55 protein-coding genes (2 of these 55 cut by a window edge) are annotated in these 57,671 nt (G+C 59.5%); 35 read left to right on the top strand and 20 right to left on the bottom strand.

Annotated elements, in window-relative coordinates:
- From ftsW to lpxC, 9 genes are all read left to right on the top strand, one after another.
- Window positions 1-471 carry the end of a putative lipid II flippase FtsW gene (gene ftsW / locus IEV40_RS04380; protein ID WP_188419713.1) on the top strand. The gene continues 738 nt to the left of window position 1, outside the view, so only the last 471 of its 1,209 coding nucleotides appear in the window; its start codon lies off the left edge, out of view; the stop codon is at window positions 469-471.
- Window positions 468-1,544, top strand: a complete 1,077-nt coding sequence (murG, locus tag IEV40_RS04375) for an undecaprenyldiphospho-muramoylpentapeptide beta-N-acetylglucosaminyltransferase (protein ID WP_188419712.1) — start codon at window positions 468-470, stop codon at window positions 1,542-1,544. Before ftsW ends, murG begins: the two co-directional genes overlap by 4 nt.
- Complete coding sequence (gene murC, locus IEV40_RS04370) at window positions 1,541-2,941, top strand: UDP-N-acetylmuramate--L-alanine ligase (RefSeq protein ID WP_188419711.1); 1,401 nt, start codon at window positions 1,541-1,543, stop codon at window positions 2,939-2,941. The genes murG and murC overlap by 4 nt, the downstream gene beginning before the upstream one ends.
- A 1-nt stretch (window position 2,942) precedes the next feature.
- Window positions 2,943-3,917, top strand: coding sequence for a D-alanine--D-alanine ligase (locus IEV40_RS04365; RefSeq protein ID WP_188419710.1), 975 nt, complete (start codon window positions 2,943-2,945; stop codon window positions 3,915-3,917).
- A gap of 28 nt (window positions 3,918-3,945) precedes the next feature.
- A complete protein-coding gene (locus tag IEV40_RS04360; RefSeq protein WP_188419709.1) occupies window positions 3,946-4,713 on the top strand; it encodes a cell division protein FtsQ/DivIB in 768 nt (255 codons plus the stop codon).
- A gap of 20 nt (window positions 4,714-4,733) precedes the next feature.
- On the top strand, window positions 4,734-5,966 hold the full coding sequence (gene ftsA / locus IEV40_RS04355) for a cell division protein FtsA (protein ID WP_188419708.1): 1,233 nt from the start codon (window positions 4,734-4,736) through the stop codon (window positions 5,964-5,966).
- A gap of 119 nt (window positions 5,967-6,085) precedes the next feature.
- Window positions 6,086-7,270, top strand: a complete 1,185-nt coding sequence (gene ftsZ / locus IEV40_RS04350) for a cell division protein FtsZ (RefSeq protein ID WP_188419707.1) — start codon at window positions 6,086-6,088, stop codon at window positions 7,268-7,270.
- Between the two features lie 190 nt (window positions 7,271-7,460).
- The gene (locus IEV40_RS04345) at window positions 7,461-7,964 is read left to right on the top strand and encodes a peroxiredoxin (RefSeq protein ID WP_188419706.1); all 504 of its coding nucleotides are present in this window, start codon (window positions 7,461-7,463) and stop codon (window positions 7,962-7,964) included.
- 145 nt (window positions 7,965-8,109) lie between these two features.
- Entirely contained in the window at window positions 8,110-9,045 is a 936-nt protein-coding gene (lpxC, locus tag IEV40_RS04340; RefSeq protein WP_188419705.1) for a UDP-3-O-acyl-N-acetylglucosamine deacetylase, read from the top strand.
- A gap of 73 nt (window positions 9,046-9,118) precedes the next feature.
- Here lpxC and IEV40_RS04335 read toward each other — a convergent pair whose 3' ends face one another.
- Complete coding sequence (locus IEV40_RS04335) at window positions 9,119-9,616, bottom strand: DciA family protein (RefSeq protein ID WP_188419704.1); 498 nt, start codon at window positions 9,614-9,616, stop codon at window positions 9,119-9,121.
- Window positions 9,617-9,671: 55 nt separating this feature from the next.
- On the opposite strand from IEV40_RS04335, the gene IEV40_RS04330 reads away from it, so the two are divergent.
- From IEV40_RS04330 to IEV40_RS04310, 5 genes are all read left to right on the top strand, one after another.
- The gene (locus IEV40_RS04330; RefSeq protein ID WP_188419703.1) at window positions 9,672-10,637 is read left to right on the top strand and encodes a M23 family metallopeptidase; all 966 of its coding nucleotides are present in this window, start codon (window positions 9,672-9,674) and stop codon (window positions 10,635-10,637) included.
- A gap of 218 nt (window positions 10,638-10,855) precedes the next feature.
- Window positions 10,856-13,627: a preprotein translocase subunit SecA gene (secA, locus tag IEV40_RS04325; protein ID WP_188419702.1), complete on the top strand. Its 2,772-nt coding sequence runs from the start codon at window positions 10,856-10,858 to the stop codon at window positions 13,625-13,627.
- 146 nt (window positions 13,628-13,773) lie between these two features.
- A complete protein-coding gene (argJ, locus tag IEV40_RS04320) occupies window positions 13,774-15,009 on the top strand; it encodes a bifunctional glutamate N-acetyltransferase/amino-acid acetyltransferase ArgJ (protein WP_188419701.1) in 1,236 nt (411 codons plus the stop codon).
- Between the two features lie 54 nt (window positions 15,010-15,063).
- On the top strand, window positions 15,064-15,930 hold the full coding sequence (locus IEV40_RS04315; RefSeq protein WP_188419700.1) for an ATP-binding protein: 867 nt from the start codon (window positions 15,064-15,066) through the stop codon (window positions 15,928-15,930).
- Between the two features lie 75 nt (window positions 15,931-16,005).
- Window positions 16,006-16,422: an NUDIX domain-containing protein gene (locus tag IEV40_RS04310; protein ID WP_188419699.1), complete on the top strand. Its 417-nt coding sequence runs from the start codon at window positions 16,006-16,008 to the stop codon at window positions 16,420-16,422.
- Between the two features lie 73 nt (window positions 16,423-16,495).
- On the opposite strand, the gene yacG is transcribed toward IEV40_RS04310, so the two are convergent.
- The 7 genes from yacG to ispB all read right to left on the bottom strand — a co-directional run bounded on the left by yacG (window position 16,496) and on the right by ispB (window position 23,337).
- Window positions 16,496-16,696 (bottom strand): DNA gyrase inhibitor YacG, encoded by a 201-nt coding sequence (gene yacG, locus IEV40_RS04305; protein WP_188419698.1) that lies wholly within the window; start codon window positions 16,694-16,696, stop codon window positions 16,496-16,498.
- Window positions 16,697-16,702: 6 nt separating this feature from the next.
- The gene (gene zapD, locus IEV40_RS04300) at window positions 16,703-17,458 is read right to left on the bottom strand and encodes a cell division protein ZapD (RefSeq protein WP_188419697.1); all 756 of its coding nucleotides are present in this window, start codon (window positions 17,456-17,458) and stop codon (window positions 16,703-16,705) included.
- 136 nt (window positions 17,459-17,594) lie between these two features.
- Window positions 17,595-18,218, bottom strand: a complete 624-nt coding sequence (coaE, locus tag IEV40_RS04295; protein WP_188419696.1) for a dephospho-CoA kinase — start codon at window positions 18,216-18,218, stop codon at window positions 17,595-17,597.
- Window positions 18,219-18,232: 14 nt separating this feature from the next.
- Entirely contained in the window at window positions 18,233-19,096 is an 864-nt protein-coding gene (locus IEV40_RS04290) for a prepilin peptidase (protein WP_188419695.1), read from the bottom strand.
- A gap of 106 nt (window positions 19,097-19,202) precedes the next feature.
- On the bottom strand, window positions 19,203-20,435 hold the full coding sequence (locus tag IEV40_RS04285; RefSeq protein WP_188419694.1) for a type II secretion system F family protein: 1,233 nt from the start codon (window positions 20,433-20,435) through the stop codon (window positions 19,203-19,205).
- Between the two features lie 15 nt (window positions 20,436-20,450).
- The gene (pilB, locus tag IEV40_RS04280; protein ID WP_308632362.1) at window positions 20,451-22,139 is read right to left on the bottom strand and encodes a type IV-A pilus assembly ATPase PilB; all 1,689 of its coding nucleotides are present in this window, start codon (window positions 22,137-22,139) and stop codon (window positions 20,451-20,453) included.
- Between the two features lie 247 nt (window positions 22,140-22,386).
- Window positions 22,387-23,337 carry an octaprenyl diphosphate synthase gene (gene ispB / locus IEV40_RS04275; RefSeq protein ID WP_371870033.1) on the bottom strand — a complete coding sequence of 317 codons (951 nt, stop codon included), beginning with the start codon at window positions 23,335-23,337 and terminating at the stop codon, window positions 22,387-22,389.
- Window positions 23,338-23,627: 290 nt separating this feature from the next.
- On the opposite strand from ispB, the gene rplU reads away from it, so the two are divergent.
- From rplU to proB, 4 genes are all read left to right on the top strand, one after another.
- Window positions 23,628-23,939 carry a 50S ribosomal protein L21 gene (gene rplU / locus IEV40_RS04270; RefSeq protein ID WP_188419691.1) on the top strand — a complete coding sequence of 104 codons (312 nt, stop codon included), beginning with the start codon at window positions 23,628-23,630 and terminating at the stop codon, window positions 23,937-23,939.
- 38 nt (window positions 23,940-23,977) lie between these two features.
- Window positions 23,978-24,235, top strand: coding sequence for a 50S ribosomal protein L27 (gene rpmA / locus IEV40_RS04265; RefSeq protein WP_188419690.1), 258 nt, complete (start codon window positions 23,978-23,980; stop codon window positions 24,233-24,235).
- Between the two features lie 98 nt (window positions 24,236-24,333).
- Entirely contained in the window at window positions 24,334-25,443 is a 1,110-nt protein-coding gene (gene cgtA / locus IEV40_RS04260; RefSeq protein WP_188419689.1) for an Obg family GTPase CgtA, read from the top strand.
- Between the two features lie 93 nt (window positions 25,444-25,536).
- Entirely contained in the window at window positions 25,537-26,655 is a 1,119-nt protein-coding gene (gene proB / locus IEV40_RS04255) for a glutamate 5-kinase (protein ID WP_188419688.1), read from the top strand.
- Between the two features lie 48 nt (window positions 26,656-26,703).
- Here the strand turns inward: proB and IEV40_RS04250 are convergent, their stop codons facing one another.
- Together IEV40_RS04250 and IEV40_RS04245 are read right to left on the bottom strand one after the other, a co-directional pair.
- Window positions 26,704-27,243: a CNP1-like family protein gene (locus tag IEV40_RS04250; RefSeq protein WP_188419687.1), complete on the bottom strand. Its 540-nt coding sequence runs from the start codon at window positions 27,241-27,243 to the stop codon at window positions 26,704-26,706.
- Window positions 27,240-27,803 carry an RNA pyrophosphohydrolase gene (locus IEV40_RS04245; protein WP_188419686.1) on the bottom strand — a complete coding sequence of 188 codons (564 nt, stop codon included), beginning with the start codon at window positions 27,801-27,803 and terminating at the stop codon, window positions 27,240-27,242. Before IEV40_RS04245 ends, IEV40_RS04250 begins: the two co-directional genes overlap by 4 nt.
- Before the next feature lie 197 nt (window positions 27,804-28,000).
- On the opposite strand from IEV40_RS04245, the gene IEV40_RS04240 reads away from it, so the two are divergent.
- Both IEV40_RS04240 and IEV40_RS04235 read left to right on the top strand, forming a co-directional pair.
- Window positions 28,001-29,734, top strand: a complete 1,734-nt coding sequence (locus IEV40_RS04240; protein WP_188419685.1) for a proline--tRNA ligase — start codon at window positions 28,001-28,003, stop codon at window positions 29,732-29,734.
- A 28-nt stretch (window positions 29,735-29,762) separates the two neighbouring features.
- A complete protein-coding gene (locus IEV40_RS04235; protein WP_188419684.1) occupies window positions 29,763-30,479 on the top strand; it encodes a lytic transglycosylase domain-containing protein in 717 nt (238 codons plus the stop codon).
- A gap of 123 nt (window positions 30,480-30,602) precedes the next feature.
- Here the strand turns inward: IEV40_RS04235 and IEV40_RS04230 are convergent, their stop codons facing one another.
- Window positions 30,603-31,067, bottom strand: coding sequence for an SWIB/MDM2 domain-containing protein (locus IEV40_RS04230; RefSeq protein ID WP_188420005.1), 465 nt, complete (start codon window positions 31,065-31,067; stop codon window positions 30,603-30,605).
- Window positions 31,068-31,416: 349 nt separating this feature from the next.
- The gene (ffh, locus tag IEV40_RS04225; protein ID WP_188419683.1) at window positions 31,417-32,784 is read right to left on the bottom strand and encodes a signal recognition particle protein; all 1,368 of its coding nucleotides are present in this window, start codon (window positions 32,782-32,784) and stop codon (window positions 31,417-31,419) included.
- 271 nt (window positions 32,785-33,055) lie between these two features.
- Here ffh and IEV40_RS04220 point away from each other — a divergent pair, with 271 nt between their 5' ends.
- The 9 genes from IEV40_RS04220 to IEV40_RS04180 all read left to right on the top strand — a co-directional run bounded on the left by IEV40_RS04220 (window position 33,056) and on the right by IEV40_RS04180 (window position 44,199).
- Entirely contained in the window at window positions 33,056-33,868 is an 813-nt protein-coding gene (locus IEV40_RS04220) for a cytochrome C assembly family protein (protein ID WP_188419682.1), read from the top strand.
- Complete coding sequence (locus IEV40_RS04215; RefSeq protein ID WP_188419681.1) at window positions 33,865-34,128, top strand: PP0621 family protein; 264 nt, start codon at window positions 33,865-33,867, stop codon at window positions 34,126-34,128. Before IEV40_RS04220 ends, IEV40_RS04215 begins: the two co-directional genes overlap by 4 nt.
- Window positions 34,129-34,146: 18 nt before the next feature.
- Window positions 34,147-35,844, top strand: a complete 1,698-nt coding sequence (locus IEV40_RS04210; protein WP_188419680.1) for a sensor histidine kinase — start codon at window positions 34,147-34,149, stop codon at window positions 35,842-35,844.
- Between the two features lie 48 nt (window positions 35,845-35,892).
- Window positions 35,893-37,359, top strand: a complete 1,467-nt coding sequence (locus tag IEV40_RS04205) for a sigma-54-dependent transcriptional regulator (protein WP_188419679.1) — start codon at window positions 35,893-35,895, stop codon at window positions 37,357-37,359.
- The gene (ampD, locus tag IEV40_RS04200; RefSeq protein ID WP_229723942.1) at window positions 37,346-37,981 is read left to right on the top strand and encodes a 1,6-anhydro-N-acetylmuramyl-L-alanine amidase AmpD; all 636 of its coding nucleotides are present in this window, start codon (window positions 37,346-37,348) and stop codon (window positions 37,979-37,981) included. Before IEV40_RS04205 ends, ampD begins: the two co-directional genes overlap by 14 nt.
- Window positions 37,982-38,341: 360 nt before the next feature.
- Window positions 38,342-41,233, top strand: a complete 2,892-nt coding sequence (locus IEV40_RS04195; protein WP_188419678.1) for a ribonucleoside-diphosphate reductase subunit alpha — start codon at window positions 38,342-38,344, stop codon at window positions 41,231-41,233.
- Window positions 41,234-41,356: 123 nt separating this feature from the next.
- Window positions 41,357-42,508 (top strand): ribonucleotide-diphosphate reductase subunit beta, encoded by a 1,152-nt coding sequence (locus tag IEV40_RS04190; RefSeq protein ID WP_188419677.1) that lies wholly within the window; start codon window positions 41,357-41,359, stop codon window positions 42,506-42,508.
- 471 nt (window positions 42,509-42,979) lie between these two features.
- A complete protein-coding gene (locus IEV40_RS04185) occupies window positions 42,980-43,567 on the top strand; it encodes a histone H1-like repetitive region-containing protein (RefSeq protein ID WP_188419676.1) in 588 nt (195 codons plus the stop codon).
- A gap of 92 nt (window positions 43,568-43,659) precedes the next feature.
- A complete protein-coding gene (locus tag IEV40_RS04180; protein ID WP_229723941.1) occupies window positions 43,660-44,199 on the top strand; it encodes a YggT family protein in 540 nt (179 codons plus the stop codon).
- 45 nt (window positions 44,200-44,244) lie between these two features.
- Here IEV40_RS04180 and IEV40_RS04175 read toward each other — a convergent pair whose 3' ends face one another.
- From IEV40_RS04175 to IEV40_RS04140, 8 genes are all read right to left on the bottom strand, one after another.
- Window positions 44,245-45,177, bottom strand: coding sequence for a carbohydrate kinase family protein (locus IEV40_RS04175; protein WP_188419675.1), 933 nt, complete (start codon window positions 45,175-45,177; stop codon window positions 44,245-44,247).
- A 103-nt stretch (window positions 45,178-45,280) separates the two neighbouring features.
- A complete protein-coding gene (locus tag IEV40_RS04170; protein ID WP_188419674.1) occupies window positions 45,281-46,534 on the bottom strand; it encodes a DUF3426 domain-containing protein in 1,254 nt (417 codons plus the stop codon).
- An 8-nt stretch (window positions 46,535-46,542) separates the two neighbouring features.
- Complete coding sequence (gene prmA / locus IEV40_RS04165) at window positions 46,543-47,463, bottom strand: 50S ribosomal protein L11 methyltransferase (RefSeq protein WP_188419673.1); 921 nt, start codon at window positions 47,461-47,463, stop codon at window positions 46,543-46,545.
- 132 nt (window positions 47,464-47,595) lie between these two features.
- A complete protein-coding gene (gene accC, locus IEV40_RS04160; protein WP_188419672.1) occupies window positions 47,596-48,948 on the bottom strand; it encodes an acetyl-CoA carboxylase biotin carboxylase subunit in 1,353 nt (450 codons plus the stop codon).
- A gap of 220 nt (window positions 48,949-49,168) precedes the next feature.
- The gene (accB, locus tag IEV40_RS04155; protein ID WP_188419671.1) at window positions 49,169-49,630 is read right to left on the bottom strand and encodes an acetyl-CoA carboxylase biotin carboxyl carrier protein; all 462 of its coding nucleotides are present in this window, start codon (window positions 49,628-49,630) and stop codon (window positions 49,169-49,171) included.
- Between the two features lie 79 nt (window positions 49,631-49,709).
- Window positions 49,710-50,147, bottom strand: coding sequence for a type II 3-dehydroquinate dehydratase (gene aroQ, locus IEV40_RS04150; protein ID WP_188420002.1), 438 nt, complete (start codon window positions 50,145-50,147; stop codon window positions 49,710-49,712).
- A 95-nt stretch (window positions 50,148-50,242) separates the two neighbouring features.
- Window positions 50,243-50,785, bottom strand: coding sequence for a TlpA family protein disulfide reductase (locus IEV40_RS04145; protein ID WP_188419670.1), 543 nt, complete (start codon window positions 50,783-50,785; stop codon window positions 50,243-50,245).
- Window positions 50,786-50,797: 12 nt separating this feature from the next.
- A complete protein-coding gene (locus IEV40_RS04140; RefSeq protein ID WP_188419669.1) occupies window positions 50,798-51,406 on the bottom strand; it encodes a hypothetical protein in 609 nt (202 codons plus the stop codon).
- Between the two features lie 73 nt (window positions 51,407-51,479).
- Between IEV40_RS04140 and mpl the strand changes: the two genes are divergently transcribed.
- The 6 genes from mpl to aroE all read left to right on the top strand — a co-directional run.
- A complete protein-coding gene (mpl, locus tag IEV40_RS04135) occupies window positions 51,480-52,856 on the top strand; it encodes a UDP-N-acetylmuramate:L-alanyl-gamma-D-glutamyl-meso-diaminopimelate ligase (protein WP_188419668.1) in 1,377 nt (458 codons plus the stop codon).
- Complete coding sequence (locus tag IEV40_RS04130; RefSeq protein WP_188419667.1) at window positions 52,853-53,443, top strand: YqiA/YcfP family alpha/beta fold hydrolase; 591 nt, start codon at window positions 52,853-52,855, stop codon at window positions 53,441-53,443. Before mpl ends, IEV40_RS04130 begins: the two co-directional genes overlap by 4 nt.
- Before the next feature lie 11 nt (window positions 53,444-53,454).
- Window positions 53,455-54,042: a chorismate--pyruvate lyase family protein gene (locus IEV40_RS04125; RefSeq protein ID WP_229723940.1), complete on the top strand. Its 588-nt coding sequence runs from the start codon at window positions 53,455-53,457 to the stop codon at window positions 54,040-54,042.
- Window positions 54,043-54,150: 108 nt separating this feature from the next.
- Window positions 54,151-56,187 carry a ribonuclease catalytic domain-containing protein gene (locus tag IEV40_RS04120; RefSeq protein WP_188419666.1) on the top strand — a complete coding sequence of 679 codons (2,037 nt, stop codon included), beginning with the start codon at window positions 54,151-54,153 and terminating at the stop codon, window positions 56,185-56,187.
- Between the two features lie 75 nt (window positions 56,188-56,262).
- On the top strand, window positions 56,263-57,147 hold the full coding sequence (locus IEV40_RS04115) for a TonB C-terminal domain-containing protein (RefSeq protein ID WP_188420000.1): 885 nt from the start codon (window positions 56,263-56,265) through the stop codon (window positions 57,145-57,147).
- Window positions 57,148-57,671, top strand: the 5' portion of a protein-coding gene (aroE, locus tag IEV40_RS04110; RefSeq protein WP_188419665.1) for a shikimate dehydrogenase. Its footprint extends 304 nt past the window's final position; the window shows 524 of its 828 coding nt (coding positions 1-524); the start codon lies at window positions 57,148-57,150; the stop codon falls past the right edge of the window.

Raw genomic sequence — 57,671 nt, 5'->3', positions numbered from 1 at the left:
GGCAACGCACTGGGCAAGGCTTATCAGCTATCGCATTCTCTGATTGCGTTCGGTCGCGGCGAACTGTTCGGTGTCGGACTCGGCGGCAGCGTGGAAAAGCTGCATTACCTGCCGGAAGCGCATACCGATTTCCTGTTGGCGGTGATCGGCGAAGAGCTGGGTTTCGTCGGCGTGCTGGTCGTCATCATCGCGTTTTACTGGATCATCAAGCGCGCGTTTGAAATCGGCCGCCAGTCAATTGCGATGGATATGACGTTTGCCGGCCTGACGGCCAAGGGCATCGGCATCTGGCTGGGCGTGCAGGCATTCATCAACATGGGCGTGAATCTCGGCCTGCTGCCGACCAAGGGCCTGACGTTGCCGCTGATGAGCTATGGCGGTTCAGGCGTGCTGATCAACTGCATCGGGCTGGCGATCTTGTTGCGCATCGACTACGAGAACAGGGTTCTTATGCGCGGAGGCCGTATATGAAGAAGCTGCTGATCATGGCAGCCGGCACCGGCGGTCACATCTTCCCGGGCCTCGCGATCGCGGACACGATGCGCGCGCGCGGCTGGCAGGTGTCCTGGCTGGGCACGTCGCACGGCATGGAAGGCGATCTGGTGCCGAAGCATGGCATCGACATGGACACGATCGCCTTCAGCGGCCTGCGCGGCAAGGGCGCGATGCATACGATCAAGGGTGTGTTCCGCATGGCGGCCAGCTTCCTCGCCTGCCGTTCGATCCTGGCGCGCCGCAATCCGGACGTGGTGCTCGGCATGGGCGGTTACGTGACGGTGCCGGGCGGTTTCATGGCGAAGCTGCGCGGTATTCCGCTGGTGCTGATCAACGCCGATGCGGCGTTGATGCTGTCGAACAAGACGCTGGCGTCGTCGGCGCAGCGCGTGCTGTTTGGCTTTCCGGCCGATTTCGGTACGGCGACCGACAAGGCGATCGTGACCGGCAATCCGGTACGCGCAGAAATCGCCACGTTGCCAGCTCCGGCGCAGCGCTACGCCGGCCGCAGCGGTCCGCTGAAGGTGCTGGTCGTCGGCGGCAGCCTCGGCGCGAAGGCGTTGAACGATACGTTGCCGGCAGCGCTGGCGCTGATTCCGCAAGCACAGCGTCCGATCGTCACGCACCAGTCGGGCAAGAAGAATATAGATGCCTTGCGTGCCAATTACGCACAGGCTGACGTGCAGGCCGAAGTCGTCGATTTCATCGACGACATGCCGCGCCGCTATGCGGAAGCAGATCTGGTGATCTGCCGCGCCGGTGCGATCACGGTATCGGAACTGACGGCGGCCGGCGTCGCCAGCGTGCTGGTGCCGCTGCTGGTTTCGACGACGACGCATCAGCGCGACAACGCGCAATGGATGGAAAAACAGGGCGCGGCGATTCACTTGCCGCAGGCCGAGATGCAGCCGCAGAAGCTGGCGGATCTGCTGCAGAACATGACACGCGAACGCTGCCTGCAAATGGCGGAAGCGGCGTACGCAAACGGACGGCGCGATGCCAACGCGACGATCGCTGACGTGCTGGAACAACTGGTGAAAACCGCATGAAACACAAAGTCAAACATATTCATTTTGTCGGAATAGGCGGCAGCGGCATGAGCGGCATCGCCGAAGTGCTGCTGAACCTCGGCTACACGATTTCCGGCTCTGATCTCGGCAGCAATGCCGCCACGCGCCGGCTGGCCGAACTCGGCGCGAAGGTGATGCAGGGCCACGCGGCCGACAACATCGCCGGCGCCGATGCAATCGTGACCTCCACTGCGGTACAGGCGGACAACCCGGAAGTCGTCGCCGGTCGCGAGAAACATATTCCGATCGTGCCGCGCGCGACCATGCTGGGCGAGCTGATGCGGCTGAAGCGCGGCATCGCGATCGCGGGTACGCACGGCAAGACGACCACCACCAGTCTGGTTGCCAGCATTCTGGCCGAAGGCGGACTCGATCCGACCTTCGTCATCGGCGGCCTGCTGAACAAGGCGGGCGCCAATGCGCGTCTCGGCACCGGCGAATTCATCGTGGTCGAGGCGGACGAATCGGATGCGTCCTTCCTGAACCTGTCGCCGGTGATCGAAGTCATCACGAACATCGATGCCGACCACATGGAAACCTACGACCACGACATCGAAAAGCTGAAACAGGCGTTCGTCGATTTCACGCAGCGCCTGCCGTTCTACGGCGTGGCTATGCTGTGCATCGACGATCCGACCGTGCGCGAAATCATGCCGCGCGTGGCCAAGCTGGTGACGACCTACGGTTTCCACGAGGAAGCAGAAGTCCGTGCGGTTGATGCGCGCGCGGTCGATGGGCACATGCAGTTCACGGTGATGCAGGATGGCTACGCGCCGATGCGGGTCAGTCTGAACCAGCCGGGCATGCACAACGTGCAGAACGCCTGCGCCGCGATCGCGATCGCGCGCGAACTTGGCGTCGACGATTGCGCGACGCAGAAGGCGCTGACCGAATTCAACGGCGTCGGCCGCCGCTTCACGCGCTATGGAGAAATTTCCATTCGCGATGTCAACGGCAAGGCTGCAGGCACGTTTGCACTGGTCGACGACTACGGTCATCACCCGGTGGAAACGGCGGCGACGATCGCAGCGGCACGCGGGGCCTATCCGGGCCGCCGGCTGGTGCTGGCGTTCCAGCCGCATCGCTATACGCGCACGCGTGACCTGTTCGAGGATTTCGTCAAGGTGTTGTCGACCACCGACATGCTGATGCTGGCCGAAGTGTATGCGGCCGGCGAACAGCCGATCGTCGCCGCCGACGGCCGTACGCTGGCGCATGCGCTGCGGGTGGCAGGCAAGGTCGATCCGGTTTTCGTCGAGAACATCGCCGACATGCCGTCGACGATCATGCATGTCATTCGGGACGGCGACGTCCTGATCACGATGGGCGCCGGCTCGATCAGCGGCGTTCCGGCCAAGTTGATGCAGGTGCAATGAGATGGGTACAGAGTTGAAAAACGAATTCGGCAAGGTTGGCGTGCTGTTTGGCGGACGTTCCGCCGAGCGCGAGGTATCGCTGATGTCGGGCAAGGGCGTGCTGGAAGCGCTGCGCAGCAAGGGAATCGATGCGCATCCTTTCGATCCGGCCGAGCGCAGCCTGGCCGAACTGGCAACGGAGAAATTCGATCGTGTCTTCATCGCGCTGCACGGCAGCTACGGCGAAGACGGCACGCTGCAAGGTGCGCTGGAGCAACTCGGCATTCCGTATACCGGTCCGGGCGTGATGGCTTCGGCGATCGCGATGGACAAGGTCATGACCAAGCGTGTCTGCCTGAGCCAGGGCGTGCCGACGCCGAAGTTCGTCGCACTGGATGCGAAGGCGACCTCGTCGCAACGATTGAAGGAAGTTGCTGCCGAACTCGGCTTGCCGTTGATGCTGAAGGCGCCGCACGAAGGTTCGACGATTGGCATCGCACGCGTCGAAAGCGAAGCGGACCTGCAAGCCGGTTTCGACCTGTGCGCAAAGTACGACGACGTGGTGCTGGCCGAGCAGTTCGTCAAGGGGCGCGAACTGACGGTGCCGGTGCTGGGCAGCGGCCGTGATGCGCGCGCATTGCCTGTCGTCGAGATTCGCGCGCCGCAGGGCAACTACGACTACGAACACAAGTATTTCAGCGACGACACGCAGTACCTGTGCCCGGCACCGCTGGAAGAAGCGTTGGCGAAGCGCGTGCAGGCACTGGCGGTCGAGGCATTCAAGGCCATCGGTTGCACCGGTTGGTCGCGCGTGGATTTCATGGTGCGTGAATCGGACAACGAACCGTTCATGCTGGAAATCAACACGTCGCCCGGCATGACCGGCCACTCGCTGGTGCCGATGTCGGCCAAGGCGACCGGTACGGCTTACGAAGATCTGTGTGTGGAAATTTTGCGTGCGGCCAAGCTCGAACTGAAGCCGGCAGCAGTGAAGTAACCGGAAAAGGAAGCAACGGGAAACCATCATGTGGCAAGACATCAAGATGCTGAATGCAACCGCCAATGCCCTGTTCGGGCTGGTTGCGCTCGCGCTGGTTGCCGCTTTCCTGTGGTGGGTGGCGCAGCTGCCGTATTTCACGTTGAAGGTGATTCGCATCGAAGGCACGCAGCAGCAGCCGTTGCGGCACATCAATCCGTTGACGGTACGCAGCGCGGCACTGACGCATATCCGCGGCAACTTCTTTACCGCGAATCTGGATACGGTGCGGCAGGCATTCGAATCGGTGCCGTGGGTACGCAAGGCGACGGTGCGCCGCGAATGGCCGAATCAGTTGACGGTGACGCTGGAAGAGCACCTGCCGCTGGGCACCTGGGGCGATGACGGCAAGCTGCTGTCGACCAAGGGTGACGTGTTCGTCGTCAATCTGGCGGAAGCGGAAGAGGATGCACGCCTGCTGGAATTCAGCGGGCCGGTCGGCAGCGAAAAGGAAGTGGTGGCGCGGCTGGCCGATCTGAACGACTGGTTTGCACCGTTGGGATTGTCGGTGGAGTCGCTGGATCTGTCGGACCGTTATGCGTGGTCGATGAAGTTGAACAACGGCATTACCGTAGAGCTGGGCAGGGAGAAGAGCAGTACGACGTTGAAGGAACGCGTCGATCGGCTGGTAGGAATCTATCCGCAGCTGGTCGAGCGTTTGCAGAACCGGATCGAGAACATCGACATGCGTTATCCGAACGGGCTGGCACTGAAAGCACAAGGGCTGACCGCAGGATTGGACAGTAGGAAGAAGTAAGCGAAAACAAGCGGGACAACATGACTAAAGACGCAAAAAACCTGATCGTCGGCCTCGACATCGGCACCTCGAAAGTGGTGGCTGTGGTGGCGGAAGTTTTGCCGAACGGCCGCCACGAAGTGATCGGCCTGGGCCAGCACGAATCCAAGGGATTGAAAAAGGGAGTCGTGGTCAACATCGAGGCCACCGTGGAATCGATCCAGCGTGCGCTGGAAGAAGCCGAGCTGATGGCCGACTGCAAGATCCGCAACGTCTATACGGGGATCGCCGGCAGCCACATTCGCAGCTTCAATTCGAGCGGCATGGTGGCGATCAAGGAGAAGGAAGTCACGGCGACCGACGTGGCGCGCGTGATCGAGACGGCGAAGGCGGTCAACATTCCGACCGATCAGCAATTGCTGCATACGGTGCCGCAGGAATTCATCGTCGACAACCAGGAAGATGTGCGTGAACCAATCGGCATGAGCGGTATCCGACTCGAGGTCAAGGTGCACATCGTCACCGGTGCGGTTTCCGCTGTGCAGAACATCGTCAAGTGCATTCGTCGTTGCGGACTTGAAGTGTCGGATCTGATTCTGCAACCGATGGCTTCGGCCGATGCGGTGCTGACGCCGGACGAGAAGGAACTTGGCGTCGTGCTGATCGACATCGGCGGCGGCACGACCGACGTCGCGATCTTCACCGAAGGCGCGATCCGGCATACGGCGGTGATTCCGATCGCCGGCGACCAGATCACGAACGACATCGCGATGGCGGTGCGTACGCCGACAGCGGAAGCGGAAGAAATCAAGCTGCGTTACGGCATGGCCAAGCAGGTGCTGGCCGATCCGGGCGAGACGCTGGAAGTGCCGGGACTCGGCGACCGCGGATCGCGCGCGCTGTCGCGCCAGGCGCTGGCGGCGGTGATCGAGCCGCGCATCGAAGAACTGTTCTCGCTGGTGCATCAGGTGGTGCGTGAATCGGGCTACGAGGAAGTGCTGTCGTCCGGCATCGTGCTGACCGGCGGCACCGCGCTGATGCCGGGCATGGTGGAACTGGCGGAAGACATTTTCCTGAAGCCGGCCCGCCTGGGAACACCGGAATACACCGGGCAGCTGGCCGACGTGGTGCGCAGCCCGCGTTATGCAACGGTACTGGGTTTGTTGTTGGAAGCGAAGAAGCAGTATCTGCGTGGACATATCGTCACGCGTCAGGATGGATCGGCGACGGCGCTTCTGCGTCGCATGAAGGAATGGTTTCTCGGTAATTTTTAAGTTTGGCGTTTGGTTTTTACGTTTAATAAATTTTTGTCTTAACCCGCAGTTGGCAGTTGCTAGACGTGACACCGCGTGATGTCTAGCAACTGGGAACTGCTCTTTATGAAGGAACTATCATGGAAATCGATATGCTCGAAAATGCCTCTCAAGGTACGGTGATCAAGGTGGTTGGCGTCGGCGGTGCCGGCGGCAATGCCGTGCAGCACATGATCAACAAGGGCGTGTCCGGCGTTGAATTCATCGCCGCCAACACCGATGCGCAGGCGCTGGAGCAATCCAAGGCGCACAACGTCATCCAGATCGGCGACACTGGCCTCGGCGCTGGCATGAAGCCTGACGTCGGCCGCCAGCTGGCGCAGGAATCGCGCACCCGCATCGAGGATGCGCTGCGCGGCGCGCACATGGTCTTCATCGCGGCCGGCATGGGCGGCGGCACCGGTACCGGCGCTGCGCCTATCGTCGCGCAAGTGGCGAAAGAGCAGGGCGCGCTGACAGTGGCGGTCGTCTCCAAACCGTTCTCGTACGAAGGCAAGAAGTGCATGGATATCGCCGAAGAAGGCCTGGAAGCGCTGGGCGAGCACGTCGATTCGCTGATCGTCATCCTGAATGAAAAACTGGAAGAGATCTACGAAGACGACAGCATGATCGAATGGCTGCAGCATGCCGACGACGTGCTGAACAACGCCGTCGCCGGTATCGCCGAGATCATCAATGTGCCGGGCCACATCAATGTCGACTTCAATGACGTCAAGACCATCATGGGCGAGCAGGGCAAGGCGATGATGGGTACGGCAACCGCCAGCGGCATCGACCGTGCGCGCATCGCGGCCGAGCAGGCCGTCGCGTCGCCGCTGCTGGACGGCATCGACCTGTCCGGCGCGCGCGGCGTGCTGGTCAACGTCACGGCCAGCCGCAGCCTGAAGGGCAAGGAAATCAAGGAAGTCATGGCGACCGTGCGCGCTTTCGCAGCACCGGATGCATCGATCGCACAGGGTATCGCCTACGACGATACGATGGGCGACGAGATCCGTGTGACCGTGGTCGCGACCGGCCTGGGCCGTGCGCGCAAGGGTGTGCAACTGGTGCAGACGCCGATGCTGCGTACCGGTACGCACAATGAACCGATGATGGCCAACACCGGCATGATGCAGGGCGCCGCACAGCCGGCAGCCGCCTTCGAAGGTTTGAAAGCGCCGGCTGTCTGGCGTCGTGAATCGGCGTCTGACACCGTGCGTGCACTGGAAAAGAACGGTATGGAAACCTACGACATTCCGGCCTTCCTGCGCAAGCAAGCCGACTGATTCCTGCCGGCAAATTTCGTCCGTAGCGGACAGTTTGATTACAATGGTCGAACTGTCCGTATAAAAGCGGGTGGAACGAGGCATGCTTCGGTCTTCGCGCCGCGCCTTTACTTCATCGTAAGTGCGCGGCGTTTTGCATGGACTGTCGTTTAGCTGTGTTTAATTATTTCAATAGATAGAGGAATTCAAGATGACGATCAAAGTTGGCGATCAGCTGCCGGACGCACGGCTCGCGGAATACATCGACGTGGCAAGCGAAGGCTGCTCCGTCGGCCCGAACAAGGTCATGGTGGCCGATGCGACCAAGGGCAAGAAGATCGCAATCTTCGCAGTACCGGGCGCATTCACGCCGACCTGCTCCGAACAGCACGCGCCGGGCTACATTCAGGCTGCCGACCAGTTCAAGGCCAAGGGCGTCGATGAAATCTGGTGCATCTCGGTCAACGATCCGTTCGTGATGGGTGCATGGGCGCGCGACCAGAAAGCCGACGGCAAGGTCCGTTTCATCGCCGATGGCAGCGGTCTGTTTACCAAGGCACTGGGCCTGGAATTCGATCTGACCAAGGGCGGTCTGGGCGTGCGTTCGCAACGCTACTCGATGCTGGTCGACAACGGTGTCGTCAAGGCACTGAACGTGGAAGACAGCGGCCACCTGGAAAGCTCGACCGCGGAAAAACTGCTGGCGCAGATCTGATTTCGCCTGCATTCGCGAAAACGGCGCTTCGGCGCCGTTTTTCATTGGCTGGCACCGGCAATACGTGGTTTCCCCTGTGTTGTATCTGTTACATGCTTTTACATGGCATTCACGCAAGGTGCACAGCCGATTGCTATAATCGATCATGCTCAAACAACGCACCATCAAACAAAGCGTCAAGTCCGTTGGCGTCGGTCTGCATTCCGGCACCAAGGTCGAACTGACGCTGCGCCCGGCCCCGGTCGATACCGGTATCGTATTCCGGCGCATCGATCTCGATCCTCCCGTCGTCTTGCCCGCGCGCGCCACCGATGTTGGCGATACGCGCATGGCGTCCACGCTGCAGCAGGGCGAGGCCAAAGTCTCGACCGTCGAGCACCTGATGTCGGCTTGCGCCGGATTGGGCATCGACAATCTTTATGTCGACCTGACGGCCGAGGAAGTGCCGATCATGGACGGTTCCGCTTCTTCCTTTGTCTTCCTGTTGCAGCAGGCAGGTTTGCAGGAACAGGAAGCAGCCAAGAAATTCATCCGCGTCAAGAAGCCGGTCGAAGTGCGCCACGGCAGCGGCGACCGCGAAATCTGGGCGCGACTGGAGCCGTACGAAGGCTTCAAGCTCAAGTTCTTCATCGAATTCAACCATCCCGCCGTCGACGGCACCGGCCAGACGGCCGAGATCGATTTCAGTCTCGAGTCCTATGTGAAGGACGTGGCGCGCGCGCGCACCTTCGGCTTCATGCAGGATATGGAAACATTGCGCGGCCTTGGCCTGATTCGTGGCGGTTCGCTGGAAAACGCGATCGTGATGGACGAATACCGCATCCTCAATACCGACGGTCTGCGCTACGAGAACGAATTCGTGCGCCACAAGATTCTCGATGCGATCGGCGATCTGTATCTGGTCGGTCATCCGCTGATCGCCAGCTACAACGCGCACAAGTCGGGGCACATGCTGAACAACCTGCTGGTGCGTGCGCTGCTCGAACAGCCGGATGCCTACGAGATCGTACAGTTCGAAAAAGTGGAGACGGCACCCAAGGATTATGTGCGTCAGGCCGGCCTGGAATGGGCCCTGAGCTGAGACCGCCGAGGTATAGCTGATACAAAAAGATACGGGGCCGATGGCCCCGTTTTCTTTTTCTGCATTTCTCTGTTTACTTATTATTAGTGCGGTGATGCCGGACCATTGCTGCTAGTGCCGCTTTCAGTTCGCGGTTGCGTGACGAATCTTCCAGTGCGACATTGAGTTCGGCAAAGGCGGATACGGCTCGCGTCGATAATGCGGGTTTGCTGGAAGTCGTTGATTTTGCTACTGTTTTGCCAACTTGCACTTTGAGACGTATTGCGCTAACCTGCCAGCCCCGCTGCAGCAGTTCGTCTTGTAATTTCGGCAATTGCTGCTTCAGTCTCGCTGCCAGTGCGGCGTTCGGTACGGACAGGATCAGTTGGTCCGCTTCATACTGCAGCACCGCACATTGCGCGAATGTCGCAGGCAGTGCCGCGGCGCAATCCCTCTGCAGGGAAGCCATGCGCGTGACGGCGGGCAACAGCATGGCAAGCTTGTCGTGCGAACGCAAGAATTCCGCGGCGCCCTTGGCCGGTTTCGGCGAAGAAGCGCTTGGTTTGAATGGGGTGAAAGAGGATGGGCGCATCGTCTGAAACCTTATCACACCTCGCCACCCATGAGCGAGGGATCAGGGAGTTGCGATGCAGATCATCCTGTTGCACCCGCGTTTTACGCACGCGAAATCCGTCACGCTGACGCGCCGGCATCTATTGTTGTGCCTGATCGGTTTCGTGCTGGCGGTGATCGTCGGCGCTTCTCTGCTTTCCTATCTTGCCTTGCGCAATGCCAATTCCATGCCGACGCCAGTGCGCGACATGATGGCTTCCGTTTCTTCCGGCGAAGAAGCCGGCAAGGACAAATTCCTGAAAGAGAATCTTGCACTGATGGCGCGCAAGCTGGGTGAAATGCAGGCGCAGATGATGCGGCTGGATGCCCTGGGCGAGCGCGTGCAGGGACTGGCTGGCGTCAAGCCGACCGAATTCAATTTCGGTGAACTGCCGGGACGGGGCGGCATCGAGCCCAGCATGGACGGCACCAGCAGCCACGATCTGACGATGTCCGAATTCCAATCCTTGCTCGATTCAATGAGCCATGACATGGAGCGGCGCACCGATTACATGAACGTCGTCGAATCGACGCTGATGAGCGACAAGATCAAGTCCAGGCTGCTGCCTACCAGTCAGCCGGTCAATGTCGCGTATAACGCGTCGAGCTTCGGTGTGCGCATCGATCCATTCACCGGCCGTGCCGCGATGCACGAGGGTATCGACTTTGCCGCGCCGATCGGCACACCCATCGTGGCTGCTGCCGGCGGTGTCGTCACCGTTGCCGAATTCCACCCGCAATACGGCAACATGCTGGAAATCGATCACGGCAACGACATGATCACGCGTTATGCGCATACGTCGCGCATTCTGGTGCATGTCGGCGATATCGTACGGCGCGGCCAGCATGTTGCGGATATCGGGACGACGGGACGCTCGACCGGCCCGCACCTGCATTTCGAAGTCAGGGTCAAGGGCGTGGCCCAAGACCCGCGCAAATTCCTTGCCGCCGGCGCCGATCAGGCCAAGGCAGACAAACTGGCGGCAGCAAGCCGCCGCTGACCGGATGATCGAAGCGGCGCATGTCCTCCTTCGCACGCGCCATGCTCCATCCTTGGGCCTCCTCTCTATTTCCTATTCCTTTCTCCCTCTTGTTTCCGTCGTTGTCACCCCGATATGCCGGAAAGTCACATGATAGAATCCGCAATTTGACCCTTCGCCGCTTCGAGACAGTCCCTATCGTCCGATATATTTTCAGGCGTCATTTTTAGAATCCAAGCATGTCATTACTGACCCAGATTTTCGGCAGCCGCAATCAGCGTCTCATCAAGCAATATCAGAAGACCGTTCGCGAAATCAACGCGCTCGAACCCATGCTGGAAAAGCTGTCGGACGACGAACTGAAGGCCAAGACGCCCGAGTTCAAGGAGCGTTGCGAGAAGGGCGAAAGTCTGGACGCATTGCTGCCGGAAGCTTTTGCCGTCTGCCGCGAGGCCAGCAAACGTGTGCTGAAGATGCGTCACTTCGACGTGCAGCTGATCGGCGGCATGACACTGCATTACGGCAAGATTGCCGAGATGGGCACCGGCGAAGGCAAGACGCTGATGGCGACGCTGCCGGCTTATCTGAATGCACTGTCGGGCAAGGGCGTGCATGTGGTGACGGTCAACGATTATCTGGCGCAGCGCGATGCCGAATCGATGGGCGTGCTGTACGGCTGGCTGGGGCTGACGACCGGCGTCAACCTGTCGCAGATGGCGCACGAAGACAAGCAGAGCGCCTATGGCTCCGATATCACCTACGGTACCAACAACGAATTCGGTTTCGACTACCTGCGTGACAATATGGTCTACGACGCTGCGGACCGTGTGCAGCGCAGCCTGAATTTCGCGATTGTCGATGAAGTCGATTCGATCCTGATCGACGAAGCGCGTACGCCGCTGATCATTTCCGGCCAGGCGGAAAACCATACCGATCTCTATCACAAGATCAACGAAGTGCCGCCGCTGCTGACGCTGCAGATCGGCGAGGAAACGCCGGACGGCAAGGGCAAGGTCGAAGTGCCGGGTGATTACACCAAGGACGAGAAGTCGCATCAGGTGCTGCTGACGGAAGCCGGCCATGAGAAGGCCGAAGAAATCCTGACGCGCATGGGCCTGCTGGCTGAGGGTGCATCGCTGTACGACGCTGGCAACATCTCGTTGATTCATCATCTGTATGCTGCGCTGCGCGCGCATACGCTGTATCACAAGGACCAGCATTACGTCGTGCAGAACGACGAAGTCGTCATCGTCGACGAATTCACCGGCCGTCTGATGAGTGGTCGCCGCTGGTCCGACGGTCTGCATCAGGCGGTCGAGGCCAAGGAACGCGTGAAGATCCAGAACGAGAACCAGACGCTGGCGTCGATCACGTTCCAGAACTACTTCCGCATGTACGGCAAGCTGGCCGGCATGACCGGTACCGCCGATACCGAAGCCTACGAATTCCAGGAAATCTACAAGCTGGAAACCGTTGTCATTCCACCGAATCGTCCGAGCCAGCGCAAGGATCGCCAGGATCAGGTGTACAAGAGCGCGGATGAAAAATACCAGGCGATGCTGAAGGATATTCAGGATTGCTACGAGCGCGGCCAACCGGTGCTGGTCGGCACGACGTCGATCGAGAATTCCGAACTGCTGTCCGGCATCCTGAACAAGGCAAAACTGCCGCATAACGTGCTGAACGCCAAACAGCATGCGCGCGAAGCGGAAATCATCGCGCAGGCAGGCCGTCCTAAGGCGATCACGATTGCCACCAACATGGCCGGCCGCGGTACCGACATCGTCCTCGGCGGCAATGTCGACAAGCAGATCCAGTTGCTGGAATCGAATCCCGATCCGAGCGAAGCCGACAAGGCCGCACAGGCGCAGAAACTGCGTGCCGAATGGCAATCGCTGCACGATCAGGTCGTCGCTGCAGGCGGCTTGCACATCATCGGCACCGAGCGTCACGAATCCCGCCGCGTCGACAACCAGTTGCGCGGTCGTTCCGGCCGTCAGGGCGATCCGGGTTCTTCGCGCTTTTATCTGTCGCTGGACGATCCATTGCTGCGCATCTTCGCCGGCGATCGCGTGCGCGCGATCATGGATCGCCTGAAAATGCCGGAAGGCGAGCCGATCGAGGCCGGTATCGTGTCGCGTTCGATCGAATCGGCACAGCGCAAGGTCGAGGCGCGCAACTTCGACATCCGCAAGCAATTGCTGGAATACGACGATGTCGCCAACGACCAGCGCAAGGTGATCTACCAGCAGCGTAACGAGCTGCTGGAAACGGAAGATGTCGCCAGCCTGATCGCGGCGCTGCGCCAGGGCGTATTTACCGAACAGTTCCGCCTGTATGTGCCGGAGCAGTCGCTGGAAGAGCAGTGGGAACTGGCAGCGCTCGACGACGTGCTGCGCAACGAATGGCAGCTCGATCTGTCGATGCAGGCCCTGCTGGAAAAAGAGCCGGAGATTACCGACGACGAAATGCTCGAACGCCTGCTGCAGGCGGCCGATGCCGCATACGATGCGAAGGTCGCCGTCGTCGGTCGCGAGCCGTTCGCCGGCTTCGAGCGCAGCGTAATGCTGCAGGCCGTCGATTCGCATTGGCGCGAACATCTGGCGGCGCTCGATCATCTGCGTCAGGGTATCCATCTGCGTGGTTATGCGCAGAAAAACCCGAAGCAGGAATACAAGCGCGAAGCATTCGAACTGTTCGGCCAGATGCTGAATCTGATCAAGGACGAAGTCGTGAAGACCGTGATGACGGTGCGCATCCAGTCGCGCGCCGAGATCGATGCAGCGGAAGCGCAACTGGCGCAATCGCATGTGGAAAATGTGCATTACCAGCATGCCGATTTCGATGCCAATGCAGCACCGGAAGAATTGCTGGCGCCGACTGCAGTGGGCGATGATACGGATCAACCTGGACGGCCGCATGTGAATGCGGTGCCGAAAGTCGGCCGTAACGATCCGTGCCCGTGCGGCAGCGGCAAGAAGTACAAGCAGTGCCACGGCAAGCTGGCCTGATCGCGGATCGCGGTAATTGGCAAGACAATCGAAGGGCGGGTCATCCCGCCCTTTTGTTTTTGTCGGATCGGACGGGCTGCGGTCGAGTCGAGCCGAAGCGTTTAAAATAATGATCCTTTACAACCCTCCTTTTTCAGAAACGCGCCATGGCCGTCAATCTTCCTCTTCCGATTCCTGAAAAACTGACGGCGGTGGCCGGCATCGAACTGGGGCATGCCGAAGCCGGCATCCGCAAGGCCGACCGCAAGGACTTGCTGGTGATGAAGCTGGCGCCGACGGCGACGGTGACTGGCGTATTTACGAAGAACCGCTTTTGCGCAGCGCCCGTGCAATTGTGCAAGGAGCATCTGACCAAGCGTAGCGATAAAGCGCCGATCCGTGCGCTGGTTGTCAATACCGGCAATGCCAATGCCGGCACCGGCGAAAGCGGCCTGGCGAATGCGCAGCAGACCTGCGAAGCGCTGGCCAGGTTGCTCGACTGTGCGCCGGAACAGATCCTGCCGTTCTCGACCGGTGTCATTCTGGAACCGTTGCCGATCGATCGTCTGGTCGCCGGCCTGCCGCAAGCCATCGGCAATCTGAAGAGCGACAACTGGCACAATGCCGCGCTGTCGATCATGACGACGGATACGCAGCCGAAGGCCGCATCACGCCAGGTCACGATCAATGGCAAGACCGTTACCTTGACTGGCATCAGCAAGGGCGCCGGCATGATCAAGCCGAACATGGCGACGATGCTGGGCTTCCTGGCAATGGATGCCAAGGTTGCACAGCCGGTGCTGGACAAGCTGGTACGCGACGTCGCCGACCGTTCGTTCAACTGCATCACCATCGACGGCGACACCTCGACCAACGATTCCTTCATCGTGATGGCGACCGGCACTGCCGGTGTCGACGTCACGGCGGACAACACACCCGAATATGCGGCGTTGTACGACGCCGTGCTCGGCCTGTCGCAGGAACTGGCGCAGATGATCGTGCGCGACGGCGAGGGCGCGACCAAATTCATGACCGTTACCGTGGAAGAAGGCCGCGACGCGGAAGAGTGCCGCAAGATCGCCTATTCGATCGCGCATTCGCCGCTCGTGAAGACGGCTTTCTACGCATCCGATCCCAACCTCGGCCGCATTCTGGCCGCCATCGGCTATGCCGGCGTCGACGATCTCGACGTCACGCAATTGAACCTTTATCTGGACGATGTCTGGGTCGCAAAGAACGGCGGCCGCCATCCGGATTACCAGGAAGCCGACGGCCAGCGCGTGATGAAACAGAGCGAGATCACCATCCGGGTCAAGCTCGGTCGCGGCAGCGCAGCGTCCACCATCTGGACCTGCGATCTGTCGCACGACTACGTCTCGATCAACGCGGATTACCGGTCGTGACCTCGCGCCGGGCCACAGGTCCGGCTGTGTTCACCTCACCAGAAATCTGATCTCATGACACAACTCGAACAATTCCTGACGCGCGCCGAAGCCTTGCTCGGTCGCCTCGAAGCTTTTCTTCCCCCTGCGCTGAACGAGCCCGACTGGAATGCCTCGGTGGCATTCCGCTGGCGCAAATCGAACGGCCGCGGCTGGCTGCAGCCGGTCGCGCATCTGTCGCCGATCGCGCTGGACGATCTGCACAACATCGGTCCGCAGAAAGAGCAGATCGAGCAGAATACGCGCCAGTTCGTCGATGGCAAGCCGGCCAACAATGTGCTGCTGACCGGCGCGCGCGGTACCGGCAAGTCGTCGCTGATCAAGGCTTGCCTGAACCAGTTTGCCGATCGCGGCCTGCGGCTGATCGAGGTCGACAAGAGCGATCTTGGCGATCTGGCCGATATCGTCGACATGGTGTCGAAGCGGCCTGAACGCTTCGTTGTCTTCTGCGACGACCTGTCGTTCGAGGAAGGCGAAGGCGGTTACAAGGCGCTGAAGGTAGCGCTGGACGGTAGCGTCTCGGCGCAGTCGGACAATGTGCTGATCTACGCGACGTCGAACCGTCGCCATTTGCTGCCGGAACGCATGTCCGACAATGCCGGCTATCATCACAGCGACGACGGCGATCTGCATCCGGGCGAGACGGTGGAAGAGAAGATCTCGCTGTCCGAACGCTTCGGCCTGTGGGTGACCTTCTATCCGTTCAAGCAGGACGACTATCTCGATATCGTTGCGCACTGGCTGGCCTATTTCGGCTGTAACGAACAGCAGATCGAGGACGCGCGTCAGGAAGCGTTGCGCTGGGCCTTGCAGCGCGGTTCGCGTTCCGGCCGCGTGGCCTGGCAGTTTGCCAAGGACCATGCCGGCAAGATGAACAAGTAAAAACAGCAAGCAGGCATGAGGCGGTATGTCGCCCCATGCTTTGCCTTCCTTTTATTCCTTTCCACGCTGCACATCATGTCCGATTCACTGTCCGCACCGAAACCGATCGATGTCGCCGTCGGCATCCTGATGAAGCCGAATGGCGACGTGCTGCTCGGCCAGCGGCCGGAAGGTAAACCGTATGCAGGCTATTGGGAGTTCCCCGGCGGCAAGGTGGAGGCGGGTGAAGATATTCTCGATGCGCTGAAGCGCGAATTCGTCGAGGAGCTTGGTGTGCAGGTGCTGTCGGCGGAGCCGTGGTGCGGCGTCGAACACGTCTATCCGCATGCACACGTGCGACTGCATTTCTATATCAGCCGCGATTGGCAGGGCGAGCCGCAAAGTCTGGAAAATCAGGCTTTCGCCTGGCAGGGCAGTGTCGGTGTGGAGCCTTTGCTGCCGGCGACGATACCGTTGATCGAGTGGCTTGATCGCTTGCGCTATTCGGCTTGAGTGTCGACTGGAAACGTCGGCTTGAGGCGCTGGCTCGAGCGGACCGCAGTCCGCTAGGGCGCGCTAGGGAAAATCAGGATTTCCGGTCCGGTGTCGGCGGAGCTTCGTCGTCGAAATCGTCGAGCGGGTTGGCGACCGGGATCACGTATTTTTCTTCCGCCCACGCGCCCAGATCGATCTGGCGGCAGCGCTCGGAGCAGAACGGCCGATACTTGTTGGCCTCAATCCATTCGACCTTGGTGCCGCAGGTAGGGCAATTGACGACTGTAGGCATGATGCTTCAGAAGCTGCAGAGGGTGAGCTCGAAAGGAATATCACCTTCCATCGCCTTTGGCTTCATGTCGCCGTCCTGCGATGTGAAGCGTACCCACAGCATGTACTTGTTGGCGGAAATCTCGGGGATCGCGCCCAGCGTTTCATCGACGGTCAGGCGCAGCATCTGGTAAGTCTTCCCCTGCAGCATCTGCTGATAGCTGCCGGATTGCGCAATCATCTTGACCGGACGTCCTGATTCGCGCAGCAGGCGCAGTACCATCGTGATCGCATCGAACAACGGTACCAGCGGCGTGAACCATTTCTGGATGTCGGCAATGCGCTGCTCGGTCGAATCGTGCTGCCATGCATGATAGGAGGGCAGATCGAACTCGCAGGCGCCGCCCGGGATGATGGTGCGGCCGCGGATGCTCATCAGCCATTCGTTCTCGCGGATGTGCTGGCCGGTCTTGCCCTGCGAGGCGACCAGTGCGGTGCTGATGCGGTCGATATCGACCAGGATCGCATCCAGCATGTCGGTCTCGACGTTGGGATTGGAGCGGAAGCCGAGCAGCGTCTGCTTCTGGCGTTCGAGTTCCTGCAGCAGATCGGATTTGAGATCGGCGCGACCGGCGACTTCCAGCATTTCGAAAATGGTGGACAGGGCGACATGATGGTGCTGCGGGTGGTCGTGACCGATGAAGAAGGCGAATTTCTCGTACAGGTCTTCCAACCGCAGCAGCGTGCGAATACGCTCATTGAAAGGGTATTCGTAAACAATCAAGGTGGCATCCCTATAAAGTTAGACCGGCCGGTGCGAGGCAATTTGTGTGATTCTGAACGAAGCCGCGCCAAATTACAAATAGGCATGGGGCCTGGCCTTGCAGGCGGTGCTTCATTCGATAGACCGGTGAAGCCGTTCAGCGTTCATCGGCCTGCGCCAGGGCAACATAGGCGGCATGCAGACGCTCGACCTCTACCGTCAACGCGGCAGGATCGCCGTCGTTGACAATCACGTCGTCGGCCTGCGCCAGCCGTGTCGCACGCGGGACCTGCGTGGCCATGATGGCGCGCACCTGTACCTCGCTGAGCGCATTGCGCTGCATGACGCGTTGCAGTTGCACTTCTTCGTCGCAATCCACCACCAGTACGCGTGAGACACGCTGCTTCCAGGTGCCGGATTCGACCAGCAGCGGCACGACGAACAGCGGATAGGCGCCTTGCGTTTCGGCGGCTGCACGTTCGGTTTCGCTGCGGATCAGCGGATGCAGGATGGCTTCCAGCTTCTTCTTCGAAGCCGGATCGGAAAAAACCGCTTCGCGCATGCGTGCACGATCCATCGCCCCGTCCGGCGTGATGAAGTCGGCGCCGAATGCCTGCCGGATCGGCTCGATGGCAGCACCGCCGGCCGCTGTCAACTGATGCGCGATCTGATCGGTGTCGATTACGGCGGCGCCGAGTCCTGCAAACAGTTCGGCGACGGTTGTCTTGCCGCTGCCGATGCCGCCCGTCAGGCCGACCGAGAATCGCGTTGTGCGCGTCATGGATTCAGCAATAGTCAATAAAAGCCGAGATAGGTTTGCGTCAGCTGTTTACCGTACAGCAAAGCGAGCAGGCCTGCTGCGGCCAGATAGGGGCCGAACGGAATCGGAATGTCGCGTCCGCGCCGCGCCAGCACGATCAGCGCGATGCCGACCACGGCGCCGACCGCCGACGACAGCAGGATGATGATGGGTAGCATCTTCCAGCCCAGCCATGCACCGAGCGCGGCCAGCAACTTGAAGTCGCCGTAGCCCATGCCTTCCTTGCCGGTCGTCAGCTTGAACAGCCAGTAGACCGCCCACAATACGACATAGCCGGCCGCAGCACCGATGACCGCTTCGGACAGCGGTACGAAAGTGGCGTTCAGGTTGAGCAGCAGGCCTAGCCATAGCAGCGGCAATGTCAGGTCGTCCGGCAGCAGTTGCGTATCGGCATCGATGAAGGTCATCGCGATCAGAAACCAGACGAAAACCAGCGTGCCCAGGCCTGCGAGGCCGCTGCCGAAACGCCAGACCAGCAGTGCCGACAGCAGGCCGGTCAGCAGTTCAATGATCGGGTAGCGCAACGAAATCGGTGTCTTGCAGGCGGAGCATTTGCCGCCCAGTACCGCATAACTGACGACGGGGACGTTTTCGAGCGCAGTGATCTGGTGGCCGCATTGCGGGCAGGCCGAGCGCGGCACCATCAGGTTGTAGCGGTCTTCGTGCGGCAAGGGCTTGCCGCTTTCGCTGGCGACATAATTGTCCGATTCCCGCTGCATCATCTTAGGCACGCGATGGATGACGACGTTGAGGAAGCTGCCGATCAGCAGGCCGAGAATGCCGGCAACGATAGTGGGCAGGACGCTGGCGGGAGCCGCAAACAGGAGTTGGTCGAACATGTGAATCGATCAGGTTGGACGCGGCATGCAACACATGCCGCGCGAAGGAAACGATAAGAGCGGATGAACGATGGCTGGAGACCGAATGATATCCAGCCGCAACCGCTTACACGACCGAGCCCAGCTTGAAGATAGGCAGATACATCGCGACCACCAGGCCGCCGATCAGCACGCCGAGAATCACCATGATCAGCGGTTCCATCAGGCTGGATAGCGAGGCGACCGCATCGTCGACCTCGGCTTCGTAGAAATCGGCGACCTTGCCCAGCATGCTGTCGAGCGAGCCGGATTCTTCGCCGATGGCAACCATCTGCGTGACCATGTTCGGGAAGACGTCGGCATTCTGCATTGCAACCGTCAGGCTGGTGCCGGTGGAAACTTCGGTCTGGATGGCGCGCGTCGCATCCATGTAGACGGCATTGCCGGAGGCGCCGCCGACAGAGTCCAGCGATTCGACCAGCGGCACGCCGGCTGCGAACATCGTCGATAGCGTACGCGTCCAGCGTGCGATCGTGGCCTTGCGGATGACGGAGCCGAAGATCGGTACTTTCAGCAGCAGGCGATCCATCGTGCGCTGCATCTTGATCGAACGCCGCCACGACTGGAAGAACAGGTAAAGGGCAGCGAACAGGCCGCCGAAGATGATGTACCAGTTGGCGACGAAGAAATCCGAAATGGCGATCACCAGCAGTGTCGGTGCCGGCAGATCGGCGCCGAAACTCTTGAAGACGTCCTTGAAGGCGGGCACCACCCAGATCATGATGACCGCGGTGACAATGAAGGCCACGGCAAGAATCGAGACCGGATAGAACATTGCCGACTTGATCTTGCTCTTGATCGCCAGCGTCTTTTCCTTGTAGACGGCCAGACGCGTCAGCAGGTCTTCCAGAATGCCGGCTTGTTCGCCGGCCGCGACCAGGTTGCAGAACAGCGAATCGAAGTACAGCGGGAACTTGCGGAAGGCCTGGTTCAGGCTGGTACCGGTTTCGACGTCGGCACGGATATCCTGGATCAGCTTGGAAACGGACGGATTGTCGTTGCCCTTGGCGACGATATCGAACGATTGCAGCAGCGGCACGCCGGCCTTCATCATCGTTGCCAGCTGGCGCGTGAACAGCGTGATGTCCTTTTCCTGGATCTTCCTGCCGCTGCGATAGGCTTTTTTCTTGACCTTGGTGACGACCACGCCCTGGCGGCGCAGCGTGGCATTGACGACGGCTTCGCCGCCTGCGCGCAATTCGCCGCGCACGACCTTGCCGGTCTTGTCTCTTCCTTCCCAGGCGAAAACGGATTCCTTGGCGATTGCCGCACTTCCCGCCTTGCGTACTGACGTAGCCATCCCTCTACCTCTTTTTTAGTTGTTGGTGCAGCCCAGGATTTCTTCCAGGCTGGTGAGCCCTTGCTTGACCTTGACCAAGCCTGCTTCGCGCAGGTTCTTCACGCCTTCCTTTCTTGCCTGCGCCTCGATTTCCAGCGCGGTGGCATGGTTCAGGATCAAGCGTTCGATTTCTTCGGTGATCGGCATGATCTGGTAGATGCCGACACGGCCCTTGTAGCCGCTGCCGTTGCAGCGTTCGCAGCCGACGGGTTTGTAGGGCAGCCAGGTACCGTCCAGATCGTCTTCGTTGAAGCCGGCTTCGATCAGCGCTTCGTCCGGAACGGTCGTGGTCTGTTTGCAGGTGCAGAGACGGCGCGCCAAGCGCTGTGCGGTGATCAGGATCACGGACGATGCGATGTTGAATGGCGCCACGCCCATGTTCATCAGGCGCGTCAGCGTGGCCGGCGCATCGTTGGTGTGCAACGTGGAAAACACCATGTGGCCGGTCTGCGCGGCCTTGATCGCGATGTCGGCAGTTTCGAGGTCGCGAATCTCGCCGACCATGATGATGTCCGGATCCTGACGCAGAAAGGCTTTCAGCGCGATAGGGAAGGTGAGACCCGCCTTGTCGTTGACGTTGACCTGATTGACGCCCGGCAGGTTGATCTCGGCCGGGTCTTCGGCGGTGGAGATGTTGATGCCCGGCTTGTTCAGAATGTTCAGGCAGGTATACAAGGACACCGTCTTGCCGGAGCCGGTCGGCCCGGTGACGAGTACCATGCCGTAGGGGCGATGGATCGCCTCCATCAGGATTTCCTTCTGGTCCGGATCGTAGCCCAGCGCGTCGATGCCCATCTGCGCCTGCGAGCCGTCCAGGATACGCATGACGATCTTTTCGCCGAACAGCGTCGGTAGCGTGCTGACGCGGAAATCGATGGAACGGGCCTTGGATACGACCAGCTTCATGCGGCCGTCCTGCGGCACGCGTTTCTCGGAAATGTCGAGTTTTGAGATGACTTTGATGCGTGATGCCAGCTTTTCCTTGATCGCCAGCGGCGGCTGTGCGATGTCGCGCAGTACGCCGTCGACGCGGAAACGGATGCGGTAGAACTTCTCGAACGGTTCGAAATGCAGATCTGATGCGCCTTGATTGATCGCATCGAGCAGAATTTTTTGCAGGAATTTGACGACCGGTGCATCGTCGATATCGACGGCGCCACCAGCATCGACCGGCGCGGCTTCGTCTTCGGCGAAGTCGATGTTTTCGAGATCGTCGCCGATCAGTTCATTCAGATCCTGTTCGGCGCTGTGCGCCAGCTTTTCGACCAGCTTCAGTAGCGCGCCGTGATCGACGATGATCGGTTCGACCGTCAGTTCGGTCTGGAACTTGATCTGTTCCAGCGCCTGCGAATTGGTCGGATCCGAAATGGCGACGGAAACCTTGTTGCCGCGCTTGGCCAGCGCCACGACGCGCTGGGTTTGCATCAGCTTGGCATCGATCAGCTTGTCGGGCAGGAGCTCGGTATTGAAGGCGCCCAGATCCAGCAGCGGATAGCCGAAGGTTTCAGAACAGAAGGCAGCCAGTCGTGGCGCATCAATGACGTCGCTTTTCAGCAGCGTATCAATGAAGGGTGTTTTCTCGGCAGCCGCCTGCTTGATGACGGCATCGATTTGCTGTGTCGATAATCTGCCAGCCTGCAGCAGCGCACGGGCAAGACCTGACATCGCATGGGTTGAAGCCGAGCTGGGAAGGACTGCCGCCATGTATCTAAGCCGAAAGTGAGCCGAAAATAAGCCGAAGAGACCCGAAGGAATCGGCGAGGAGCGCCAAAAGGTGCGTTAGATGATGCCTCCCGGCATTTGTTTTGTAAAGACGCCGGCTGAAATTGTTACTTTTTTGCCAGACTGCCTGTGACGATGAAGGATATGCGGCTGCGGCACGTCCGGAAATCGAACGTGCCGAGGCGAGGGATCAGTGATTGCGATGGACGGCGAAGGCGCTCAATTGGAGCAGGGCGTCCTTGAACGCATTGTCGGGCAATGCGGCCAGCGATGCGGCTGCCACGGCCGCGGCGTCTTCGGCCTTGCGTGTGGTGTAGCCTAGCGCGCCCGACGTGGTGACGGCGCTGAGAACGGCGTCGAAGTGTTGCTCGTCGCCATTTTCGATGCAGCCGCGCACCAGTTCCCGTTGCTCCGGCGTGCCGTGTTCCATCAGATAGATCAGCGGCAGTGTCGCCTTGCCTTCGCGCAGATCGTCACCCACGTTCTTGCCGATATCCTCGGCCTGGCCCGAGTAATCCAGTACGTCGTCGATCAGTTGGAAGGCCGTGCCCAGCGAGCGGCCGTATTCGGCCGCTGCTTCGATCTGATCGTTGCTGGCACCGGCGATCAGCGCGCCGAGCTGGGCGGCAGCTTCGAACAACTTGGCGGTCTTGGAGCGGATTACTTGCGTATACCGCTCCTCGGAAACGTCCGGATCATGCATGTTCAGCAGTTGCAGCACTTCGCCTTCGGCAATGACGTTGGTGGCATCCGCAAGAATCTGCATGACCCGGCTGTCGCCTACCGACACCATCATCTGGAATGCGCGCGAATACAGAAAATCGCCGACCAGCACGGAAGCCGCGTTGCCGAACAAGGCGTTGGCCGTCTGCCGTCCTCGACGCAATGATGACTCATCGACAACATCATCGTGCAACAAAGTAGCCGTATGAATGAATTCGACGACGGCGGCCAGTTGATGGTGCGCGGTGCCCTGATAACCGTAGGCATTGGCCATCAACAGGACCAGAACGGGGCGGATGCGTTTGCCGCCGGCGCTGATGATGTAGTCTGCAATCTGGTTTACCAGGGCTACTTCCGAATGGAGCTTTTGCCGGATAACTGCATCAACTGCGCTCAGATCGGCGGAAATGGGCTGAATTAGCTGATTTTGGGAAGGCGAAAGGGGAACGGAAGCCAAGATAAGCCTGATGGATAGCGTTAATTTTTTGAATTATACGATGCCGTGCACAGAAAAGACGACGTTCCGCGCGGCATATCACGGGATTATTGCCTGAAAGACACGTTGCAGCGTTGCGTATTTCCACGTGGCCGGATTTTGACCGTTGCGGTAAGTCCATGTATAATTTGCGGTTTTCCCCATTCCGGACATGTGTGTTGTGTCGTAGTCGGGATAAAAAAGTCCTTCATAATTTATTGATGAGGTTTCACATGTACGCGGTCATAAAAACCGGCGGCAAACAATACAAAGTTGCTGCTGGCGAAAAACTCAAAGTAGAACAGATACCGGCAGACATCGGATCCGAAATCACCCTCGATCAAGTGCTCGCATTGGGCGCTGGCGATACCATCAAGTTTGGTGCGCCATTGGTCGCAGGTGCCACGGTCCTTGCCACGGTTGTCTCCCACGGTCGTCACGACAAGGTCAAGATTTTCAAGATGCGCCGTCGTAAGCACTATCAGAAGCACCAGGGCCATCGCCAGAATTACACCGAATTGCAGATCGTTTCGATCAACGGCTGAGCCGCTGATTCGGACTAAACAGTTACAAGGAGTCAGAAATGGCACATAAAAAAGGCGGCGGCACTACGCGCAACGGTCGCGACTCGGAATCGAAACGTCTGGGCGTGAAAGTCTACGGCGGTCAGGCGATCAACGCTGGCGGCATCATCGTTCGTCAACGCGGCACCAAAATGCATGCTGGCGAGAACGTCGGTATGGGCAAGGATCACACTTTGTTCGCACTGGTCGACGGCAAGGTTGCATTCGTGACCAAGGGCGCATTGCAGCGCCACTACGTGACGGTTGTTGCTGCCTGATATATTGAGCAGCGCAGTCGGCGCGAACGCAAGGCGAAAGCCATCCATCAAAAGGCTCTGCCGCAGGTAGGGCCTTTTTAGTTTTTACGGCGGCACACATGAAATTCATCGACGAAGCAAAAATCGAAGTCATTGCCGGCAATGGCGGCAACGGCGTCGCCTCTTTTTGTCGTGAAAAATTCAGGCCGTTCGGCGGACCCGACGGCGGTGATGGCGGCAAGGGCGGCAGCATTTGGGCTGTGGCCGACCGCAATATCAATACGCTGGTCGACTTCCGTTATTCCAAAATCCACAAGGCGGGCAATGGCGAGAACGGCCGCGGCTCCGACTGCTATGGCAAGGGCGCGGATGATGTTTTCCTGCGCATGCCGGTCGGTACGCTGATCATCGATCAAAACGATGGCGAACTGATCGCCGACTTGACTGAACACGGTCAGCAGATATTGATTGCCAAAGGCGGCGAAGGCGGCTGGGGCAATATTCACTTCAAATCGTCGACCAATCGTGCGCCACGCCAGAAGACCGAAGGCAAGGAAGGCGAGCGCCGCGAACTGCGCCTGGAATTGAAGGTGTTGGCCGATATCGGTTTGCTGGGCATGCCGAATGCGGGCAAGTCGACGTTCATTACGGCGGTGTCGAACGCGCGCCCCAAGATTGCCGATTATCCTTTTACGACGCTGCATCCCAATCTGGGCATGGTGCGCGTCAGCCATGAAAAGAGCTTCGTCATCGCCGATATTCCCGGTCTGATCGAGGGCGCGTCGGAAGGCGCAGGTCTTGGCCATCAGTTCCTGCGCCATTTGCAACGCACGCGCCTGCTGTTGCACATCGTCGACCTGGCACCGTTCGATAACGTCGATCCGGTCAAGGAAGCCAAGGCGATCGTGAAGGAATTGAGGAAGTACGACGAATCGCTGTACGACAAGCCGCGCTGGCTGGTGCTGAACAAGCTGGACATGGTGCCGGAAGGTGAGCGGGCGAAGCGCGTCAAGGATTTCATCAAGCGCTTCGGCTGGAAAGGCCCGGTCTTCGAAATTTCCGCACTGACGCGTGATGGATGCGCCGACTTGATCGTCGAAATTTACGACTATCTGGCGCAGCAGCGTCAGGCGGAGCAGCGTACCGAGGAAACGCGAATGACCGAAGAGTCGGTGCGCGGCATCGATTCCGTCGATCCGGACGACCCGCGCTTCAAGATTATCGACTGAAGACGATTGCAAACGTTATAGTCGATGACAGTATTTCGTCCGACTGCAGTGCCAGACCGGACTCTCAAAATAAAAACAGCGTCGGACTCATTTATGCAATCCGTCATTCAGCAAGCAAAACGCGTCATCATCAAGGTCGGCTCTTCGCTCGTCACCAACGACGGCAAGGGGCTGGATGCGGTCGCCATCCGCAAATGGGCGGAGCAGATCGTCCAGTTGCGTGCATTCGGCAAGGAAGTCGTGCTCGTCAGTTCGGGGGCGATTGCCGAAGGAATGCAACGGCTTGGCTTCGACAAGCGTCCGACGGGTATACATGAGCTGCAGGCCTGTGCGGCTGTCGGCCAGATGGGCTTGGCGCAAATCTACGAATCCAGTTTCCGGCAGCACGATGTGCGTACCGCGCAGGTGTTGCTGACGCATGCGGATCTGGCCGATCGTGAGCGTTATCTGAATGCGCGCTCGACGCTGTTCGCATTGCTGGACCTGGGCGTGGTGCCCATCATCAATGAAAACGATACCGTGGTCACCGACGAAATCAAATTCGGCGACAACGATACGCTGGGCGCGTTGGTCGCTAATCTGATCGAGGCAGATGCGCTGATCATCCTGACCGATCAGCGCGGTTTATATACGGCCGACCCGCGCAAGAATCCCCAGGCTGAATTCGTCCATGAAGCCAAGGCCGGCGATCCAGCGCTGGAAGCCATGGCCGGAGGCGCCGGCAGCAGTCTGGGGCGTGGCGGCATGCTGACGAAGATACTGGCAGCCAAACGCGCGGCTCAGTCGGGTGCGCATACCGTGATTGCCTGGGGGCGCGAAGACAGCGTGCTGACGCGTCTGGCGCAGGGCGAGGCGATCGGCACGCAACTGACGGCACAGACGGCGCAGCTGACTGCGCGCAAGCAATGGATGGCCGATCATTTGCAGACGGCTGGGCGTGTCGTGCTGGACGATGGCGCGGTGACGAAGCTGAGAGCGGAAGGAAAGTCATTGCTGCCGATCGGTGTAACCGAGGTGTCAGGCAGTTTCGGCCGCGGTGATGTCATCACCTGTGTGGATCAGTCCGGTAAAGCGGTTGCACGCGGAATTACCAATTACGCCAGTTCCGAAGCACGCCGCATCATGCGCAAACCATCGACGGAGATCGCGGCGATTCTCGGCTTCGTCGAGGAGCCGGAATTGATCCATCGCGACAATCTCGTGCTGTTGTAAACATCCGTGCAGGCCGGCGAAATACCCGGCCGTGCAAATTTGCCAGCGTCAGCGGCGCAGATCGTCGACCAGCGTCTGTTTCGATTTCATGCGGCGCAGGATTTTTTCTACATCGCTGCTGTAGACGCTGCGGTTCTCGCAGAAATAGTCGGTCGCCAATGCAGCATGCTGCCGGTTGGCAAAGCCCTGCACGATACCTTCCCATTTGTCTCGCCGCGCGCGTACCCATGCGCCATTGGACTGGCCGATTGCATAGATTTTTCTCTCAAACGTTTCGCAACGAATGCCTTCGTAGCTGACATTGCGTGCGCCGGACTGGCTGACGGAAATCAACGTGTAGCGCACCACGCCATCCGAGCCGACGGACAGCGATTTGCCGTCGACGGCGAAAGATTGCGTTGCTGTCGGACTGACATAGAACGGCAGCAGATTTTCGGCTTTCGGCGGTGCGGGAAGCTGAACGGCGATTTCTTCCCACGGTTTGTTTTCGTCGTCGAAATCCTCGTCGAACGATTGGGCGAAAGCGGCTTGCAGTGCAGACAGCAGTGCGAAACCGGCCAGCAAGGCGGTCCGGGAAGACTTGTTCATGATTCGGTATCGGTTTTGACGTTCCGGGATGGAGCGGGTTTGCGCGGCGGATGATTCTGGCGCAGGTGGCGGGTGTTGCCATGCGTCGAGCGATTCAGGTAGCGCGATAGTTCCTGCAGCGCACGCTGGTAGACATCGCGTTTGAATTCGATGACGACATCGAGCGGCACCCAGTAATCGTGCCAGCGCCATGCATCGAATTCGGGATGTTCGGTCAGGCGCAGGTTGACGTCGCTGTCACGGCCGACCATGCGCAGCAGGAACCAGATCTGTTTCTGCCCCTTGTAGTGGCCGCGGATTTCACGCTTGATGAAATGGTCGGGAACTTCGTAGCGCAACCAGTCGCGCGTGCGGCCGATGATCTTGACGTGTTCGGCACGCAGGCCGACTTCTTCTTCGAGTTCACGGTACATCGCCTGCTCGGGTGTCTCGCCGAACTTGATGCCGCCCTGCGGAAACTGCCACGAATGCTCGCGCACCCGTTTTCCCCACCAGACTTCGTTGTGGGTATTGAGCAGAATGATGCCGACGTTAGGGCGAAAGCCTTCACGGTCCAGCATGTTGCACCTCAAACTTTCTGCGGCGGACGGACCCTTATCGAGAATCGGCAACAAGGCCGCGAACCGTGGTCGCGCAAGGTGACGCGCGAACAACGGTAACGGCGATCAATTGTACGAAGTACGGGTGCATCAGCCAGCTAATCCTTTAAAATTGAGTCGATTATAACCCTCTCTCTTTCAAAAAGACTCACACCGTCATGCGCGCCTCCCGTTTTTTCATTTCCACTCTTAAAGAAGCACCTTCCGAAGCTGAAATCGTCAGCCACAAGCTGATGATGCGGGCCGGCATGATCAAGCGCCTGGGTTCCGGCATCTATACCTATATGCCGATGGGCTTGCGTGTGATCCGCAAGGTGGAAGCCATCGTTCGCGAGGAAATGAATCGCGCCGGCGCGATCGAGCTTCTGATGCCGGTCGTGCAACCGGCCGAGCTGTGGCAGGAAACCGGACGCTGGGACAAGATGGGGCCGGAACTGATGCGCGTGAAAGATCGCCACGGTCGTGATTTCGCGATCCAGCCAACGTCGGAGGAAGTCGTTACCGACGTGGTGCGCACCGAGATCAAATCGTATCGCCAGTTGCCGGTGAACTTTTATCACATCCAGACCAAGTTTCGTGACGAGCGCCGTCCGCGCTTCGGTTTGATGCGTGGGCGCGAGTTCACGATGAAGGATGCCTATTCGTTCGATCGCGATGCCGAAGGCCTGCAGCGTTCTTACCAAGTGATGTTCGATGCCTATGTGAACATCTTCACGCGCTTCGGTCTGCAGTTCCGTGCAGTGGCGGCCGACAACGGTGCGATCGGCGGTTCGGGCTCGCACGAATTTCACGTGATTGCCGATACCGGTGAAGATGCGTTGGTCTATTGCCCGAATTCGGATTACGCGGCCAACATGGAAGCTGCCGAAGCGGTGGCGCCGGCCGTGCCGCGCGCAGCCGCTGCACAACCGATGACGAAAACGCCGACGCCGGGCAAGGCGCGTTGCGAAGATGTTGCCAAGCTGCTGGGTGTGCCCCTGACGCAGACCGTCAAGTCGCTCGTGCTGATGGTCGAGAAAGAAGAAGACGGCAAGGTAACCAAGCAGGCGTGGCTGTTGCTGCTGCGCGGCGATCACGAACTGAATGAAGTGAAGGCTGCCAAGGTGCCGGGGTTGGCGAATTTTCGTTTTGCCAGCGAAGCGGAAATCGTCGAGTGGTTCGGTACGCCGCCTGGATATCTCGGTCCGATCGGGACGAAGAAGCCGATCAGCGTCGTCGCTGACCGCACGGTAGCGGCGATGAGCGATTTCATCTGCGGCGCCAACGAGGTCGATTTCCATCTGACCGGCGTGAACTGGGGGCGCGATCTGCCGGAGCCTGCCGTATTCGACCTGCGCAATGTCGTCGAAGGCGATGCATCGCCAGACGGCAAGGGTGCGCTGGCGATCCAGCGCGGCATCGAGGTCGGTCACGTGTTTCAGTTGGGCACGCGCTATTCGGAAGACATGAAAGCCACCTTCCTCGACGAAAACGGCAAGCCGCAACTGCTGCAGATGGGCTGCTACGGCATCGGCATCACGCGCATTCTGGGTGCGGCGATCGAGCAGAATTTCGACGAGCGCGGCATCATCTGGCCGGCTTCGCTGGCGCCGTTCGAAATCGTGTTGTGCCCGATGGGTTACGACCGTAACGAGGCGGTACGCGCCGAAGCCGATCGCCTGTACGGCGAACTGACGGCGGCCGGCATCGACGTGATTCTCGACGATCGCGGCGAGCGCCCCGGCGTCATGTTTGCCGACTGGGAGCTGATCGGCGTGCCGCATCGCATCGTCATCGGCGACCGCGGCCTGAAGGAAGGCAAGCTGGAATACCAGGGACGCCGCGATACGGAAGCCACTGCAGTTGCAATGGGCGATGCGGTCGCCTTCGTCAAGGCGAAGCTGGCGGCCTGACCGTCGGAGCGAAACGGTGCGGGAGCGTATGCGATACGGACTGGCAGCTTGTGCCCTGATGCTGGCGATGCAGCCGGCACTGGCCGGCAACCAGAAGGAGGAGGCACTGGCCGACTCCGTGCGCATTGCATTGTCGCGTGCGATTGCCGATCCGCGTCCGCCCGTTCCCGATTTCACTGACGTCGGCGAACGACTCGATTATTTGAGCTGGCTCGGCGACATGTCGGTCCGTCTTTCGAAGCGTTTGCCGGACAGGCAGGTGCGTCTCGAGTTTCTGAGAACAGCTTGGTACGAATCGCGCCGCGCCGGGCTGGATCCTGCGCTGGTACTGGGTTTGATCCAGGTGGAATCGGCGTTTCGCAAATATGCGGTGTCGCGGGTCGGCGCGCATGGCTACATGCAGGTGATGCCGTTCTGGACGCGCGTGATCGGCGATGGCGATCGCAGCACGCTGTTCAACATGCAGACCAACCTGCGTTTCGGCTGTTCCATCCTGCGCATGTATCTGGATATGGAAAAGGGCAACCTGTTCATGGCGCTGGGCCGTTATAACGGTAGCCGCGGCCGTCCCGAATATCCGAACGCCGTGCTGGCGGCATGGCGCAAGTGGGAACATAAACCGGAGCGCAAGCCGGAACTTGGACCGATACCCCAGCCGATACTCGAGCAGGAACCCGTACAAAATGTCAGGGCAGACGGTACAGTGCAAAAGCAGGCGATAGCGATGCCGCTGGATGTCAGATGATTCCTGATTGCAGAGACGAATGCAGCAGGAAGGCTACAGAACTAAAGACTACGGAAGTAAAGACGGCAGAAACAAAAACGCCCGCGCGATGCGGGCGTTTTTGTTTGGCACAATGGAAGAAGATTATTTCAGGTGGCCGGAGATGAGTTTGGTCATCTCGAACATGGACACTTGCTTCTTGCCGCCAAAGACAGCTTTCAGTTTGTCGTCTGCGTCGATCATGCGCTTGTTGGTCGCATTCTGCAGCTTGAACTTCTTGATGTAGTCCCAGACTTTCTTCGTGATTTCCGTGCGCGGAGCAGCGTTGCTACCGATCACAGCGGCCAATACTGCGGACGGGGTGACAGGTTTCATGAAGGCGGCGTTTGGCTTGCGCGGAGCGGCTTTCTTCTTGGCGACTGCTTTTTTCGCGACGACTTTCTTGGCAGGCGCTTTCTTCGCTACGGCTTTTTTCGCGACGGCTTTCTTGGCCGGAGCTGCCTTCTTGGCGACGGCTTTCTTGGCAGGCGCCTTCTTCGCTACGGGTTTCTTTGCTGCGGCTTTCTTGGCGGCCGGTTTCTTGGCTGCGGGTTTCTTGGCTGTTGCCATTTCAAAACCTCCTTCACATTGTTTGGGAAATTGCGTCAATTCACGCAACGCTAATAGTGGTGCGGTTTTCCCCGGCATGCAAGTGTTTTTGTGCGGATTTCTGCGCGTGTGTATGCTGCCCGCCACGCGTGTCGCCGGAGGGGAAAAAGGGAATTTGCGGAGCGAGAGTGAACACATTCTGCAGACCTGCCGTTTCCGATGCCGAAGCGATGGCGGAATCGACTTGCGTCCGACGGCATCGGCGACGTGTTTCGAGCGGCGGCGGAGACGGGAAATCCGCCTTGTACGAGAGAGAAGTGCACAATAAAAAAGCCGGGAATATCCCGGCTTTTCCATCTCGCGCCTGTGTTCAGCGCATCCCCGGCAGCATGCCTTTCATGCCGCGCATCATCTTCGCCATGCCGCCACCCTTGAGCTTTTTCATCATCGATTGCATCTGTTCGAACTGCGCCAGCATGCGGTTGACTTCCTGCACCTGAACGCCGGCACCGGTGGCGATGCGGCGCTTGCGGGAAGCCTTGATCAGTTCCGGCTTGGCGCGCTCGGCCGGCGTCATCGAATTGATGATGCCTTCCATGCGGGCGACCTGCTTGTCGGCCATGCCCATATTGGCGTTGCCGGCAGCCATCTGCATCTGGGCCGGCAGCTTGTCCATCAGACTGGCCATGCCGCCCATCTTCTTCATCTGCGTCAGCTGGGATTTGAAGTCATTCAGGTCGAATTTGCCGCCGCCCTTGATCTTCTGCGCCAGATCCTGCGCGGCGTCCATGTCCACGCCCTTGCGGGCTTCCTCGACCAGCGCCAGGATGTCGCCCATGCCGAGGATACGGTCGGCCATGCGGGCCGGATCGAATGCTTCGAGGCCGTCCATTTTCTCGGCCACACCGGCGAACTTGATCGGCTTGCCGGTGACGTGGCGCACCGACAGCGCCGCACCGCCGCGCGAATCGCCGTCCAGCTTGGTCAGCACGACGCCGGTCAGCGGCAGCGCGTCGCTGAAGGCCTTGGCGGTGTTGATCGCATCCTGGCCGAGCATGGCGTCGACGACGAACAGCGTCTCGATCGGTTTGACGGCGGCATGCAGCGCGGAGATTTCCTGCATCATCGCTTCGTCGATGCCGAGGCGGCCGGCGGTGTCGATGATGAGCACGTCATGGTAGTGGCGTTTTGCATGGTCGAGCGCGGCCAAGGCGATGTCGACCGGTTTGTCGGTCGGTTGCGACGGGAAGAAGTCCGCGCCGACCTGTTCGGTCACTGTCTGCAACTGACCGATCGCGGCCGGACGATAGACGTCGGCGGAGACGGTTAGTACTTTCTTTTTCTTCTGTTCGCGCAGGTATTTGGCCAGCTTGCCGACGGTGGTCGTCTTGCCGGCGCCCTGCAGGCCGGCCATCAGGATGATCGCTGGCGGCTGGGTGGCAAAATTCAGCTGCGATGCCTCGGGGCCGAGATCGGCACCCATCAGTACAGCCAGTTCACGCTGGACCACGCCGACCAGTGCCTGGCCCGGCGTCAGCGAACCGATGACGTCCTGGCCCATCGCTCTTTCCTTGACGCGGGCGATGAACTCGCGCACGGCCGGCAGGGCGACGTCGGCTTCGAGCAATGCGAGGCGTACTTCGCGCAGCATTTCGGCGGTATTGGATTCCGTCAGACGCGCTTCTCCGCGCATGGTCTTGACGGCCTTGGCTAGGCGTTGGGTGAGATTGTCGAGCATGTTGGAAGGAAAAAACGGGGTGGGCCGCAAACATTCACGCGTCGTTGACGTCATGACATGAAGCAGCGGCGAATATCCGTCATTTTACCTGATGGCGGAAGGTGCGATTCCTTGCCGTGCAGAGGATGTGCCTGCCGGGTGCGGGCGAAAAAATCGGCAGGCCGGATGTCGTTCGCCCTGCGAGAAAGCCTGCTGTGGCAGGTACAGCCGAGGTTAGGCAGGACTATGCGAAGCTGCCGGTCTGGAAAGACAGTTGGTGTAAACTCGAACGATGCAAATCTATTTCTTTGTCCTGGCTGCGCTTTGCTATGCGTGTTGCGCCTTCCTGCCGTCGAAAAACAGGCTGGCGATCTCGCTTGGCACGCTGGTCGGCTGGTTGCTGCACGGCGGTGCATTGTGGGCTGATATTGCTGCAGCACCCGACTCCCTGCGGCTGGGATTCGCCGTCATGCTGTCGGCCACGCTGTGGATATCGGTGGCAGCCTATTGGCTGGAGAATCGCAATTTTTCGCTGGATGGCATGCGCGTCCTGGTGTTGCCTTGTGCGGCGCTGGCGGTGCTGCTGCCACCGATTTTTCCCGGTAGCGTCATTCCGCTGCAAGGCAAGACGGCATTGTTTCCGTGGCATATCGCGATTGCCACGCTGGCCTATGCGACGCTGACGATCGCGGCCTTTCATGCGGTGCTGATGGCGTTGCAGGAATCCAAGCTGCATACGCGGATGAGCGATCAGAAGAAAGGCTGGTTCGCGCTGGCAATCGATCGCCTGCCTGCCTTGCTGACGATGGAAAAACTGCTGTTTCGCCTGATCGGTTTCGGCTTTCTGCTGCTGACGCTGACGGTGGTCTCCGGCGTGGTTTTTTCCGAGGAATTGTTCGGCAGGGCATTCACCTGGGATCACAAGACGATATTCACAATATTGTCGTGGGTGCTGTTCGGTGTGCTCCTGGCGGGCCGTCGCTGGCAGGGATGGCGCGGCAGAACCGCACTTGGATTTACACTGGCCGGTTTCTCCTTGCTGTTGCTTGCCTATGTCGGCAGCCGCTTCGTGCTGGAAGTCGTCCTGCACCGGAGTTTCATATGAAATTCCTGTTGTGGGCGATTTTGATCTTCGCCGTCGTCTGGGTCTTGCGCAACAAGGCACAGGCGCAAGCTCGATCCCAATCCCAGGCTAGACCTCAATCGCCTTCCCCGCGCCAGTCCACTGCGTCAGGCCGTGAAATTGAAACCATGCTGCGTTGTGCGCATTGCGGCACGCATTTCCCGGCATCGGAAGCGGTATTCGATACCGCACGCACGGCTTTTTGCTGCAGCGAGCACCGGCAGCGACATGCCGCGCACTGACTACCGCTGATTCGATTCATGGCGCGTTCCCGACCCGTCTACGCAGATACGCGCGAAACCTTCTGGCGCACGCTGCAAACCTTTGCCTTTACGCGCATGGTGATCATCGCCGTGCTGCTCGGCTATTTCGGCTGGGCCGGCAGCAAGGTGATGCGCTATCAGCAGGAATTCTGGAGCGGTTGCATTACCTATCTCTTGCTGGCAATGGCATTCGTGCTGCTGGCGACCTACGTAAGGCGACGGTTCCTGCTGCAGGTGGCGGCGCAAATTTCGGTAGATCTGGCGGCGATCACGCTGTTGTACCTGTCGGCTGGCGGCATCAAGAGCGGCTTAGCCATCCTGTACCTGTTTCCGCTCGCCGGCAGTGCGATCCTGGCGCCGCTGATATTGGCGTTGTTCTTCGTCTCGGTGGCGACGCTGGTCATGCTGGCGGAGAACGGCTACCAGTTGCTGAACGCCGGTTCGGACATTTCATCGACGCAAGCTGGACTGTACGGTGCGGCATTCTTCATCGTCATCTTTGCGATCAATCGCCTGGCAGATCGCCTGATCAAGCAGGAATCGCTGGCGCAAGGCCGGGGCAAGGCGCTGCACATCCAGCAGGCGATCAACCGGCTGGTGATCGCCGACATGGACGACGGTGTGCTGGTGCTGGATCGCAAGGGGCGCGTACTGACCAGCAATCCGGCAGCAGCGCGCATGCTGGGACTAACCTTCCCGCATGAGAAGGCCTACGGCAAGTTGTCAGACATGCTGTGGCTGGCGCCGATTGCCGAAGCTTATGTTGCATGGAGCGCCAATGGCGGCTTGCGGACGACGACGCAGGGCGGTGCGCAAGGCCGGCCGACCTTCGTGCACATCAAGCATGGCGAGGAAAGCACGCTGCAGGGTGGTACCACGATCTGGGGCGGCCGGCGCGAACTGGCGACGCACCTGCGGCTGCGCTTCATGCGCGTCGATACTGGCGGCATGCAGGATGAACGCGTGGTGGCATTTCTGCAGGACGTGACCGAAATCGAGAACCAGGCGCAACAACTGAAGCTGGCATCGATGGGACGGCTGACAGCCAGCATTGCACATGAAGTGCGCAATCCGCTGTCTGCAATCGGCCATGCAGCATCGTTGCTGAACGAAGACGAAACCGATGCCGCGCGCCAGCGCATGTTGAAGATCATCGCCGACAATGTCGCACGGCTGAACCGGATGATCGAGGACATCCTGAAACTGTCGCGCAAGGCGCATCAGCACCAGGAACCGATCGCGCTGAGGCCACTGCTGGACGAGTTGCTGACGGAATTGCACGAAACGCATACGGTGAAGGATGGCGTGATCGTCGCCCTCGACACGCGAACGTATCGGGTGCGTTTCGATCCGTTGCATTTGCGTGAAATCATCTTGAACTTGCTGACAAATGCGTTACGCTACGCAAGCGGCGCACCGGGCAGCATCCAGATTCGTGTCGTGGCCGGCATCGGGCATAGACTCGAACTGCACGTGAAGGATGACGGGCCGCAGATCAGTTCCACCGTACGGGCCCATCTGTTCGAGCCGTTCTACACGACGTCGAGCAAGGGAACCGGATTGGGGCTCTATCTGGCGCGCGAGCTGTGCCTGAACAACGGCGCGATGCTGAACTACGAATACCGCAGCGACGGCGAGAACGGTTCGCCGTCCGGCCGTTTCGTCATCACCTTCGCTGTCGACGAGGCGGCATGATCGTGCTGCCGCCGCTCAACCATTGATGAACCGAACATTCCGCAAGCAATGACTGCACCCCGCATCCTGATAGTCGACGACGAAGCCGATCTGCGCGAATTGCTGGAAATCACGCTGGTCAAGATGGGGCTGGATGTCGATAGCGCGCAGAACCTGTCCGCCGCCCGTGACCATCTGGGGCGCACCGAGTATGCGCTGGTGCTGACGGACATGCGGTTGCCGGATGGCCTCGGCATCGATCTGGTGCAGGAAATCAATACGCAATACAGAAACACGCCGGTGGCCGTCATCACGGCATTCGGCAGCGCCGAAAATGCGGTGGCGGCATTGAAAGCGGGCGCGTTTGACTATTTGTCCAAGCCGGTCGGACTGGAACAGTTGCGCGTCATGGTACGTTCCGCATTGCGCATTAGCCAAACCAATCAAACCGGCCAGATCAGTGAAGCCAGCGGGAACGCGGCGCGCGGCGAGAAGGGAACGGCAGGGTTTTCGTCGCCGCGTCTGATCGGGCAATCGGAAGCGATGCAGGCGCTGCGCGCGCAGATCGCACGGTTGGCGCGCAGCATGGCGCCGGTTGCCATCAGCGGCGAATCGGGTAGCGGCAAGGAATTGGCCGCACGCGATATCCATGCGTTGAGCGCACGCAGCGACAAGCCCTTCGTCGCCGTCAACTGCGGTGCGATTCCGGAGGCGCTGATGGAGGCGGAATTCTTCGGCTACCGCAAGGGCGCGTTCACCGGCGCCACCGACGATCGCGACGGTTTTTTTCAGGCGGCCAATGGCGGCACGCTGATGCTGGACGAGGTGGCCGATCTGCCGCTGGCGATGCAGGTCAAGCTGCTGCGCGCGATCCAGGAGCGGCGCGTGCGCAAGGTCGGTGCGACGGCGGAAGAACCGGTCGACGTGCGCATCGTCAGCGCGACGCACCAGAATCTGCACGATTGCGTCGGCAAGGGCGCCTTCCGTCAGGATCTCTATTACCGGTTGAACGTGATCGAGTTGCACCTGCCGCCGCTGCGTGAGCGGCTGGACGATATCGGTCTGCTGGCGGATGTCATCCTGTCCCGGCTGGGTGGCGGCCATACGGCGGCGCTGACACCGGAAGCGTTGGAGGCGCTGCGTAATTATTCTTTCCCCGGCAATGTCCGTGAACTGGAAAATATTCTGGAACGCGCGCTTGCGTTCGCCAACGATGGCGTGATCGAGGTGGGCGATCTGGTATTGAAGGCATCGCCGCCGGCAACGGCCGCTTCTGAAGAAGTTGCCACCGTACCGGCAGAATTCCCGACGCAGCCGGCAGTCGAGCAGACTGCCTCCGCTGCACCGGCGCCGTCGGCTGAAAGCGATTTGCCGGAATCGTTGCCCGATCATCTGGACGACGTCGAGCGCGAAATCATCCGCCGTGCGCTGGCGAAGACGCATTTCAACCGAACGCAGGCGGCGGAATTGCTGGGCATCAGCTTCCGCCAGTTGCGCTATCGGATGCAGCGGCTGGATATCCATGCACCGGACTGAGGCGGCGGCTGGCATGCCGGCTTTCCATATCGGTGCCGATGGCTGGGCGGAAGGTGCGCAGCACGAACCGTCGCCGAACTGCGATCCGCGCGCGGAAGGTACACCCGTCGATCTGCTGGTCATCCACAACATCAGCCTGCCGCCAGGTCGTTTCGGCGGTCCTTACATTACTGATCTGTTTCTGAACCGGCTCGATTACGCGGCCGATCCGTATTTCGAACAGTTGCAGCCATTGCGGGTGTCCGCGCACTTCCTGATCCGGCGCGACGGCGCGGTTGTCCAGTTTGTCTCGGCTAACGACCGGGCCTGGCATGCGGGAGCGTCAAGCTTCTGCGGGCGCGAGCGCTGTAACGATTTTTCGATCGGCATCGAGCTGGAAGGAACGGATCACGAACCGTTCGAAGCCGCCCAATATGCGGCGCTGGCGGTGCTGACGGTAGCTTTGCAGCAGGCTTGCCCGCTCAAAAGCGTCACTGGGCACGAACATATTGCGCCGGGACGCAAGACCGATCCCGGCCCCTTTTTCGATTGGGCGCTATATCGCGACCACTATTGTCGCGCTATCGGGATCGATGCGAAAAAAAGCAAAATCGCTGCAGATCTCGCATTTTGTCCAATGTAAAAGAATCTATATCGCCGACGCAGAATTTGTTAAAAAAATATATCTCAAAGCGGTGATAAAACGATTGCATGTCCTGAATCGAGACACTAGAATTAGGTGCAAATCCTGGTTTCCTTACTAGATGTAGTAGGTTATCAAAAAGTGATTTCCCCCGGCTTTGTCCGGCAGTCGTCGCAATGTAAGTGTGCATACATATATATAGTGGGGACGCCGAATAAACGCACTTCTGCGGGATCGGCATGAAGTTTGCAGTAATGCAATCCTGCGCATCACCAGAATTTTCGCGAAACCGGCTCGCTCCGGTTTTCCTTAAAAAACAAGGCAAGTATTGCCGGCAACCGTCACAAAGGAGTCTTCTTCATGCACTCTGCACAAGAAATCCCAGCCAAGTCATCGTCGACCGACATCGGCAACATCGCATCGAACGCGGTTGCATCTTCGACCTCTGCACCGGCCGCTTCCGGCCTGGGTGACTATCGCATCATTCGCCGTAACGGCGCCGTCGTCGGTTTCGAACCGTCGAAAATCTCGATCGCCGTCACCAAGGCCTTCCTCGCCGTCAACGGCGGGCAGGGCGCGGCATCCGCGCGCGTGCGCGAACTGGTCGAGAATCTGACCAACAGCGTCGTCAATGCGCTGGTGCGTCGCCAGCCGGCAGGCGGCACTTTCCATATCGAAGACGTGCAGGATCAGGTCGAACTGTCGCTGATGCGTTCGGGTGAGCACGACGTCGCGCGCGCCTATGTGCTGTATCGCGCCAAGCGCAACGAAGAGCGCGCCCAGCAGCAGGCTGCCAAGCCGGCGGCGCAGGAACATCAACTGCATGTGGTGGAAAACGGCCAGCGTCGTCCGCTGGACCTGGATGAAGTGCGCAGCCTGATCACGGCTGCCTGCGAAGGTCTGGAGCAGCACGTCGATGCTTCCGCCATCATCAGCGAAACGATCAAGAACCTGTACGACGGTGTACCGGTCGAGGAACTGCACAAGTCCGCCATCCTGGCTGCCCGCGCGCTGATGGAAAAGGATCCGGCCTACAGTACCGTGACTGCCCGTCTGCTGATGCACACGATCCGCAAGGAAGTGTTCGGCCAGGAAGTCGCGCAGGCCGATGCGCCGGCGCACTATCTCGAATACTTTCCGAAATTCATCAAGAAGGGCATCGATGCCGAACTGCTGGACGCCAAGCTCGGCCAGTTCGATCTGAAAAAACTGGCGGATGCGCTGGTACCGGAGCGCGATCTGCAGTTCGGTTACCTCGGCCTGCAGACGTTGTACGACCGCTACTTCCTGCACATTCGCGATGTGCGCATCGAAATGCCGCAGGCGTTCTACATGCGTGTGGCGATGGGCCTGTCGCTGAACGAGATCGATCGCGAAGCGCGCGCCATCGAGTTCTACAACCTGCTGTCGACCTTCGATTTCATGAGCTCGACGCCGACGCTGTTCAATTCCGGCACGCAACGCTCGCAGCTGTCGTCCTGCTACCTGACGACGGTGGCCGACGATCTCGACGGCATCTACGAAGCGATCAAGGAAAACGCACTGCTGGCCAAATACGCCGGCGGCCTCGGTAACGACTGGACCCCGGTACGCGCGCTCGGCTCGCACATCAAGGGCACGAACGGCAAATCGCAGGGTGTGGTGCCGTTCCTGAAAGTGGTCAACGACACCGCCGTCGCGGTCAACCAGGGCGGCAAGCGCAAGGGCGCGGTTTGCGCCTACCTGGAAACCTGGCACATGGATATCGAGGAATTCCTCGACCTGCGCAAGAACACCGGCGATGACCGCCGCCGCACGCACGACATGAACACCGCGAACTGGATTCCGGACCTGTTCATGAAGCGCGTGATGGAGAAGGGTGAATGGACGCTGTTCTCGCCGGCAGATTGCCCTGACCTGCACGACAAGGTCGGCAAGGCTTTCGAAGAAGCCTATCTCGGTTACGAATCCAGGGCCGCGCGCGGCGAATTGCGCCTGTTCAAGAAAATCCAGGCGCTGGACCTGTGGCGCAAGATGCTGTCGATGCTGTTCGAAACCGGCCATCCGTGGATCACCTTCAAGGATCCGTGCAACATCCGTTCGCCGCAGCAGCACGTCGGCGTCGTCCACAGCTCGAACCTGTGCACGGAAATCACGCTGAACACCAACGATTCCGAGATCGCAGTCTGCAACCTCGGTTCGGTCAACATGCCGGCCCACATGAAGGACGGCAAACTGGACCATGCCAAGCTGCAGAAAACCGTCCGCACCGCGATGCGCATGCTGGATAACGTGATCGACATCAACTATTACGCAGTCAAGAAGGCACGCGATTCCAACCTGCGCCATCGCCCGGTCGGCATGGGCATCATGGGTTTCCAGGATTGCCTGCACATGATGCGCGTGCCGTACGCATCGGATGAAGCGGTCAAGTTTGCCGACACCTCGATGGAAGCAGTCTGCTATTACGCCTACCTGGCATCGACCGAACTGGCCGAAGAACGCGGCCGCTATAGCTCCTACCGCGGTTCGCTGTGGGATCGCGGCATCCTGCCGCAGGATTCGCTGAAGCTGCTGGCCGAGGAACGCGGCGGTTATCTGGAAGTCGATACGTCCGAAACGATGGATTGGCCGGCATTGCGTGCGCGCATCAAGGAATTCGGCATGCGCAACTCGAACTGCGTGGCGATCGCGCCGACGGCAACGATTTCCAACATCATCGGCGTCTCGGCCTGTATCGAACCGACGTACCAGAACCTCTACGTCAAATCGAACCTGTCCGGCGAATTTACCGAGATCAACGAATACCTGGTGCGTGACCTGAAGGCACGCGGCCTGTGGGATGAAGTGATGATCTCCGACCTGAAATACTTCGACGGCAGCTTGGCCAAGATCGATCGCATCCCGCAAGATCTGCGCGACATCTACGCCACGGCGTTCGAAGTTGAGCCGAAATGGCTGGTCGAGGCGGCATCACGTCGCCAGAAGTGGATCGATCAGGCACAGTCGCTGAACATTTACATGGCTGGCGCGTCTGGCAAGAAACTGGATGAGACGTACAAACTGGCATGGTTGCGCGGTCTGAAAACGACTTACTACCTGCGTACGATCGGTGCCACGCATACCGAGAAATCGACGACCAAGGCCGGTGCGCTGAACGCTGTCGATGCGAATGCCGTTTCGTCGATGGCGGCCGCGCCGCAACAGGATGGCCCGGCTTGCATGCTGCGTCCTGGCGATCCGGGTTTCGAGGAATGCGAAGCTTGCCAGTAACCGTTGCCGCGGATAGCGTCATCTGAAAACAACCCATCCGTGGCACTGCACTGAACTTGAACCGCCAAATGCGGACAAAGAAGTGAAGAGGGCAGTGCCGCGGAGATGAAAGAGGAATCGAAAATGCTAAGTTGGGATGAAGAACAGACGTCGAAGGGCGTACCGCAACCGGCATTGCAGCCGGTGCGCGATGCGCAGCAGGACGTCGCCCTGAACCCGGCGCTGGTCGCCAAGCCTGCGGCGGCCGCCAATCCGGCACATCGCATGGATGCCGCCGACAAGCGCGTTATCAACGGCCAGACCGACGTTAACCAGTTGGTGCCGTTCAAGTACAAATGGGCGTGGGACAAATACCTGGCTGGCTGCGCCAACCACTGGATGCCGCAGGAAATCAACATGCAGCGCGACATCGAGCTGTGGAAGAATCCGAACGGCCTGACGGAAGACGAGCGTCGCATCGTCAAGCGCAACCTCGGCTTCTTCGTGACGGCCGATTCGCTGGCCGCCAACAACATCGTGCTCGGCACCTACCGCCACATCACGGCGCCTGAATGCCGCCAATACCTGCTGCGCCAGGCGTTCGAGGAAGCGATCCACACACACGCCTACCAGTACATCGTCGAATCGCTGGGCCTGGACGAAGGCGAGATCTTCAACGCCTACAACGAAGTCGCTTCGATCCGCGACAAGGACCAGTTCCTGATTCCGTTCATCGAGACGCTGACCGATCCGGAATTCAAGACCGGCACGCTCGAAACTGATCAGAAGCTGCTGCGTTCGCTGATCGTGTTTGCCTGTCTGATGGAAGGTTTGTTCTTCTATGTCGGCTTCGCGCAGATTCTCGCTCTCGGTCGTCAGAACAAAATGATGGGTGCGGCAGAACAGTATCAATACATCCTGCGCGACGAGTCCATGCACTGCAACTTCGGCATCGATCTGATCAACACGATCAAGATGGAGAATCCGCATCTGTGGACGCCGCAATTCCGCGAAGAGATCAAAGCGTTGTTTTTACGTGCGGTGGAGTTGGAATATCGCTACGCTGAGGATACAATGCCGCGAGGCGTGCTTGGATTGAATGCACCGATGTTCAAGAGTTATCTCAGGTTCATCGCAAATCGCCGAGCACAGCAAATCGGTTTGGAACCGATGTTCGAACAAGAGGAAAACCCCTTCCCTTGGATGAGCGAGATGATCGATCTGAAAAAGGAACGCAACTTTTTCGAGACGCGGGTCATCGAATACCAGACAGGTGGTGCGCTCAACTGGGAGTAAAAGTTTGGATGTGCGGTGCTGCTTAAAAATAAGGCAGACGCATTTGGCAGCCGGGGATAGAAAAATGCCTGCCCGGTTTGCAGAAAAAATGAAAGGCAACAATCCAATTAATGAACAGTAGACGACCGACAAGTTCTCTTCTGGCTGAACCGCTTTATCCGATTCAATCGGGTAAGGCGGTTTTTTCTTTGGAAAAAGGTTTGTCCTTTCAGAAACAAGTTTCCGATGCCGGCCTGATGGCTGGCCTCATTTAGACGGTCGATCGCTGCAGAAGCCGCGAAAACGTACCGGGAGTTTGGCTGAAGTGCTGCATAAGTGAGGGGATGCAGCAGTTCAGCTGGTGCCGAATTCATTAGCGCAAGCGCCGTTTCAAGCTTGTGCCGATGAATAATCCGCCTGTTTCATCGCGCGCGATGGGCAGGAGGGTTTTCAATTAGCTTGTATTTTTCCATCACGTGAAGGAGAAACGAAATGGCAACAGCAAAGAAAGCAGCAAAGAAACCCGCTGCAAAGAAAAAAGTCGCATCCAAGAAGCCGGTCGCTAAAAAAGCAGCAGCCAAGAAAACCGTAGCGAAGAAAGCTACGGCGAAGAAGGCAGTCAAGCGCCCAGTCGCCAAGAAAGCTGCCAAGAAATCGGTAGCGAAGAAAGCCGTTAAAAAGGCTGTCAAGAAAACCGTAGCGAAAAAAGCCGTCAAGAAGGTCGCTAAAAAAGCTGCGAAGAAAACCGTAGCGAAAAAGGCCGTCAAGAAGGTCGCCAAAAAAGCTGCGAAGAAAACCGTAGCGAAAAAGGCCGTTAAAAAGGTCGCCAAGAAAGCGGCCAAGAAGCCGGTAGCGAAGAAAGCAGCCAAGAAAGCCGCCAAGAAACCGGCCGCTAAAAAAGCTGCCAAAAAACCGGCTGCCAAAAAAGCCGCCAAAAAACCGGCTGCTAAAAAAGCTGCTCCGAAAAAGGCCGCTGCCAAGAAACCGGCTGCCAAGCCTGCTGCCGTTGCAGCACCTGCAGTGAAGACGGTCCTGAATCCGGCAGCGGCATGGCCGTTTCCGACGGGTTCCCGCCCGTAAATCCAGCGCTGACTGGATGGGCCTGACGAAAGTCGGGCACAATCCCGCTGTGCGGCTTGCGTCGCACAGCGTTTTTTTTTCAAGGAAAGACAGTGGATAGCATATTCGTCCTGATTATCGATACGGCTGCCGTTGTGCTGGCCGGTGCCTTGTTGCTCCGATTCTGGATGCAGGCCGTGCGCGTGCGTCCGCCGATGGAGATCGCGCAATTCACCTATCAATTGACGGATTGGCTGGTACGTCCGCTACGTCGCGTCTTGCCGGGTGCAGGCGGTTACGATTGGGCGAGCCTGATCGCGGCCTATCTGGTCGCGCTGATTGCGACGGTGGTGGATATCTGGCTGGCTGGAATGCTGTCGCCGCAGGCTGCTTTTCTGCTGGCTTTGCTGCGGGTTTGCCAGTGGGCGCTATATGGTCTGATCGGCCTGATCCTGATCGAGGTCGTCTTCAGCTGGGTCAACCCGCATGCGCCGCTGGCACCGTTTGTACGCGCGCTCAACGATCCGCTGATGCGGCCGTTGCGCCGCATTGTTCCGCTGATCGGCACGATCGATCTGTCGCCATTAGTAGCGTTGATCCTGTTGCAGATCGCGATCCGATTGGTGACGATGATCGTCACGTCTCTTCTATAACGGCACGACGGCCCGGAGGCCGCCGCCGTTATTCTCTTCGAAAATTCAGAAGCGATAACCGAAGGCCTGCTGGAATCGGTCCTCGATTTCGGCACGGCTTGGCGCATGGTTCTGCGGACCTTGCGAAGCAATCTTGATCGAGCCCATCAGGCTGGACAGACGTCCGGTGGTCGCCCAGTCGAAATCGTTCGTCAGGCCGTACAACAAGCCTGCGCGGAAGGCATCGCCGCAGCCGGTGGGATCGACGATCCGGTCCGCTTTCACACATGGGATTTCCAGTCGTTCGCCACCAGTGAAAATCTCCGCACCCTGTTCGCCACGCGTGACGATCAATGCTGATACGCGATCGGCAATGTCGCCCAGCGTCAGGCCGGTGCGTGAGGTCAGCAGCTCTGCTTCATAGTCGTTGACGGCGACGTAGGTGGCTTGTTCGATAAAATTCTTCAGATCGTTGCCATCGAACATCGGCAGTCCCTGGCCTGGATCGAAGATGAACGGGGTGCCTAGTTCGGCGCAGTCTTTTGCATGTTGCAGCATGCCGTCGCGGCCATCCGGTGCGACGATGGCGATCTTGACCTCGCCTGCGTCGGCTACCTTGTTTTCATGCGCGAACGACATGGCGCCCGGATGGAAGGCATTGATCTGGTTGCCACCCACATCGGTGGTGATGAATGCCTGGCCGGTGTAAGCCTGCGGAATGGTCTTGATGCATTGCTGCGAAATGTCGAGTTGCGTCAGGCGTTCGCGATACGGTTGGTCGTCCTGGCCGATGGTCGCCATGATCAGCGGTTCGCCGCCGAGCAGTTTCAGGTTGTAGGCGATGTTGCCGGCACAGCCGCCAAATTCGCGTCGCAGGCTGGGAACGAGGAAGGAGACGTTGATCTTGTGCAGCTGGTCAGCCAGCAGGGATTCGGAAAAACGGCCTTCGAACAGCATGATCGTATCGAAGGCAAGCGAGCCGCAGATGAGTGATTTCATGAATGGAAGTCTGTAGTAATGGTTGGTATTGATTTGGCCGCCATGATACACGGATCAGGCAAGGCAGCCGACCGAACCGGCCGGCTCGATGCCGGATGTCGGCTTACGGATAGAACAGGTAGACGCGGTAGCCGGACGCTTTGACCTGTTCCAGTTGAAAGGCGATGCGTGTCGTTCGTTCGCTGCTCGCCGCGAATCCCTGGCGAATTTCCTCGTTGGCGACATAGTCGGATGGCCGGAACACGCGGCGCAGTAGCGGTTTCTCGTTGCCGTCGTTGAGCGTCAGTTCGATGTGCGGCCATTCCTGCGGTGTCGTGCTGTTGTTGCGCAGCAGCGTAGTAAGTACAAACATGTCGCCATTGTTCTCGATCGTCTGCAACTCACTGGATTCGATCGAGACGGCAGAGATTTGTGCCGGCAGGCTGATGTTGCAGCCGACAGCATCGCAGGCTTGCATCAGCAGCGGTTTGACCTGCGGGAACAGGCCGCCAAGCTGATTGCGGAAAACATAAATGCCTTGCAGTATGGCGGTGATGAACAGGATGCACGATCCGGCGATCAGGAAATTGCGCAATTTCCGGCCGAGTCGCTGTCGGCGCCGGCCATGTCGGATGAAGCTGGGCTCCTCTTCTGCAGCTTCATGCGTTTCCTCTTCGTCTTCGTCCAGCGCATCGTTCTTTTCTTCTTGCTGTGCCTTGTTTTTGTTTCGTATGGAGCGGCGCCAGGGTTTGCGCTGCAGATCCTCGATGGCTTCGTCCAGTTCGTCAGGGGCGTGCGGATCGAAGGTCGATGCACCGGCTTCGGCACGGCTGTATTGCTGCTCGCCGTCGACCTCTTTTCCATCCTCGTCCGTATCGGCGGCGAAATCCATCAACGTCATGCGCTGCAGCGGGTCGACAGGAGCATCGTCCTTTGCCGCGGCAGGAAACTCCCGTTCGAAGTGAGACGGAATCTCGAAGGCCAGTCGGCTGGCGGGAGGGGGAGCGACGACGGCGGTTTCTTCCGGTGAGGATGCTTCCTGCGTATCGTCTGTAGCAGATTCGTCTGCGGCAGGTTCGTCTTCGACAGATTCGTATTTCTCTTCTTCGATTTCGTCCTGCGCACTCTGCGGGGCCGCGTCAGGTATTTGTTCCGCCATCGTCTGCGACGTAACTTCGGCCGCCGGTATGGACGATACGGAAGCCGCGGGCGCGACTTCGCTTTTGGCGCCGGGTTTTTCCGGTGGCAGCAAATGCTCGATGCCGTTGAAGATTTCCTTGCAGTGGCCGCAACGCACGAGGCCGGCACGCAACTTCAACTGGTCATGGGCGACGCGAAACGTCGTCTGGCAGTGCGGGCATTTCGTTGCGAGCGCCATGATGCGGATTATCCGGTGACGGTTGCCAGGCTGCCGGCCAGTGCAACCCAGCCTTCCTGTTCACGCCATACGCTCAGCTTGATGAAGGGCGCATAGGTTGCGATCACATCGTCGGCTTGCGTTGCCAGCACACCGGAGAGCAGCAATGTGCCTCCCGATTTGACGCGCCCGGACAGCATCGGGGCCATCAGTTTCAGCGGATTGGCGAGAATGTTGGCGACGACGACGTCGAATGCTTGCGATTGTCCGGTCGCGGCAAAATCGTCGGGCACGTAATAGTCCACCTCGCAGCGGTTGCGTATGGTGTTGGCCTGCGCAGCCTCGACCGCCTGCGGATCGATGTCGATTCCGATGACCTTGGCGGCGCCGATTTTCTTTGCGACCATCGCCAGGATGCCCGAGCCGCAGCCGTAATCGAGCACTGTCCTGTCGATCGGCGGATGCGCTTCCAGCCACTCCATGCATAGCCGTGTGGTCGGATGGCTGCCGGTGCCGAAGGCGAGGCCGGGATCGAGTTCGAGTACCAATGCCGAAGGATCGGGCGCATCATGCCAGCTCGGTACCACCCAGATGTTCTTGCCGATGTGCATCGGTTCGAATTGCGATTGCGTCAGCCGTACCCAGTCTTGCTCGGCGACTTCACGTAACGTGTACTTCAATATTGAAGCTTGCAGGCCGACGGTTTGTGCGGCTTCATCGATCATTGCGACCTGATCGGCATCTTCTGCCGTCAGCGCGACGACGCGGCTGTTTTCCCAGGCGGCTTCCTCCGGTTCCATGCCGGGTTCGCCGAACAGCGGTTGCTCGGCATCGGTACCGAAATCGGCATCTTCGACCGAGACGGACAGCGCGCCGGCATCGATCAGTGCATCGGACAAGGCCTCTGCATGCGTACGTGCAACTTCGATGACGATTTCGGTCCAGCTCATGCATTCCTCGGTTGGTTAGACTGCGCAGCCCGGCAAGTATCGCCGATTTGTGTGGTGCACGGAAGAGATGATAATGCCGTCACGGCAGGCTTGCTGCGGTGACGGCATCGGGATGGGTGAAACGGAAGAAAATCAGTTGCCCGGTTTTTCCGCCAGTTTCTGTTCCAGGTAATGGATATTGGTGCCGCCTTCGATGAAGCGGGCATCGACCATCAGTTCGCGGTGCAGCGGAATATTGGTCGAAATACCTTCGACGACCATTTCCGACAGCGCGATCTGCATGCGGCGGATTGCCTGTTCACGAGTGGCACCGTACGAGATGACCTTGCCGACCATCGAATCGTAATGCGGCGGCACGAAGTAGCCGGCATAGGCGTGCGAATCGACGCGGATGCCCGGGCCGCCCGGCGCATGCCACGCATTGATCTTGCCCGGCGACGGCGTGAACTTGAATGGATCTTCCGCGTTGATGCGGCATTCGATCGCGTGGCCGCTCAGGATCACGTCGCGTTGGCGCAGGCGCAGTTTTTCACCGAAGGCGATGCGGATCTGTTCCTGCACGATGTCGATGCCGGTAATCATTTCGGTGACCGGATGCTCGACCTGGACGCGCGTGTTCATCTCGATGAAGTAGAACTCGCCGTTCTCGTACAGGAATTCGAACGTGCCGGCACCACGGTAGCCCATCTTGCGGCAGGCTTCGGCGCAACGGTCGCCGATGCGTTCGATCGTCTTGCGCGGAATGCCTGGTGCCGGCGCTTCTTCCAGCACCTTTTGGTGGCGGCGCTGCATCGAGCAGTCGCGTTCACCCAGCCAGACGGCATTGCCGTGTTCGTCGGCGAGAATCTGGATTTCCACGTGGCGCGGATTTTCCAGATACTTCTCCATATAGACTTCCGGATTGCCGAAGGCCGAACCTGCTTCGGTCTTGGTCATCGTGACTGCGTTCAGCAACGGCGCTTCGGTGTGCACGACGCGCATGCCGCGTCCGCCGCCACCGCCGGCGGCCTTGATGATGACCGGATAGCCGATTTTGCGGGCAATCTGCACGATTTCCTTGGGATCGTCCGGCAATGCACCGTCCGAACCCGGCACGCAAGGTACGCCGGCCTTGATCATCGCCTGCTTGGCCGAAACCTTGTCGCCCATCATGCGGATCGATTCCGGACGCGGGCCGATGAAGACGAAGCCGGACTGTTCGACGCGTTCGGCGAAATCGGCATTCTCGGACAGGAAGCCGTAGCCCGGGTGGATTGCTTCCGCATCGGTGACTTCGGCCGCACTGATGATGGCCGGCATGTTCAGATAGCTCAGCGACGAAGGCGCCGGTCCGATACAGACCGATTCGTCGGCCAGCTTGACGTACTTGGCATCGCGGTCCGCTTCGGAGTGGACGACGACGGTTTTGATGCCCATTTCGCGGCAGGCGCGCTGGATACGGAGCGCAATCTCACCGCGGTTGGCGATCAGGATTTTTTCAAACATGAGTGGTCTCCGCGGCGAAATTGCTGCTGCCTGCGGTAGCTACGCAATGTGGCTGCGCCGCCGCGCCGCTGTGCGGTTGGTCGCCGCGATTGGCAATGAGGATTTTTTCAAACATAGTGAAAACGGGGCTCGTCGTAAGGGAAGAAACCGGCCTGGTGGCAGGAGGGCCGGCATGTGGCCGGCGCAACCCCGCTTTTCAGCCGATGGCTCAGCCGATGAATCAGCCGATGATGAACAGCGGCTGGCCGAATTCGACAGGCTGACCGTTCTCGACCAGGATTTCCTTGATGACGCCGGCTGCGTCTGCGTCGATTTCGTTAAGCAGTTTCATCGCTTCGATGATGCACAGCGTATCGCCTTCCTTGACGCTGGCGCCGACTTCCACGAAGGCCGGTGCGCCCGGAGCGGACGAACGATAGAAGGTGCCAACCATCGGCGATTTGACGACATGGCCCTGGATTTCCGGAGCGGCTGCGGCAGGTGCTGCAGCCGCGGCTACCGGGGCTGCTGCGGGAGCGGCAGCATATTGCGGCGCACCCTGCGGCATCATCACCACCTGGTTTTGCGGCGCTGCGCCGGATTTGACGATGCGTACCTTGCTTTCGCCTTCGGTAACTTCCAGTTCAGCGATATCCGATTCGGCAACGAGGTCGATCAGCGTCTTGAGTTTGCGTAAATCCATGTGAATTCCTTGGAAGGTCTTATTTTTAAGATTGAGAATTGGCGGCAATTATACGATTTTTGCCGCAAAATGGAAGAAATTAAAGCTTTTTGAGTGCGAAGGCAATGGCTGCTGCGTATCCCTCGGTTCCCAGCCCGCAAACGACGCCGACAGCAATGGCGGACAGGTACGAATGATGGCGGAAGGTTTCGCGCTGGTGAATATTCGAAATATGAACCTCGATGAACGGAATATCGACGGAGGCTAGTGCATCCCGCAACGATACGCTGGTATGCGTCAGGCCCCCCGGATTGATCACGATGGCATCGACGCCTTCCTTCCTGGCTGCCTGGATGCGATCGATCAATGCACCCTCATGATTGCTCTGGAACGCGGCCAGGCGGGCGCCGGCTTGGCTGGCCTGCTCGACGGCAGCGCGTTCGATATCGGCAAGAGTTGTGGTTCCGTACACATCCGGCTCGCGCGTGCCGAGCAGGTTCAGGTTCGGGCCGTTCAACAGAAGAAGGTTTCTTGCCATGGAGATAAAACTCCGTTTGCCGATGATCGCGGCATTTTGCCGCTGAATGGCGCGGATTGGCAAGAAAAATCCATTGCCGATCCATTGCTGATTTTTTATCCGGCATTTCCGGCGGCGGCTGGAGGCAGATCGAGATCCGTACGCAATTGTTCCATTTTCAATCTGCCCAGATAGGTTTTTCGAACCGTGCCTTCGGGGTCGATGATGACGGTAAAGGGCAGGCCGCCGGTCTGATTCCCCAAGTTGCGCGAGAGGTCGGTGCCCGTCATGCCGGCCATGAAAAGCGGGTAAGCGATCTTGTACTTGGCAGCGAACTCCCGGATATTGCTCGGCGAATCGATGCCGATGCCGACGATCTGGATGTTGCGGGAAGCGACTTCCTGTTGCAATGCTGTCAATTCCGGCATTTCTTCGACGCAGGGCGCGCACCACGTTGCCCAGAAATTGACGACGAGTGTCTTGCCGTGGAAACCGGACAGCGTTTGCACCTTGCCGTCGACATCTTCAAATTGTTGGGAAAACAACGCAGCAACGGCCGGCGATTCGGGCGCGGCGGGTGTGTGATGACGAACGCCGAACCAGATGCCGATGCCGGCGAAGACCAGCGCGATGCAACCAAAAAGTAGCGGTCGTTTCATTGAATAAGGAGGTTAGGTGGCGGTTTCCAGCAATGCACGCACGGCCGGCAGCGGTGCGCGCTCCCGTCTTCCGTCCGGCCCTTTCCGGTTGCTGCGCAAATCTGCCGGATCGTAGAGTGCCAGATGGATGCCTTCATTCTGCCAGACAAAACTCAACGTTTCGACCGCATCGCTGCGGCCGTCGAAATGTGCGCTTTCCGATACCTCGAAATCGATGCCTTTGTTCAGCAGGTAGATTTCGACGTCCTTCGCGCTTTCGGTAAACAGTTGTAAATAGATGTCGGAGTGATCGCCGGCTGTGCCGTTCAGGACGGCACCGGTCAGATACGGCTGGAACGGCTCCAGCTCTTCCATCGCGCGCAGCGCCAGCTGGCGCAGATGCAGCAGGCGTGCCGGTTGCGTATCGCCGAAGAACAGTTCGTTGTAGATGCGGACTTCGTCCTCGACCTGCTGGTTGTCCGGCATGATGTCGCCGCGTGCGCGATTGTTGCCGAGAATCTGTTTGGCCGCCTTGCGTTTGGCGGTGGCGTAATCGACGCCGTCCTCGGCGATCATGCGCGCGGCGGCCGCGGCAATTTCGGCGCGCAGTTGTTCGGTGTCGGAAGAGAAGAAGGAAGGCATGGCGCGAATGATACTCCGCCGTCAATCGGGCGCGGTCGGGTAAAATTCCGACATTGCAAACCGAAATTCTACAATGCACATCCATATCCTCGGCGTCTGCGGCACCTTCATGGGCGGACTGGCCGTGCTGGCGAAAGCTGCCGGCCACACCGTGACCGGTTGCGATGCCAACGTCTATCCGCCGATGAGCACGCAGCTCGAAGCGCAAGGCATTCAACTGATCGAAGGCTTTGGCCCCGAACAGATTGCCTTGAATCCCGACCTGTACGTGATCGGCAACGTCGTCTCGCGCGGCAATCCTCTGATGGAGGAAATCCTCAATCGCGGCCTGCCGTATACGTCCGGCCCGCAATGGATGGGCGAACATATCCTGCGTAATCGCTGGGTGCTGGCGGTGGCCGGCACGCACGGCAAGACGACCACCTCGTCGATGCTGGCATGGATACTGGAAGACGCCGGCTACAACCCGGGCTTCCTGATCGGCGGCGTACCGATGAATTTCGGCATTTCGGCGCGACTGTCGGGCAACGGCAAGGAATCGCCGTTCTTCGTCATCGAAGCCGACGAATACGACACGGCTTTCTTCGACAAGCGCAGCAAGTTCGTGCATTACCACGCGAAAACGGCGATCCTGAACAATCTCGAATACGACCACGCCGACATCTTTCCGGATCTGGCGGCGATCGAGACGCAGTTCCATCATCTGGTGCGCACGGTGCCAGGTGTCGGGCGCGTCGTTGCCAATGCGCGCGAGGCGTCGTTGCAGCATGTGATCCAGCGCGGTTGCTGGAGCGAGCAGGAATGGTTCGGCGTCAATGACGAGCGCGGCTGGTCGTTGCGTACGCGCAGCGACGGCAGTTTCGATGTGCTGTTCTATGGCGACGTGCAGGGATCGGTGCAATGGTCGCTGAGCGGCGAGCACAACCGCATGAACGCGCTCGCTGCGATCGCCGCCGCGCGCCACGTCGGCGTGCCGCCGGCGCAGGCGATCGAATCGCTGGGCCGTTTCATCAACGTCAAGCGCCGCATGGAATTGCGCGGCGTCGTCAACGACATCGCGGTGATCGACGATTTCGCGCATCATCCGACGGCGATTGCGACCACGGTGGAAGGTTTGCGCAACAAGGTCGGCGACGCGCGCATTCTTGCAGTGCTGGAGCCGCGTTCGAACACGATGAAGCTGGGCACGATGAAGGAAGCGTTGCCGGACAGCCTTCAGCAGGCCGATCTGGTATTCGGCTACGGCGCGCCGAACGGCAAGGATGCGCTCGGCTGGAATTTGGGCGAAGCGTTGGCGCCGCTGGGCGACAAGGCAAGTGCTTATGACGATCTGGGCAGGTTAGTGGCGGCGATCGCCGCTGCCGCACGTCCCGGCGACCACATTCTGGTGATGAGCAACGGCGGTTTCGGTGGTGTGCATCAGAAAATCCTGGACGCGCTGGCGAAATGATTCTGTATCTGCACGGTTTCCGTTCGTCACCGCTGTCGTTCAAGACCGGTTTGCTGGCCGAGCGCATGCAACAGTCGGGACGCGGCGACGAATACGTTTGTCCGCAACTGCCGGCTTCGCCGCGCGAGGCGGTGGAACTAGCGACGGACATCGCACGCCGCATCGATCCGTCGGCGCTGACGCTGATCGGTTCGTCGCTCGGCGGTTATTACGCGACGTGGATGGCGGAACAACTCGGCTGCCGTGCCGTAATGTTGAATCCCGCCGTGCACGCAGCGCGCGATCTGGCGAGCCAGGTCGGCGTGAAGACGCAATACCATTCGAACGAGCCGTTCGAGTTCAAGGCCGAATACATCGATGAATTGCAGGCGCTGGCGGTCGAACGCATCACGCGGCCGGAGCGGTATTTCCTGATCGCGGCGACCGGAGACGAATTGCTGGACTGGCGCGAAATGGTGGACCAGTTCGCTGGCGCACAGCAAAAGGTGATCGACGGCAGCGATCACGGTTTGTCGGATTTTGCGGATTACGCAGACGAAGTGCTGGCTTTCTGCGGCGTGGATGCCGGCAAGTCGGTAGAGATATGAACGAGTAGTGAATGAGCGGTAAAGAGAGCAAGGAATTCTCGATGTGCGGATTGGCGGCGGCGCGCTGGTTTCCGCACGTCAATCATGTCGATGCGCCGCAGGCGATGCGCCACTGGCTGACCGACCAGCGTTCGCTGACGTTGAAATTGAAGGAGCGCTGCGATCATTTCTGCGTGCAGCCGCTGGCGCAGCGTCCGGCGATGCCGCTGGCCGACGAGTACGGCGAGATCGGTCTGTCGCGTCGCATGATGGCGCAGGAGCGTGACGTATTCCTGCGCTGTGATGAACGACCGATGGTGTTCGGCCACACGATCGTGCCGTTGACGGCGACGACAACCGACTGGCCATTCTTCGGCAGCCTCGGTTCGCGTTCGCTAGGTACGACGCTGTTCGGCGATCCGCGCGTGTGGCGCGGCCGGCTGGAATACGCGCGGCTCGGATCGCGACATCCGTTGATATTGCGCGCGGCGGCTGCGTTGTGGGGCGAATTGCAAAAAGAATTGAACGGCCCGCTGTTCGCACGGCGGTGCCTGTATCGACGACACAAGGGTTTGCTTCTGGTGACGGAAGTGTTCCTGCCGGGGATAGAGACGATCTGAACGGCAGCGGCTGACAAACCGATTGATGAACAACGCGCACAAGCGCATACCGCACGATGCAAGGCCAATACAGGACAAGGCATCGTCGGACGACCAAGACAAGGCAGCATGAATCTCTTTTTTGACGAATCCGGCGAATTCAAGGCCGGTGTGGCGATGTCGCAGCAGGGCGAGGCGTATCAAGTCGAACTGCCGTCGGGCAAACGGACCAAGGTGCGTGCGCGCGACGTGCTGCTGCAGTTCAGCGCACCCGAGCCGGTTGGCTTCATGGCGGAAGCGCAGGCGATTGCCGACGACATCGATGCCAATTTCCTGTGGGAAGTGGCAGGGCAGGATGAATTCGGTTTTGCCGATCTGGGCAACGAATACTTTGGCCACGAACCCAAGCCGCATGAGGCTGCCGGCCTGGTGCTGAAGCTGCATTCGGCGCCGATGTATTTCTACCGCAAGGGCAAGGGCCGCTACAAGGCTGCGCCGGAAGAATCGCTGAAGGCCGCGCTGGCCGGCATGGAGAAGAAGCGCCAGCAGGCGCTGGTGCAGGCGCAGTACGTCGAGGAACTGAAGGCGCATCGCCTGCCCGATGCGATGCGTCCGCTGGTGCAGCAGCTGCTGTTCAAGCCGGACAAAAACAGTATCGAATACAAGGCGCTGGATGCAGCCTGCAGCGAGATGCAGATCGCGCCGCAACGGCTGATGCTGGCCGTCGGTGGAATTTCTTCCGCCAAGGAACTGCACTTTTCGAAATTCCTGTTCGAATCCTTCCCGAAAGGCATCGGTTTTCCGAACGTGCAATTGCCCGCACTGCCGGAACTGCCGGTGGCCGACGTGCAGGCGTTCTCGATCGATGACGTGACGACCACCGAGATCGACGATGCGATGTCGGTCACGCGCCTGCCGGACGGCAAGGTACGCATCGGCATCCACATCGCGGCACCGGCACTGGGCATCAAGCGCGACGATGCGCTGGATGCGATCGCGCGCCAGCGCATGTCTACCGTCTATATGCCGGGCGACAAGATCACGATGCTGCCGGACGAATTAGTTGACGTATTCACGCTGGCCGAAGGTGACGCACGGCCGGCGGTTTCGCTGTACGCGACGCTGGATACGAGTGACTGGTCGGTCGTCTCCACCGAAACGCGCGCCGAACGCGTGCCGATCGCGGCTAACTTGCGGCACAACGATCTCGATATGCTGGTGACGGAAGAAAACCTGGCCACCAACGCAGGAGAATATCCGCACAAGGAAGACATCGCCCTGCTGTGGCAATGGGTGCAGATGCTGGAAAAGGGCCGCATGGCCAAGCGCGAAGCCTTCGGCCTGCGACCCGAGCAAACCAACCGCGTCGATTTCAATTTCTATGTGGAAGACGACGTCGTCACCATCCTGCGCCGCAAGCGTGGCGCACCGCTCGACAAGATCGTCGCCGAACTGGCGATCTTCGCCAACAGCAGCTGGGGCAAGCTGCTGCACGATCACGGCGTGCCGGGCATCTATCGCGCACAGGGCGCATCCGGCAACGGCTGGGCGGCGAAGATGCAGGTACGCATGCTGACGCACGCCGCGCCGCATCAGGGATTGGGCGTCGATCAATATGTATGGGGCACGTCACCGCTGCGTCGCTATACCGATCTCGTCAATCAATGGCAGATCCTGGCCTGCGTCGAGCATGGCGTGACGGCGCCGCTGGCCGCGCCGTTCAAGCCGCGCGATGCCGATCTGTTCGCGATCGTTTCCGCCTTCGACGCCGCCTATGGCGCCTACGCTTCCTTCCAGTCCGATATGGAGCGCTACTGGTGCCTGCGCTGGCTGGCGCAGGAAAAAGGGGATGCGGAAGCGATGAGGGTCGAGGCGACCGTGCTGAAGGACGAGATCGTGCGACTGGCCGATATTCCGCTCGTCATCAAGTTGCCGGGCATGCCACAGGTTGCGCGTGGCGCGCAGGTGCGGCTCGATCTGCTGCGCTGGGATGAGGTCGATCTGACGGTCGAAGCGCGTCTGCTCGACGTCACGCAGAATGCCGGCGCCGAACCGGCGCTGGACGAAGAGGATATGTCCGAGGATTTGCAGGAAGGCGATGCCGAGCCGGTGCCTGCAGAACCCGCGGCAGAAACTGCGCCAGCCGATCATCCCGCTTCAGAATGACGCGTGCGGATTAAATTCGGACGTTCTTTGCCGTAGAATGCAGCCATCCGAAACTTGCCGTCCGTCATCCCGCGCGTGAAGTCCATCCTGCAGAACCGTACACTGAGCATCGCCATCACGATTTCCGTGCTGGCGCATGCAGTGCTGCTGGCGATTCGTTTCACCGCGCCGGAAGCCTTCAAGTTCAAGCCCGCCGATCCCGGCCTCGAAGTCATTCTCGTCAACGCCAAGCACGACAGGAAACCGCTGAAAGCCGATGCGCTGGCGCAGGCCAATCTCGATGGCGGCGGCAATGCCGATGCCGGCCGTGCGAAATCGCCGCTGCCCGATATGCGCAGAAGCGCGGATGGCGACAGCGCCAAGGCTGCGCGCCGCAAGGTCGAGGAACTGGAGCAGCAGCAGCGCCAGTTGATGGCGCAGATGAAGACCGATAACCAGTTCCGTGCCGCGAAGACGAACGACATCGAACGGAAGGAGCCGCCGCAGCCAAGTGCGACCGACATGCTCGACAGCGCCAAGGCCCTGCTGCGCCGCGAAGCGGAAATTGCGCGCAGCATCGAGGACTACAACAAGCGGCCGAAGAAAACGCAGGTGACGCCGAGCACGCGCGAAGTCGGCTACGCTGCCTACTACAAGGCGCTGCAGGATCGCATCGAACGTTTCGGCACGTTGAATTTTCCGCAGAAGGACGGCAAGAAGCTGTACGGCCAGATGGTCATCTACATTCCGATCTATCAGGATGGCACTCTATATATGAAGGAAGGCGGCCCGCGCGTCGAGCGCACATCCGGCAATCCCGATCTGGATGCGGCTGCGTTGTCGATCGTGCGCCGCTCTGCGCCGTTCGGACGTTTCCCGGACAATATGCGCTCGACCGGCCGCGATGATGTGTGGGAAGTCATCACACGCTTCAGTTTCACGCGCGACAATGCGCTCGAGACCGAAACCAGGGGACAGTAAGTGACGAAACGGGATCAGTATGCAGTGATCGGCAATCCGATCGCCCACAGCAAGTCGCCCGACATTCATGCGCGTTTCGCCGCTCAGACGAAGCAGAGCATGTCATACGACAAATTGCTGGCGCCACTGGACGGTTTTGTCGAAGCGGTGCGTGCGTTTGTTCAAGCCGGGGGCAAGGGGTTGAACGTGACGGTGCCGTTCAAGCTGGAAGCCTTTGCGCTGGCGACGACGCTGACACCGCGCGCGCGCGCGGCAGGTGCTGTCAATACATTGAAATTCGAAAATGGCAGCATGCTGGGCGACAACACGGATGGGATCGGTCTGGTGAACGACATCGTGCGTAACGCCGGTGTCGCAATCGCCGGGAAGTCCGTGCTGCTGCTCGGCGCCGGCGGCGCGGCGCGCGGCGCACTGCTACCCTTGCTGGACGAGCGGCCGGCGCGTCTTGTCGTCGCCAACCGCACGCATGCGAAGGCGGTCGAACTGGTACACCGTTTCGACAACAATCCTTTTCTGCGCGCCGG

The sequence above is a fragment of the Oxalicibacterium solurbis genome (assembly GCF_014635845.1).
GTDB lineage: Bacteria > Pseudomonadota > Gammaproteobacteria > Burkholderiales > Burkholderiaceae_D > Oxalicibacterium > Oxalicibacterium solurbis.
This window is presented reverse-complemented; position numbering and strand designations above follow the sequence as displayed.

Coding starts and splice junctions, on each gene's coding strand:
- IEV40_RS04330 (WP_188419703.1), top strand. CDS start 9,672: ATGCAGATCATCCTGTTGCACCCGCGTTTTACGCACGCGAAATCCGTC.
- proB (WP_188419688.1), top strand. CDS start 25,537: ATGCAATCCGTCATTCAGCAAGCAAAACGCGTCATCATCAAGGTCGGC.
- accB (WP_188419671.1), bottom strand. CDS start 49,630: ATGGATTTACGCAAACTCAAGACGCTGATCGACCTCGTTGCCGAATCG.
- prmA (WP_188419673.1), bottom strand. CDS start 47,463: ATGAGCTGGACCGAAATCGTCATCGAAGTTGCACGTACGCATGCAGAG.
- secA (WP_188419702.1), top strand. CDS start 10,856: ATGTCATTACTGACCCAGATTTTCGGCAGCCGCAATCAGCGTCTCATC.
- IEV40_RS04205 (WP_188419679.1), top strand. CDS start 35,893: ATGACTGCACCCCGCATCCTGATAGTCGACGACGAAGCCGATCTGCGC.
- rplU (WP_188419691.1), top strand. CDS start 23,628: ATGTACGCGGTCATAAAAACCGGCGGCAAACAATACAAAGTTGCTGCT.
- IEV40_RS04140 (WP_188419669.1), bottom strand. CDS start 51,406: ATGCCTTCCTTCTTCTCTTCCGACACCGAACAACTGCGCGCCGAAATT.
- ftsA (WP_188419708.1), top strand. CDS start 4,734: ATGACTAAAGACGCAAAAAACCTGATCGTCGGCCTCGACATCGGCACC.
- IEV40_RS04210 (WP_188419680.1), top strand. CDS start 34,147: ATGGCGCGTTCCCGACCCGTCTACGCAGATACGCGCGAAACCTTCTGG.
- IEV40_RS04170 (WP_188419674.1), bottom strand. CDS start 46,534: ATGGCGCTCGCAACGAAATGCCCGCACTGCCAGACGACGTTTCGCGTC.
- IEV40_RS04335 (WP_188419704.1), bottom strand. CDS start 9,616: ATGCGCCCATCCTCTTTCACCCCATTCAAACCAAGCGCTTCTTCGCCG.
- yacG (WP_188419698.1), bottom strand. CDS start 16,696: ATGCCTACAGTCGTCAATTGCCCTACCTGCGGCACCAAGGTCGAATGG.
- IEV40_RS04190 (WP_188419677.1), top strand. CDS start 41,357: ATGCTAAGTTGGGATGAAGAACAGACGTCGAAGGGCGTACCGCAACCG.
- rpmA (WP_188419690.1), top strand. CDS start 23,978: ATGGCACATAAAAAAGGCGGCGGCACTACGCGCAACGGTCGCGACTCG.
- IEV40_RS04365 (WP_188419710.1), top strand. CDS start 2,943: ATGGGTACAGAGTTGAAAAACGAATTCGGCAAGGTTGGCGTGCTGTTT.
- ampD (WP_229723942.1), top strand. CDS start 37,346: ATGCACCGGACTGAGGCGGCGGCTGGCATGCCGGCTTTCCATATCGGT.
- IEV40_RS04185 (WP_188419676.1), top strand. CDS start 42,980: ATGGCAACAGCAAAGAAAGCAGCAAAGAAACCCGCTGCAAAGAAAAAA.
- IEV40_RS04145 (WP_188419670.1), bottom strand. CDS start 50,785: ATGAAACGACCGCTACTTTTTGGTTGCATCGCGCTGGTCTTCGCCGGC.
- IEV40_RS04125 (WP_229723940.1), top strand. CDS start 53,455: ATGAGCGGTAAAGAGAGCAAGGAATTCTCGATGTGCGGATTGGCGGCG.
- lpxC (WP_188419705.1), top strand. CDS start 8,110: ATGCTCAAACAACGCACCATCAAACAAAGCGTCAAGTCCGTTGGCGTC.
- IEV40_RS04195 (WP_188419678.1), top strand. CDS start 38,342: ATGCACTCTGCACAAGAAATCCCAGCCAAGTCATCGTCGACCGACATC.
- IEV40_RS04120 (WP_188419666.1), top strand. CDS start 54,151: ATGAATCTCTTTTTTGACGAATCCGGCGAATTCAAGGCCGGTGTGGCG.
- argJ (WP_188419701.1), top strand. CDS start 13,774: ATGGCCGTCAATCTTCCTCTTCCGATTCCTGAAAAACTGACGGCGGTG.
- cgtA (WP_188419689.1), top strand. CDS start 24,334: ATGAAATTCATCGACGAAGCAAAAATCGAAGTCATTGCCGGCAATGGC.
- ffh (WP_188419683.1), bottom strand. CDS start 32,784: ATGCTCGACAATCTCACCCAACGCCTAGCCAAGGCCGTCAAGACCATG.
- IEV40_RS04215 (WP_188419681.1), top strand. CDS start 33,865: ATGAAATTCCTGTTGTGGGCGATTTTGATCTTCGCCGTCGTCTGGGTC.
- IEV40_RS04360 (WP_188419709.1), top strand. CDS start 3,946: ATGTGGCAAGACATCAAGATGCTGAATGCAACCGCCAATGCCCTGTTC.
- IEV40_RS04245 (WP_188419686.1), bottom strand. CDS start 27,803: ATGCTGGACCGTGAAGGCTTTCGCCCTAACGTCGGCATCATTCTGCTC.
- accC (WP_188419672.1), bottom strand. CDS start 48,948: ATGTTTGAAAAAATCCTGATCGCCAACCGCGGTGAGATTGCGCTCCGT.
- IEV40_RS04235 (WP_188419684.1), top strand. CDS start 29,763: ATGCGATACGGACTGGCAGCTTGTGCCCTGATGCTGGCGATGCAGCCG.
- IEV40_RS04315 (WP_188419700.1), top strand. CDS start 15,064: ATGACACAACTCGAACAATTCCTGACGCGCGCCGAAGCCTTGCTCGGT.
- IEV40_RS04175 (WP_188419675.1), bottom strand. CDS start 45,177: ATGAAATCACTCATCTGCGGCTCGCTTGCCTTCGATACGATCATGCTG.
- mpl (WP_188419668.1), top strand. CDS start 51,480: ATGCACATCCATATCCTCGGCGTCTGCGGCACCTTCATGGGCGGACTG.
- ftsZ (WP_188419707.1), top strand. CDS start 6,086: ATGGAAATCGATATGCTCGAAAATGCCTCTCAAGGTACGGTGATCAAG.
- aroQ (WP_188420002.1), bottom strand. CDS start 50,147: ATGGCAAGAAACCTTCTTCTGTTGAACGGCCCGAACCTGAACCTGCTC.
- IEV40_RS04130 (WP_188419667.1), top strand. CDS start 52,853: ATGATTCTGTATCTGCACGGTTTCCGTTCGTCACCGCTGTCGTTCAAG.
- murC (WP_188419711.1), top strand. CDS start 1,541: ATGAAACACAAAGTCAAACATATTCATTTTGTCGGAATAGGCGGCAGC.
- IEV40_RS04220 (WP_188419682.1), top strand. CDS start 33,056: ATGCAAATCTATTTCTTTGTCCTGGCTGCGCTTTGCTATGCGTGTTGC.
- IEV40_RS04240 (WP_188419685.1), top strand. CDS start 28,001: ATGCGCGCCTCCCGTTTTTTCATTTCCACTCTTAAAGAAGCACCTTCC.
- IEV40_RS04345 (WP_188419706.1), top strand. CDS start 7,461: ATGACGATCAAAGTTGGCGATCAGCTGCCGGACGCACGGCTCGCGGAA.
- pilB (WP_308632362.1), bottom strand. CDS start 22,139: ATGTCAGGTCTTGCCCGTGCGCTGCTGCAGGCTGGCAGATTATCGACA.
- IEV40_RS04250 (WP_188419687.1), bottom strand. CDS start 27,243: ATGAACAAGTCTTCCCGGACCGCCTTGCTGGCCGGTTTCGCACTGCTG.
- IEV40_RS04310 (WP_188419699.1), top strand. CDS start 16,006: ATGTCCGATTCACTGTCCGCACCGAAACCGATCGATGTCGCCGTCGGC.
- IEV40_RS04230 (WP_188420005.1), bottom strand. CDS start 31,067: ATGGCAACAGCCAAGAAACCCGCAGCCAAGAAACCGGCCGCCAAGAAA.
- IEV40_RS04290 (WP_188419695.1), bottom strand. CDS start 19,096: ATGTTCGACCAACTCCTGTTTGCGGCTCCCGCCAGCGTCCTGCCCACT.
- coaE (WP_188419696.1), bottom strand. CDS start 18,218: ATGACGCGCACAACGCGATTCTCGGTCGGCCTGACGGGCGGCATCGGC.
- IEV40_RS04285 (WP_188419694.1), bottom strand. CDS start 20,435: ATGGCTACGTCAGTACGCAAGGCGGGAAGTGCGGCAATCGCCAAGGAA.
- murG (WP_188419712.1), top strand. CDS start 468: ATGAAGAAGCTGCTGATCATGGCAGCCGGCACCGGCGGTCACATCTTC.